We start from the raw sequence: 56908 nt of genomic DNA on the forward strand, positions 1-56908 counted from the left end.
TGGCTGTTGGCTGTTGGCTGTTGGCTGTTGGCTGTTGGCTGTTGGCTGTTGGCTGTTGGCTGTTGGCTGTTGGCTGTCCAGGATGTTCTCCCACCCCTTTCAGCCAGCGCCTGCGGACGCAGCAAACGCCGGCGGTTTGGCTGCCGCAGAGCAGCCAAACTTCGTGCTCTGACTTGCGTCATCTGTTTGAATGGAGCGCCTTGGCGCGCAATGAGTTATGACGCACGCCGGCGTTTGCTGTGGCCGCAGGTTGCCCCGATTGCCCCGCTACGCGGGGCAATCGGGGACGCTGGCTGCAGGGCACGTTTTTTCCCCTAGCTTTTTGCCGTGCAGCAAAAAGCTAGGTCGCCCGCCGGGGCGAATTCCCGGCATCTGCGCGAAGCGCAGAGGTCCCAACAAAGGACGCAGACGCTTACCGCGACACGTCCGCAACAAATCCAAGCCATGCGACGCCTACCAGAATGAGGCTCGCTCAGACAACAGAGACGAGCCTCAACCCACCGGCACCAAAATACTACTCGCCCGCGCCAGCAACCTGTCCCCCACCGTCAACCGGCATTCGGCAAAACACATGCGCCGGCCTTTGCGGTTGATCTGCACGTTCGCCTCTACCCAGTCGCCCAGCTGCGCTGATGCCATGTAGTCAATGCTCAGATTCGCCGTCACCACCGAGCTACCCAAAGCCTTGGCGACGTTGTAGCCCAAAGCGTTGTCGATCAAGGTTGCCACAAAGCCGCCGTGGCCCACGCCGTGCAGGTTGAGATGGCGCTCCAGCACCCGCAATGCCACCGTGGCGCTGCCATCAGCCTGCTCGCGCCTGTACAGCGGGCCCATCAGCTGCATGAAGTTGCTGGGCGATTGGTGTTCGGTGAACCCTTCAGGAACGGTGTCGGCAGTGGTGCTCATGGTTGCGGGGAAAGCGATGATCGGATGACAAACCCGGCATCCTACCCCCGCCCAGCTCACAAGGCTGACGCCAAAATGGCTGTGGCCTGGCTCGACAACACGCCACCGTTGCCATGCACCAACGCCACTTCTGCCCCGCGCACCTGGCGCGCCTGGCCTTCGGCACGCAGCTGCGCCACGGCCTCGATGATCAGGAAAATGCTGTACATGCCCGGGTGGCCGCAGGACAGGCCGCCGCCATTGGTGTTCATCGGAAAATCGCCACCAGGCGCAATGCGGCCGCCTTCGACAAAAGCGCCGCCCTCGCCTTTGCGGCAAAAGCCCAGGTCTTCCAAGAACAGAATGGGGTTGATGGTGAAGGCGTCGTACAGCTCCACCACGTCGATATCGGCCGGCCTGAGGCCCGCCTGCGCAAAGGCTTTGCGGCCGGATTCCTGCGCGGGCGTGACGGTCAGGTCTTCCATGCACGAAATCTGCCGGTGCCAATGCGCAAAGCCGCTGCCCAGCACATAGATCGGCTGACCGTGCAAGGCTTTGGCGCGCTCGGCAGACGTCACAACCAAGGCGCCAGCGCCATCGGTCACCAGGCAACAATCCAGCGCCGTGAGCGGGTCGGAGATCATTTTGGCGTTGAGCACATCGTCCACGCTCAGCGGCTTTTGGGAGAACGCGTCCGGGTTGAGCTGCGCCCACTGGCGGGCCGCCACGGCCACCTCGGCCAGTTGCCTGCGCGTGGTGCCGAATTCGTACATGTGGCGCGCTGCGGCCAGCGAGTAGCTCGACACCGGGTTGAAGGCCTTGTACGGATGCTCATACGGCTGCGGGTCCAGCTCGGCCCGCATCTGGTTGGTGCGCGAGCTGCTGGGCGCACTGCGCGGCGTGCTGCCGTAGCAGATGAGCACGTTCTCGCACTCACCGGCATCGATCGCCATCTGCGCAATCTTCAAATCGGCGATGAAGGCCGAGCCGCCAAACATGGTGCTGTCCGAAAAGCGCGGGCGGATGCCCAGGTATTCGGCCATTCGCATCACCCACCAAGGCGAGGTCAGGCTGGAAGTGATGATGCCGTCGATATCGGCCTTCTTCAGCCCGCTGCGCTCTATGGCCAGGCAGGCGGCCTGGGCGATGATCTCTTGCTCGGTCGCGCCACCGGCATGGCCCATGCCAGCCAGCCCGGTGCCCAGAATGGCGATAGAGCCTCGGGATGCTGCTGCGCTCATAGAGTCTCCTGGCTGGCAAAAAAGACCAGCAACGGCGCGCCGTCAACTGCGTCTATGCGCGCAGTCACGCGCATGCCAATACGCACCTCGTCCACCGGCATGTCCACCACCCTGCTCATGAGGCGCGGGCCTTCGTCCAAATCCACCAATACCACGGTGTAATCAGCGCCCTCGCGGGCTCGCACAATGGTCAGCGAATAGACGATGCCCTGGCCCGAAGGCGCCGTCCAATCCAACGCCTGGGAGCCGCAGTACGGGCAGCACAGGCGCGGAAAAAAGTGGAACTTGCGGCAATCGCGGCAACGCGGAATTTCAAAACGGCCCTGCGCCAAAGCGTCGAAATAGCGCTTGTCGCAAGCCTCGGCGCTTGCGGATTGCCCGTCCGCCCTTGGCGTTGGCACTGGCACGTGCTTGACTGCATCAATCATCGGTCTTCACCCCTGTTTCCTGCACCACACGGCGCCACTTTGCCACCTCGTCCGCCACGAACTGGCGCGTCTGTGTCACATCCATCACACCCAAAGGCTCGCTGTACTGCAGGCGCAGGCGCTCCACCATCTCGGGCGAATTCATGATGCGGTTGACCTCTTGGTTCAGCATGGCGACGATCGGCGCTGGCGTGCCCGCAGGCGCATACAGCCCGAGCCAGGTGTAGACGTCAAAGCCTTTGAAGCCCGCCTCCTGCATGGTCGGCAGCTCGGGGAAAAGCTTGCTGCGCTCGGCCGCCATGGTGGCAATGGCGCGCAGGCGGCCACTGGTCAAAAAAGCCGAGACACTCATCGAATCCTGTACCGCCATCGGAATCTGGCCGGCCACGGCGTCGTTGGTGGCGGGCGCTGCGCCCTTGTAAGGCACATGCACAAAAGGCGAGCCAGTCACCTTGGCCAGCCATTCGCCACCCAAATGGGTGGAGCCCGCCGCACCGGCCGTGCCAAACGGAATGCTGTTCTGCGCCTTGGCCCAGGCCAGAAACTCCGGCAGATTCTTGGCCGGTACCTGCGGGTTCACCACGATGAGGTTAGGCGATTTGGCCAGCAGCGCCACCGGCTCCAGGCTTTGGAGCGGGTCGTAGCCCACCTTTTTCATCGCTGGTGCAATCACGTAGCCAGTGGCGGCCACCAGCAAGGTATAGCCATCGGCATGCTGCTTGGCCACGTATTCGGTGCCCACCTGACCGGCCACGCCTGCGCGGTTTTCGATGATGAAAGGCTGCTTCAGGTTTTGCTGCAGCTCCTTGGCAAGCGTGCGGCTGACGATATCGGTCATGCCACCGGGCGGAAAAGCCACCACGACCGTGACCGGCTTGCTCGGGTACGCAGCCGACTGCGCCCAAGTGGATGCCACTGGCGCCGCCGCCAGCGCGGCGCCCAGCACCCAACAACAATACCAGGAACGCAACAGTCCAAAACGATCAATAGCCATGGGAGTCTCCTACTTTATGGGGTTGACAAGGCAGCCCGTCGAGGGGCTGCCAAACCAGTGTAGGAAGCGCTACCAGCCCAGGCCATCCGAAAGATTCGAACGCGCCGTTTGAGAAATTGACACGCGAGGAACCGTTATGACTGGCGCGGCGGCCGAGTGTTTAAAGCCTGCTTGCAGAGCAGTGCAGCCATGGTTCAGCTGCAGGCAATGACTACGCTCGGGTAGCAGCCACCACCGGGTCGTCCAGCAGAAAATTCATGCACTCGGTGATAAAGCTGGGAAAGCGCGCATCCTCGCGCACCACCAGATGCAGCTTGCGCAAAGCCCAAGGCTCGTCGAGCTCAATCACCGCCAACTGCCGCGCCTGCTGCCGGTTGGCCAGCACGCTGCTCGGTACCAAAGCCACGCCCACACCAGCGGCCACCAAGGAGAGCACCGCCTCAAAGCCATGGGCCTGCAAGCGCGTGCGCACCTGTTTGCCATGTTTGGCGGCGGTATCGCGCAGAAACAAAAAGTTGCTGCTCGCGCTGTTCATGCTGACAAAATCAAAATCCAGCGCCGCCGCCAGCCGGATACGCTCCTGGCTGGCCAGCACATGGTCGCGTGGTGTCACGATCACCAAGCGGTCCACCGCATAAGGGTGCAGCGTGACGCCTTCCACATCGGTATCACCAGCGAAGATGCCGATGTCTGCCTCGCGTGCCAGCACGGCAGCGGGAATCGTCTCGCTTTGGCGCTCTTCCACATGGGCATCAATGCCGGGGTAAGCCACCAGAAAACGGCCCAGGGTTTGCGTCACAAAGCTGTTGAGCGAGCTGCTGTTGGCCACCAGGCGCACATGGCCCTTGATGCCAGAGACAAAGCGGCTCACATCGCCCTGCATGCGCGCAATGCCTTCAAACAGCTCGCGCACATGGGCCAGCACGGTCTCGCCGGCCGGCGTCAAATCCATGCCGCGCGGCGTGCGCTCGAACAAAGGCATGCCAAAGGCCTGCTCCAGATTCTTGAGCCGATAACTGGCGGCCGATGGCGTGATGAACACCGCCGCAGCGCCCGCCGTCAGGCTGCGCGCCTGGGCGATTTCCAGAAAAAGGCGAAGGTCGGTCAGTTCGTAACGCATGGTGGCCGCATGGTAGCTGTGCCCTTGCGTATTGCCAGCACGGCGGGGACATCAGCCATGCGCAGGCTGGCAGAGCTAGCCGCTAACCACCACTCGCCACCCGCTGCTGGTATTCGCCTTTGACCTCGTCCACCGAAGGGCTCACCTTGGCCCAGCCGTTGATCACCACCAGCGGACCGTTTTGCTCGCGCAGCTTGCGCAAGCGCTCGTTCTTGGCCAGTTGTTCGGAGCTTGGATTCTCAATCTCGGACAAATAGCGATGGAAGCGCTCCACCGGAATACCGTCCTGCTGCAGCGCATCGAACAAAGGCCCGGCGCAGGATGCGCGCTCACGCGGGCAATCGGGCGGGGTCAAGATCAGCACCTTTTGCGCGCTGACGCCTTCGGGCGGATTGATTTCGACAAAGCCGTAGATCGAGGTACCGACCGCTTGCAAGCGGTTCCGTTTTTTCTCCCATTGGGACACGCCCAAACCCAACAACAACACCGCAATGACAAGAATGATTCGGGACATGGTGCCTCTGCCGTTCCAAGGTTTCTGTCTGCGCCGCTCAAGCCAGCTTGTGCTGAGCGCCCATTGCGCAAAACTTGTTGACGCTATCACCGCAACGGTTGGTGCGCCTTGCGCCTCAGCAAACTTTGGCAACGGCTGCGCACCAGCGCTCTGCCAGCCCAACGGATTCAGCCGCGCTGAATGCTGCGATAAGCGCCTGGCGCGCTGCCCGTCCAGGTTTTGAAGGCACGCTGAAAAGCGGCGCGGTCGGTAAAGCCCAGCTCGTGGGCGAGTTGGTCGAGCGAAGCGTTTTTGCCGTCGAGCTGGGTGATGGCAATGTCTTTGCGCAGCTCGTCCTTGAGCACCTGGAAAGACACCCCTTCCAGCGCCAGATGGCGTTGCAGCGTGGGCACCGACAGCAGCAGCGCCGCAGCCGTGTCTTTGAGGTCGGGCCACTGCGGGCGGGTGCGCAGCAAGTGGCGCCGCACTCTTTCACTCACCTTGCCTCGATAACGGATCGGCAAGATGGTATGGCCGTGCGCGTCGGCCAGAAAGGCGCGCAGTGCTGCATCGTCCCAGTGCACACGCTGGCTCAGCAGTGCAGCATCGAACCAGAACCCGCTGTGCGCGCAAGAGAAGCAGCACTCGGCGGGGAATATCTTGCCGTACTGGGCCACGTAGGCCGGTGCCGCAAACGCAAAATCAAAGCGCACCGGGTGCAAGCTGCCGCCGGCAAACCAGGCCAGCAAACGCCAGAACACGCGCACCATCATTTCGTGCAAAAACGCTGGCTGCGCCAAGGCAGGGTTGAGCACGCGCAGGCGCAAGGTGGCCAGGTCGTTGTGGCGGTGCAGCTCCAGCGCCAGGTCGTCTTGCAGCAGGCCAAAGGCGTTGGCAACACGTTTGATCGCCTGCTCCAGCGTGGCAGCACCTTGCGCAGCGCGCACGATAAGCGCGTAGCTGCCGTTTTTCAGCGGGCGCGACAGAAAGCCCAGCGCCTCATCCGCACGGCTGTCCACCAGTTGGCGAAACAGCGCCACGTATTGCTCGCCCGAGACCTGAGCACCCTGCTGCGCCAGCAATTGCTCAGCAATACCCGCGTGCTGCAGTGCTGCTTCGACCGGCTCCTGGCGCGCCACTATGCCTGCCACCATGCCGTGCACAAAAACAATGGAAACGCTGGTCGGCTCGTGCTTCATGAGACCCGATTATGGGCCAGCGGCGCTGAGGCTTTCTGCCATGAAATCGATGTGATCTGCCATTGCGACGCGCCGGGGCCACTTCTATTATTTGCTCGTTCGTACAGCGCCAAGCACTTGGCCAACCAGCAAAAGTTGAGGAGACCGACATGTACCTGACCCAGTCGCTGCACCGCGCCATCCAGCAAAATCCGCAAGGCATTGTCTCGCGCTATGCCGGCCGGCATCAGACCTTTGAAGGCTTTGGCGAGCGCGTTGCGCGCCTGGCCGGCGCGCTGCAACAACTGGGTTTGCAAGAAGGCGACCGGGTGGCCATGCTGGCGCTGAACTCCGACATGTATCTGGAATACATGATGGGCGTGCCCTGGGCGGGCGCTGTGCTCAACCCCTGCAACACCCGCTGGACGGCCGCCGAGATTCAGTACGCGCTGGACGATTCGGACTCCAGCTTTCTGATCGTGGACGAGCACTTCGTCGCCATGGCGCAAAAGCTGCGCACATCGGCCGCCAGCATCCGCGAAGTCATTTACTGCGGCAGCGGCGAGCTGCCCGAAGGCATGCTCAGCTACGAGGCCTTGCTGCGCAAGGCTGCGCCGGTGGCCGACGCAGGCAGGCGCAATGAAGACCTGGCAGGCATCTTCTACACCGGTGGCACCACCGGTTTCCCCAAGGGCGTCATGCTCAGCCACAGCAACCTGGTGTCATCGGGCTTTGGCCTCAAGGGCGATGGTTTCTCGCGCCCTGGCGCCACTTACCTGCACACCGCCCCCATGTTCCACCTGGCCGATTTTGGCGTGGCCATGCCGCATTGGCTCGAAGGCAACTGCCACAGCGTGGTGCCCGCGTTTGCGCCAGAGCTGGTGCTCGACACCATCGAGCGCGATCGCGTCACCCATGCCTTGCTGGTGCCCACCATGATTCAGATGCTGGCCGACCACCCGAGCATTCAAAAGCAGCGCGATCTCAGCAGTCTGGAGACCATTATCTACGGCGCCTCGCCCATCGCCGAAGCGGTGCTGGAGCGCGCCATGAATGCCCTGCCCGGTGTGCAGTTTGCCCAGGCCTACGGCATGACCGAGCTCTCACCCGTGGCCACCGCGCTCAAGCCCGAGTTCCATTCTGTCGAGGCGCGCCAGCGCGGCCTGCTGCGCTCGGCCGGGCGCGCAACGGCAGGCACCGAGGTGAAGATTGCCGACGCCGAAGACCAGGAGCTGCCACGCGGCAAGGTGGGCGAGATCATTGTGCGCGGGCCCAACGTCATGCTCGGTTACTGGAACCAGCCCGAGCAGACGGCCCAGGCCATCCGCAATGGCTGGATGCATACCGGCGACAGCGGCTACATGGACGCTGATGGCTTTGTCTTTATCGTCGACCGCCTGAAAGACATGATCATCACCGGCGGCGAGAACGTCTACTCCACCGAAGTCGAAAACGCCCTGGCCAAACACCCCGATGTGCAGGCCTGTGCGGTGATTGGCGTACCCAGCGAGCAATGGGGCGAATCGGTGCACGCCGTGGTGGTACTCAAACCCGGCGCGGAGCCGAACGCCGAGGCGCTGTACGAGCACTGCAAAACCTTGATCGCCAATTACAAGTGCCCGCGCAGCGTGGACTTCCGCGAGACGCTGCCGCTCTCAGGCGCGGGCAAGGTGCTCAAGGCCGATCTGCGCAAACCGTTCTGGCAGCAGCAAGAGCGCAAAGTGGGCTGAGCACGCAGCCGCCCACCTTCCCTATTTCCAACAGGAGACCCAGCATGAGCAAAAGCGTTGTCGTGGCCGGCGTCGGCATGATCCCCTTCACCAAACCCGGAGCCAGCGAGCCCTATCCGCAGATGGCGGCACGCGCCATCCGCGCCGCGCTGCAAGACGCGGGCGTTGGCTACGACCAGGTGCAACAAGCCTACGCAGGCTATGTGTATGGTGACTCCACCGCCGGCCAGCGCGGCCTGTACGAGGTGGGCATGAGCGGCATCCCCGTCATCAACGTCAACAACAACTGCTCCACTGGCTCTACCGCGCTGTACCTGGCGCGCCAGGCGGTGGAAAGCGGTGCAGTCGATTGCGCCCTGGCCTTTGGCTTTGAGCAGATGACGCCCGGCGCACTGGGCACGGTGTTTGAAGACCGGCCCAGCCCCTTCGAGCGCTTTGACGCCATCACCGACGAACTGGTCGATGCGCCCGGCGTGCCTTTTGCGCTGCGCTACTTTGGCGGCGCCGGCCTGGCCCATATGCAGCAGTACGGCACCAAGCTGGAGACCTTTGCCAAGATCCGCGCCAAGGCCAGCCGCCACGCCAGCAACAACCCCTTGGCGCTCTTCTCCAAAGTGGTCACCGAAGAAGAAGTGATGTCCGCGCCCATGATCTGGCCCGGCGTGATGACCCGGCTCATGGCCTGCCCGCCCACCTGTGGCGCTGCAGCAGCGCTGCTGGTGTCCGAAGCATTTGCCAAGCGCCACGGCCTGGACGCCGGCGTGCGCATCCGCGCCCAGGCCATGACCACCGATACGCCCACCAGCTTTGAGGCCCGCGACATGCGCGAGGTGGTCGGCTTCTCTATGACGCGCCAGGCCGCCCACCAGGTGTACGAGGCGGCCGGCATTGGCCCGCAAGACATCCAGGTGGTAGAGCTGCACGACTGCTTTGCCCACAACGAGCTGATCACCTACGAAGGCCTGGGCCTGTGCCCGGAAGGCGGCGCGGAAAAATTTATCGAAGACGGCGACAACACCTATGGCGGCAAGTACGTCACCAACCCCTCGGGCGGCCTGCTCTCCAAAGGCCATCCGCTGGGCGCCACGGGTTTGGCGCAGTGCACCGAGCTGGTCGAGCAGTTGCGCGGCCGCGCTGCAGCGCGCCAGGTAGAGGGTGCACGCCTGGCGCTGCAGCACAACCTGGGCCTGGGCGGCGCCTGCGTGGTCACGCTGTACGAAAAGGTCTGACCATGATCGACATGCAATGGATAGGCCACGAGTTCCGCAGCTCCGAAATGGCCATTGAGCGTGGCCGCCTGCGCTTTTTCGCCAAAGCCGTTGGCGAGACCAACCCGGTCTATACCGACGTGGAAGCCGCACGCGCTGCCGGCTACAGCGATCTGCCCGCGCCGCCAACATTCTTGTTTGCTGCAGAGCTTGATTCGGGCGCCATGTTCGAGCGCCTCGATGCCATGGCCATTCCGCTGGGCAAGCTGCTCCATGGCGAGCAAGGCTTTGAGTACTTTGCGCCCGTGGTAGCTGGCGACACCGTCACCGTGCGCACCCGCGTGGCCGATATCTACGTCAAGAAAAACGGCGCGTTGGAGTTTGTCGAAATGCTGGCCCGGGTCAGCAACCAGCGCGGCGAGCATGTTGCCAGTCTGCGCTCGCTGACCGTGGTGCGCCACTGAAAGGGAAAGCCATGAGCCAGACGATTCAAACGCTCAGCTACCAGGCCATTCAGGTGGGCGACGCTCTGCCCCCGCTGCGCTTGCCACCGGTGCAGCGCCAAACGCTGGCGCTCTTTGCCGGTGCATCGGGTGACCACAACCCCATCCATATCGACATCGACTTCGCGCGCCAGGCAGGCATGCCCGATGTGTTTGCCCACGGCATGCTGGGCATGGCCTGGCTGGGCCGCCTGCTGACGGCCTGGGCGCCACAGGCGCAGCTGCGCAAATTTGATGCGCGCTTTCAAGGCATCACCCATCTGGGCAATGCCATGGAGTGCAGCGGCGAAGTGCTGGAAAAGCTGGAGGTGAACGGCGAGCGCTGCGTGCGCCTGGCCGTGCACAGCCGCAACCAGTTCGGACAAACCAAGATCGCGGGCGAAGCGCTGGTGGCGCTGCCCTCAGACCAGCCATAACGAGGTAAACCCATGACGACAAATCGCAAACTGGAAGGCAAAGTAGCTCTGGTCACCGGATCGGGGCGCGGCATTGGCCGCGCCATTGCCCTGAAACTGGCCAGCGAAGGCGCGCAGCTGGTGGTCAACGACCTGGACGAAGCACCGGCGCTGGAAACCGTGCAAGCCATCACCGCCGCTGGCGGCAAGGCCGTGGCCTGCGTGGGCAGCGTCACCGCGCCCGATTTTGCCGAGCGCTTTGTGGGCACCGCCACTGAGGCTTTTCAAGGCATTGACATCATCGTCAACAACGCCGGCTACACCTGGGACAGCGTGATCCAGAAGATGACAGACGAGCAGTGGTACGCCATTCTCGATTGCCACCTGACCGCGCCTTTCCGCATTCTGCGTGCGGCGCAACCCGTCATCCGCGCGCTGAGCAAAGCCGAGGCCGAAGCCGGCCAACGCCGCGTGCGCAAGGTGGTCAACATCTCGTCGGTGGCCGGGCTGTTCGGCAACGCCGGCCAAAGCAATTACTCGGCCGCCAAAGCCGGCATTGTGGGCATGACGCAAACCCTGGCCAAGGAATGGGGCCGCATGAACGTCACCGTCAACTGCGTGGCCTATGGGTTGATCTCGACCCGCCTCACCTCGGCAGCAGCGGGCGAAGCCAGCGCGCAAATCGAAGGGCGCGACATCAAGCTCGGCGTCAACCCCGATCTCTTGCAAGCGATGGAGCGCACCATTCCGCTGGGCCGGGCCGGCACGCCCGAAGAAGCGGCCAACGCCGTCTACCTGCTGTGCATTCCCGAATCCGATTACGTCAGCGGCCAAACGCTGCTGTGCTCGGGCGGCCTCACCGGCATTTGAGGAGATTGCACATGCTGCCCAACTTGCTACGCCATCCGTGGATGGATGAAGACATTGAAGCCTTTCGCGAGCAGGTACGCCGCTACATCGAGGGCGAGCTGGCACCGCAGCTCGACGGCTGGCGCCGCCAAGGCTACATCCCACAAAAGGTCTGGGCCCAGTTTGCCGAAATGGGCTATTTGCTGCCCGAGATGCCGGAAGTATTTGGCGGTGCAGGCGCCAACCTCGCCTACCAGCTGGTAGTGCAAGACGAGCTGACCAAGGCCGAAATCCCCGCCATCACCGCTGTGCACAGCATTGCCACGCACTACATCCTGGACTACGGCACGCCCGAGCAAAAACAGCGCTGGCTGCCCAAACTGGTGAGCGGGGAAATGATCGCCGGCATCGCCATGTCCGAGCCCGGCTGCGGCTCCGACCTGCAGGCCATCAGCACCAAGGCCCGCCTGGAAGGCGATCACTATGTGATCAACGGCGCCAAAACCTTCATCACCAACGGCTATGTGGCGGGCCTCATCGTGCTGGCGTCTCGCACCGGTGACAAAGGCAGCCGCGGCATCTCGCTCATCGTGCTGGAAACCGAGAATCTGCCAGGCTACAGCGTCAGCAAGCGCCTGGAGAAACTGGGCCAGCACGCCTCGGACACCGCCGAGTTGGCCTTTGACAACGTGCGTGTGCCCGCCCACCATTTGCTGGGCGGCGAGGCTGGCCACGGCTTCAAACAGCTGATGAGCCAACTGCCCTACGAGCGCATGCTGATTGCCGTGCCGGCTGTTGCCGCCATCGAGCGCGCCGTGGCCCTGACGGTGGAATACACGCAGCAGCGCAAAGCCTTTGGCCAGGCACTGTACGAGCTGCAGAACACGCGCTTCAAGCTGGCCGAATGCGCCACCACGGCCCATATAGCCCGCAGCTTCGTCAACGACTGCATCCAGCGCCTGCTCAACGGCGAACTCGACGACAGCGCCGCCTACATGGCCAAATGGTGGTGCACCGAGCAGCAATGCAAGGTGATCGACGAATGCCTGCAGCTGTTTGGCGGCTACGGCTACGTCACCGAATACCCGATTGCCCGCATGTACGCCGACGCCCGCGTACAGCGCATCTACGGCGGCGCCAACGAAATCATGAAAGAGCTGGTGGCCAGAAAGCTGGGCCAGGCTTGATGCGCTGAGGCTCCACCGCCTCTCGCGGCATGGCAAGCAAAGGCATGGACAGCCAGGCGCTGTACATGCCTTTTTTGTGTGCCTTGAGATGCCGGAACCCGGCCCTTAATGCGCTGCTGGGGCACTGTTGGGCCCCGGCTTGCGCTCTATGCCGATAATCAAGCCATGTTGCCTCTATCGCATCTCTACCATTTGGCGGGGCGGGACCGGAATGCTTCGATCAACCGGCGCCTGGGCTACGCCTTGGCCTTTGTGGCGGGGGCGGCCAATGCGGGCGGCTTTTTGGCGGTGCACCAGTACACATCGCACATGACAGGCATGGTAGCCAGCATGTCCGACGGCATTGTGCTGGGCCTGTACGACCTGACGCTCAGCGCCTTTGGCGCGCTGTTGTTTTTTGTGGCCGGTGCGGCGGTGTGCTCGGTGCTGGTGAACCTGGCTCGGCGCTACCAGCTGCAAAGCGAATATGCGCTGACCCTGTTGCTGGAGGCCGCGCTGCTGATGGTGTTTGGCCTGCTGGGCTCGCAGCTGAGCCTGTTGCCCGGCCTGCTGGTGCCGGTCACGGTAATGGTGCTGGCCTTCACCATGGGCTTGCAAAACGCCTTGATCACCAAAGTCTCCAAATCCGACATCCGCACCACGCACGTTACCGGCGTGGTGACCGACATCGGCATCGAGCTGGGCCGCCTGCTCTACTGGAACAGCCGCCTCTCACCCGCCGACACCAGCGCCCGACCGCATTGGTCCAAACTGCGCATGCTGAGCCTCTTGCTGCTGGGCTTTTTTATCGGCGGCCTGGCGGGGGCTTACGGCTTCAAACACCTGGGCTACCGCTTCACCCTGGTGCTGGCAGCCGGCCTGGTGTCGCTGGTGATCGTGCCGCTGAGCCAGGATATCTGGGGCTGGTGGCAGCGGCGGCGCGAGCAGGCTTAACACGCTCCGATGCCTGCCTTACCGAACGCTGGCTAGCCGTGAAAAACCACCGACTCCTCCAAACCCACCCGCCCCACGCGCAGCTGGTTGACGGCAGCGGCCGGGTCGGCATAGCCGAATGAGATAGCGAAAAGCAGGCGGCTGGATTCGGCAATGCCCAGCACGCGGCGCACCGTGGGCGCAAACATGGCCACCGAGGTTTGTGCTGCGCCAGCCAAGCCATGCGCCGTGAGCGAGAGCAAGAAGGTTTGGCCATACATGCCCAGATCGCCGGCCACGCGCACGTTGTCGCCAACTACCGGCATAAAGAGCAGCGCCACATGCGGCGCGCCAAAAAAGTCGAAATTGCGCAGCGCTTCTTCGCCGCGGCGCTGGCGCTCGTCGCGGCCCATGCCGAGCAGATCGTAGTGGGCCTTGCCGCTGGCCTGGCAGCGCTCGCCAAAACGGCCGCTAAAGCTGGCTTTGTCAAAAGAGAAATCGGGCGCAGCCTCGCCTTGCAGGGCGGCTGCACGCAAGGCAGCAGCCAGCTCAGCGCGCTTGGCGCCCGACACCACGTGCACTTGCCAGGGCTGGGTGTTGCAGTTGGAAGGCGCCTGCTGCGCATCTAGCAACACCGCCTCGATCTGCGCCTGCGTCAAAGGCTGGGGCAAAAACTGGCGCGTGGCGTGGCGCTGGCGCACCAGTTGCTCAAACCAGTCGGCTTGCATGGGCGCGGTGCGGAGAGCATCCGAAGGCGAAGAAAAATCAGGCATGAGAAATCCCGTAAAAGCATCAAGGCCTGGAGCATAAAAACAATTAACAGTTCAATAAATAGCCTAGTATTTGCTGATTTCACAACTACCAGTTTCCAATCCAAATGCTTGACCGGTTCCGCTCCATGGAGGTGTTTGTGGCGGCTGTCGATGCGGGCTCGTTTGCCGCCGCCGCTGCGCAACTAGGCATGACGCCACAGATGGTGGCGCGCTATGTACAAGCGCTGGAAGAGCGCCTGCAAGCCACCTTGCTCCAGCGCACCACGCGCCGCCAAAGCCTGACCGAGCTGGGCAGCCAGTACTACCAGCGCTGCGTGCAATTGCTGCGCGACGCCGAGGCCGCCGACGCCTTGGCGCAAGAGGCGCAGAGCGAGCCCAGCGGCCAGTTGCGCATCAGTGCGCCCTACCAATGGGGCTCGCAATCCCTGGCCGATTTTGCGGCCGGTTTCCTGCAGCGCTACCCGCAGGTGAGCCTGGATTTGCGCCTGTCCGACCAGGTGGTCGATCTGCTGGGCGAAGGTATTGAGCTTGCTTTCCGCATTGGTGCCGAGCAGTTGAACGACAGCAGCAGCCTGGTCAGTCGCCCGCTGCGGCCTTTTCAGATGGTGGCCTGCGCTGCGCCCGCCTACCTGGCGCGGGCCGCGGCCCCGCAACTGCCTGCCGACTTGGCACAGCACCCTTGCATCGGCTTCGTATTCTGGAACCGCCAGCTCTTCAACGAATGGACTTTCAGCCGCGCCGGCCACAGCACGGCGGTACGTGTGAACTGCCCTTTCCAGGCCAACAGCGGCTACGCCCAGTTGCGCGCTGCGCTGCAAGGTACTGGCATCCTCTTGGCCTCTACCGATCTGGTGCAGGCCGATCTCGACGCTGGCCGCCTGCAGCGCGTGCTGCCCGATTGGCAAGGCCCGTCTCGGCCCATGCACCTCATCTACGCAGCCGATCGCCAACGCACGGCCAAGCTGCGGCGCTTTGTGGACGAGGCACTGCAGGCGTTTGGTCCTCTGCCCGCCGAGCGCTGATCGACAGGACGCAGCCAACTGCGCCCCAAACGACAGCCGCCGGTCCGCCCCTGTTTCTGCCATTGGATTGCCCTTGTGGTTCACTAGCACCATGTCTTTGCGCAACGCCAGCCCCGCCCTCGCCGCCGCCCTGCTCTTTGGCGCCAGCACTCCGTTTGCCAAGCTGTTGGTGGGCGATGTGCCACCGCTTTTGCTCGCCGGCCTTTTGTACCTGGGCAGCGGCCTGGGCTTGTCTTTGTTGCTGCTATTGCGCCGCCTGCAGGCAGGCTCATCGGCTGAAAAACAGGCTCTGCAGATACCGCGCGCCGAGTGGCCGTGGCTGCTGGGCGCAGTTGCCTTTGGCGGCCTGCTCGGCCCGGCGTTTTTGATGCTGGGACTCACCCAGACCAGTGGGGCCACGGCCTCGTTGTTGCTCAACCTGGAAGGCGTGTTTACCGCCGTCATGGCCTGGCTGGTGTTCCGAGAGAACGCCGACCGGCAGATTGTGCTGGGCATGGTGGTGATCGTGCTGGGCGGGCTGCTGCTGGCCTGGGCACCGGACGCTGGTGGCTTCTCCTTGTCTGCCGGCGCGCTGCTGATTGTGGCCGCCTGTTTGTGCTGGGCAGTCGACAACAACCTCACCCGCAAGGTGTCGACCAACGACGCCATGCTGGTAGCCGCCATCAAAGGCCTGCTGGCCGGTATCAGCAACACGGCTTTCGCCCTGCTGAGCGGCGCACATTGGCCTGCTGCAGCCAGCATCGGCGGCAGCATGGCCGTCGGCTTTTTGGGCTACGGTCTGAGCCTGACCTTGTTTGTGGTGGCATTGCGCACCCTGGGCACGGCTCGCACGGGCGCGTATTTCTCCATTGCACCGCTGTTTGGCGTCATCATCTCGCTGGCCATTTGGCCCAGCATGCCCGGCCCCTTGTTCTGGCTGGCCGCCGCGCTGATGGCTCTTGGCATTTGGCTGCACCTGCGCGAGCGCCATGCGCATGAACACACGCACGAACCCTTGGCTCACAACCACCGCCATGTGCACGACGAGCACCACCAACACAGCCACGACTTTGCCTGGGACGGCACCGAGCCACACAGCCACCCGCACGCTCACACCGCGCTGACCCACAGCCACCCGCACTATCCGGATATTCACCATCGGCACCAGCATTCTTGAGTGCTGTATGCGTTTTTGGCGACGCAAGCTGTAAGACGCGGCAAACAGTCGAAATCAGGATTGCGAGCCCCCTCCATCTCGCATGAAAAACAAAAAAGCCAGTCAGAAACCTGACTGGCTTTTTGCTGAACAGCTGATCCGCTTACTTGGCGGCCAGACGCTGCCAGGTGTCGATCACGCTGTCCGGGTTGAGCGAGATCGAGGCAATGCCTTGATCAGCCAGCCACTGGGCGAAGTCTGGGTGGTCCGAAGGGCCTTGGCCGCAGATGCCGACGTACTTGTTCTGCGCCAGGCAAGCCTGGATGGCACGTTCGAGCATCTTCTTGACGGCGGGGTCGCGCTCGTCAAAATCGGCAGCCAGCAGCTCCAGGCCGGAGTCGCGATCCAGACCCAGGGTGAGCTGAGTCAGGTCGTTCGAGCCGATCGAGAAGCCGTCGAAGTACTCCAGGAACTCGTCGGCCAGGATGGCGTTCGAAGGCACTTCGCACATCATGATGACTTGCAGGCCGTTGTCACCACGCTTCAAGCCGTTGGCGGCCAGCAGCTCGGTCACGCGCTTGGCCTGGTCCAGCGTACGCACGAAGGGGATCATGACCTTCACATTGGTCAGGCCCATTTCGTTGCGCACGCGCTTCAAGGCTTCGCATTCCATCTTGAAGGCTTCACCGAAGTCTTCCGAGATGTAGCGCGCAGCGCCACGGAAGCCCAGCATCGGGTTCTCTTCATCGGGCTCGTAGCGGCTGCCGCCGATCAGCTTGCGGTATTCGTTCGACTTGAAGTCGGACATGCGCACGATGACGGGCTTGGGGTAGAAAGCCGCCGCAATCGTGGCCACGCCTTCAGCGATCTTGTCCACGTAGAAAGCGCGGGGCGATGCGTGGCCACGGGCCACCGATTCCACGGCCTTCTTCAGATCAGCGTCCACAGCGGGGTAGTCCAGGATGGCCTTGGGGTGCACGCCGATGTTGTTGTTGATGATGAACTCCAGACGGGCCAGACCCACGCCTTCGTTGGGCAGCTGGGCAAAATCAAAAGCCAGCTGGGGGTTGCCCACGTTCATCATGATCTTGGTCTGGATCGCAGGCATTTCACCGCGCTTGACTTCGGTGACTTCGGTCTCCAGCAGGCCGTCGTAGATCTTGCCGGTATCGCCTTCGGCGCAGGACACGGTCACCAGGGTGCCGTCCTTCAGCAGTTCGGTGGCGTCGCCGCAGCCCACCACAGCGGGAATACCCAGCTCGCGCGCAATGATGGCGGCGTGGCAGGTGCGGCCACCACGGTTGGTGACGATGGCCGAGGCCTTCTTCATCACCGGCTCCCAGTTGGGATCGGTCATGTCAGTCACCAGCACGTCACCGGCTTGCACCTGGTCCATTTCGCTGATGTTGTGCACCAGGCGCACGGGGCCGGTACCGATCTTCTGGCCAATGGCGCGGCCTTCGGCCAGCACGGTGCCGGTGCCCTTGAGCTTGTAGCGCTGCTCGGCCTGGCCCTTGGATTGGCTCTTCACCGTCTCTGGCCGGGCTTGCAGAATGTAGAGCTTGCCGTCGGTGCCATCCTTGCCCCATTCAATGTCCATCGGGCGGCCGTAGTGCTTTTCGATCACCATGGCGTATTGCCCCAGCTCTTGCACTTCGGCGTCGGTCAGCGAGTAGCGGTTGCGCAGCTCGGGCGTAACGTCCACCGTCTTGACCAGCTTGCCGGCGGCGGCCTTTTCTTCGGGCGTGGCAAACACCATCTGGATCAGCTTGCTGCCCAGGTTGCGGCGAATCAGCGCGTTCTTGCCCGCTTGCAGCATGGGCTTGTGCACGTAGAACTCGTCGGGGTTGACGGCGCCTTGCACCACGGTTTCGCCCAGGCCGTAGCTGGAGGTGATGAACACCACCTGGTCAAAGCCCGATTCGGTGTCGATGGTGAACATCACACCGGCAGCGCCCTTGTCCGAGCGCACCATGCGTTGCACGCCGGCCGACAGAGCCACCACGTCGTGCTCAAAACCCTTGTGCACGCGGTAGGAGATGGCGCGGTCGTTGTAGAGCGACGCAAACACTTCCTTCATCTTGTGCAGCACGTCTTCGATGCCGACCACGTTCAGGAAGGTTTCTTGCTGGCCCGCGAACGATGCGTCGGGCAGGTCTTCTGCGGTGGCAGACGAGCGCACGGCAAACGATGCCTCGGCATTGCCGCCTTGCAGCGTAATGAAAGCTTCGCGGATAGCCGTTTCCAGATCCGCCGGGAAAGGCTGGTTCTCCACCATGGCACGGATCTCGGCACCCACTTGGGCCAAGGCGCGCACATCGTCCACATCCAGCGCCGCCAGTTTGGCGCTGATCTTGCCAGCCAGGTCTTCGTAGGCCAGGAACTCGCGGAAAGCGTGGGCCGTGGTGGCAAAGCCGGTAGGCACGCGCACGCCTTGCGGCAGCTGCGAGATCATTTCGCCGAGCGAGGCGTTCTTGCCGCCTACGACCTCGACGTCGGTCATTCTCAGGTTCTCAAACGGTACGACCAGGGCGGTCGCGCTGTAGAGGTTGGACATGGTAAAGCTCCGGAAGTTAAAAACGGGTCCAGGCGCCCAGCGCGGCTATTTCCGCACTGGCACGCGCACAGGCACTCCTTCCAAGCCAGTGTTGGCTCTGGAATACGGCTTTGGTTTTGTACTAATAGGCCGGAGTGCATGTGGAAAAAGGAATAATGGGCGACATTGTAGGCGCGCCGCTGCCGTTTTTGCTTGTGACTTGCTTAACCCCAAGGTCAGCACAGACAAATACCCGCACAAGCCGCTTTGGCAGCGCTCCTGATTTTGTTGCACCACTTGCAGGCACGATATGCACCAACGTACGATTTTCTTTATCTCTGATGGCACGGGCGTGACAGCCGAGACCTTTGGCCGCGCCATCATGAAGCAGTTCGACATCAGCACCCGCGCCGTGCGCCTGCCCTTTGTCGACACCGTGGACAAGGCCCACCAGGCCGTGCGCCAGATCAACCACACGGCCGAGCAAGAGGGGAAAAAACCCATTGTTTTCACCACCTTGGTGGAACCTGACACGGTGGCCGTGGTGCACGACCACTGCAAAGGCCTGGTGCTGGACATGTTTGCCACCTTTGTGCAGCCGCTCGAAGACGAGCTGGGCGCCAAATCGCACCACCGCATTGGCCGCTTCACCGACATCAGCGAGAGCAAAGAGTATTTCGAGCGCATGGAGGCCATCAACTTCAGCCTCGCGCACGACGACGGCCAGACCAACCACGATCTGGCCGGTGCCGACGTCATTCTGGTGGGCGTGAGCCGCAGCGGCAAAACCCCGACCAGCCTCTACCTGGCCATGCAATTTGGCCTGAAAGTGGCCAACTACCCGCTGATCCCCGAAGATTTTGACCGCCAGCAACTGCCGCCTGCGCTGCTACCGTACAAGAAAAAGATCTTCGGCCTGACGATTGCGCCCGAGCGCCTGAGCCAGATCCGCAATGAACGCCGCCCGGATTCGAAATACGCCAGCCTCTTGAATTGCCGCAACGAAGTGGCCGAGGCCGAATCGATGATGCGCCGCGCCGGCATCCAATGGCTGTCGACCACGCACAAATCCATCGAAGAGATTGCGGCCGTGATCTTGCAGGAATTGAAAGAAGAACACTGATCGCCTGAGCCGTCAGCACAAACGCAGCGTCCAATGCGTTCTGGCCCCGCTTGCTCGGCCAGCCAGCCAGCCAGCGCATTTTGTGTCAGCACAGCAAACCCAGCTTTGTCTGACAGCGCTGCGGGCTGCGGCTGCTATAACTCTCTTATTGAATTCTCGGAAGGGCCAGCTTCCCCCGCTGTATCGGGCAGTTGGCCCCGCTTTTGCCATGCGATCACTCTTGCTTTTTCTCTCGCGCTGCGGCCTGGCCTCGCTGCTGGCTACTGCTTTTTCGCTGGCCCATGCCACCGAACCTGGCGCCTTCTCGGTCACCGAAACCAAATCCGCCATCGGCAACAAGCCCGCCAAACCGCCGCGCACCAAAGACCGCTGCATCGGCCCCGATCTGGTGGACAAAGACGGCTTTCTCTACCCCGACCTGATCCTCTCGCAACACTTCAGCCAGTGCCGCATCAAAGACAGCAAACTGGTGGGCAAAGAGCGCAAGGAATGGACGGTGACCTGCGGCAAGATGCTCACTGCCCAGGCCAACCAGGTCAACACCGGCCACAACTTCCACCTGCACATCGACGCCAAGCTGCTGGGCGGCGCCATGAAGCAAACCCTGGACTACGAAGCCACCTCGCTCAACCGCGCCTGCACGGCGGACGATACGCCGCTGGAGTAACAAGAAAACGGCGACACTCAACCCGCCGCAAACAAATACTGCTGCGTTCCATCTGGTGCCTGCGCGGCAAAGCACTGAACGCCCCAGACCTCGGCCATGCGTTGCGGGGTCAGCACCTCGGTAGCGGGGCCGTGTTGACAACCGCCGTGGTGCACCAGCAGCACATCGTCAGCGTAGCGCAAGGCCAGGTTCACGTCGTGCACGACGGTGATGACGCCAACGCCCTGCTCGCTCGCCCAGTTTTGCAGCAAAGCCATGCAGCGGTGCTGCCAGGCCAGGTCCATGGCGGCGGTGGGTTCGTCCAGCAGCAACCAACGGGCCTGGCCGCTGGCCGGCGCTTCCCAGATCTGCGCCAGCACCCGCGCCAAATGGGCACGCGCCCGCTCGCCGCCCGACAAGGTACGCACGCTGCGGCCAGCAAAAGCCTGCATGTCGGTGGCTGCCAAAGCGGCGGCGATGATGCCGGCTTCGTTCTGGCTGGGCGCCAAACGGTGCGCATAACGGCCCAGCTCCACAATCTCCTGCACGCTGAAGTCGAAGGCTACAGCGCCGTCCTGCATCATCATGGCGCGGCGCTGGGCCAGGGCTGCAGCGGACCAGGCAGGCAGAGGCTGGCCATCAAGCAGCACCTGGCCTGCATGCGGCCCCCATTGGCCGGTCAAGGTGGCCAGCAAACTGGATTTGCCAGCGCCGTTGGGGCCAACAATGGCGGTCAAGCGCCCGGGCGCGATGTGCGCCTGCAGTTGCACCAGCACATCGCCACCGGGCACACCCACCGCCAATTGCTCCAGTTGCCAACCGCTGTCGCGCAGCGTTTGGCGGGCCAATGCTTCAGCGGTGCTGCGCAGCGGCAAGCTAGATAGTTTGAATGCAGAAGCCATCAGCATCCCCTTCTCACAGTTGGCGCCGAAACTGGCGCAGCATGGCCAGAAACAGCGGAACGCCCACCAGTGCGGTGAGCACGCCCAGCGGCAGCTCGGCCGGCGCCACCACGGTGCGGGCAAATGCGTCGGCAAACACCACCATCGCCGCACCCAACAGGGCCGATGCAGGCAGCACCACGCGGTGGTCAGGCCCGGCAATCAAGCGCACCCAGTGCGGAGCTACCAGGCCGATAAAACCGATCATTCCGCAAGCGGCGGTGATGCAGCCCACTACCAGCGCGGCCAGCACCACGGCCCAGCGTTTGCTGCGCTCCACGGCCACACCCATCAAACTGGCTTGCGCTTCGCCCAGCGCAATGGCGTTGAGCGGCTGGGCCAAGCGCTGTGCCAGCCAAGCAGCCAGCAGCACGACGGCGCAGGCACTCAAAGCGACTGGCCAGCGTGTGCTGCCCAGGCTGCCCATCAGCCACAGTTGCAGGTTGCGCAGCTGTTCGTCGGTCGACAAAAAGCTCAGCAAGCCCAGGCCCGCCATGGCCAGCGCGTTGATGGCCACACCCGCCAGCAGCATGACGCCGATGCGCGTGCCGCCGCCCGTTTGCGCCAAGCCATAAATCAAGCCGGTGGTGACCAGGCCGCCGATAAATGCGGTCAGCATCAAAGGCCAGCTGCCCAGGCTGCGCGGCACGCCGGGGAACCACAGCGCACCCATCACCACCAGGGTCGCAGCGGCCAATGCTGCGCCGCTGCTCACACCGATCAAACCCGGGTCAGCCAGCGGATTGCGGAACAAACCTTGCATCAGCGCGCCCGCCAAACCCAGGCCGGCGCCAGCGGCCAAGCCCATCAGCAAACGCGGCAAGCGGATGGTGGCAAACACTTGCTGCTCGGTGCTGGGCGTAGCGCTGCCGCCTTGCCACCAGTGCATGAAAGCGCTCCAGGCGATGCCGGGCAGGCGCGCCGCGTCAATCGCAAACGCGCCCTGGCCGGCCGCAAAAACAAAGGCTGCCAAGGCCAGGCATGCCATCAAAACGATGACCTGGCGCTTGCGCAAGCGGAACACCGGCTTGCTCGCCGCAGGCCGGGCGGCGCGGGCGGTTGCAGGCGGAGCAGCCACCTGCACGCGCTCGGGCGCCGACGGCAGCGCATCTGCGCTCAACGCTTTGCTCATGCTTTGACAGCCTGCAAGCCCTGGTGCAGCGCTTGTATGGCTTGCGGCAAGCGCGGGCCAAAGCCCAGCAGTTGGCTGGCTTCCAAGGCGATCAAGGCTTTGTTGCGGAACGCTGGGGTCAGCGCCAGCTCGGGCCGCGCCCAGAACTTGGCCTCGCCGCCTACCGCGTCCAGCCCTTGCGTGGTGGTGACGATCACTTGCGGCGCAGCTTGCGCCATGGCTTCGGCGGTCAGCGGGCGATAGCCGTCAAAGCCTTGCATCACGTTGCTGGCGCCGCCCAGCTTCAGCAGCGCATGGGCGGCCGTGTTTTGCCCAGCCACTTGCGGCGAGCCGCTGTGCGACAGCACAAACAGCGCACGCGGCGAGCGGCCTGCAGCCACTGCTGTACGCACCTGCGCTTGCGTTGCATCCCACTGCGTTTGCAGGCTTTGCGCCAGTTGTGCGGCTTGCGCTTGCTGGCCTGTGGCCTGGCCTGCCAAGCGAATCTTGCGCAGCACCTCGTCCCAGCTGTGGTCCGACTGCACCAGCGCAATCGCCACGCCCGCTTGCGCAATCTGCTGCAGCACCACGGGCGGGCCGGCTTCGGTGGTGCCGATCACCGTATCGGGCTTGAGCGACAACACACCTTCGGCCGCCAGCTGCCGCACATAGCCCACCTTGGGCAGGCGGTTGGCCGCGTCGGGGAAGTTGCTGGTGGTGTCGCTGCCCACTAACAACGCCTCAGCGCCGAGTTGGTAGACGATCTCGGTCAGCGCCCCGCTCAGGCTGACCAGGCGCTGCGCGGCCGCTTGCGGCTGCACGCCCACAAACGCTTGCAGCACTGCTTTGGCGCCGCCATCAGCAGCGGCTTTGGGTGCTTGGGCGTGCAGCACGCCACTCCACGTTGCCATCCAGCCTGCGTTGGCAAGCAACCAGGCACGGCGATCCAACTGGGCCATATCGCGCATCTCCTCAGGCAGTGACCGCTTCGTCAGCCAGGCGTGGCAGGCTGGTAGCCAGCTCGCGCCAGGCGCTCAGCTCGGGCTTGCCGGGTTTGCGTGCGCCAAAGAACATGGCCATCAGATCGCCATATTCGTCGAACACTTCAACCGAGGTGACGATGCCGTCGCTGGTGGGTTTCTCCACCAGCCAGACATGGGCGATCAAATCGGTACGCAGGTGCAGGTTGAATTTTTCGTCGAGCACATTGATCCATTCCGCCGCCGGCGTTGTCATCGGCTCAATGCGCTGCACCGGGCCGGAATGGATCTGGATGCAGCCACCGCTGCTGACGAACACCATGATCGGCGTGCCCGCAAACGCTGCTTCGTTGAGCAACTGCGTGACGCTGCCCTTGGTCAGCGGCCAGGCAAACTGCTCTTGCACCAGGCGGAAGGATTGCTGGCGCTCAGCGCCAGCTTTTTTGATGATGCTGAAGAACTCGTGCGTGTCCTGCATGGCAGCCCAGGCGTTGCGCAAAGCGGGTACATCGATCGTGCTGTCTGCCGGTACCGTTACGGGCTTGCGCGCTGTGGGCTGGTCAAAGCCCGGCAAGCTGCCAGCGTCTGCATCAGCCGGCCATGCAAAGCGCTCTACCAGCGCATTCCATGCCGCCAGATCAGTGGCTTCGCGGGCAAACACTTTGTGCATAGCGCGGCCTTCGCGGTTGAAGAATTGCAGGCTGCGCAGCACGCTGTTGCCGCCATGCGGCGAAGCCTCAGTAACGGCAAAAGCCGCGTGCCAGCTGGCAAAGAAAAGGCGCAGATCGATATCTTCACCCACCGCCAAGCCCACTTGCGCGCCCAGTTCGCCGCCTGCGCTGAGATTTGTGTAGACGCCAGTTCGCTCATGCACGGTGCTATTGTTGCGCGTCAAAGCCATCACCGGGCCGCAAGGCTCCAGGGCTTTGAGCAGCTCAATCCATGCGCCTTGCGGGGCTTGCAATGGCTGCACTTGCAAGGCGCTGGTCGCGCCGTTCAGCAACTGCGTTGCATGGGCGGCCAAGGCTTCGCCTTCGCTGCTGCCTGCGGCTTCTGCTGCGTCTTTGGCACGCAGGCCTTTGGCGCGTTGGGCAGCATAAGCAGCGCGGATTTGCGCAGCGCGCTCGCTGGTCTGCGCAGCCGGTGCTGGGTGCTGGATCGTGGTGGTATTCATGGATTCGTTCCTTGCTCAATAACTGCCTGCACCGGGCTGGGCGCAGGCTGCGGGATTGCTTAAAACTCGGCGACCAGGCTGACTTTGGCCGAGCGGCCGGGCTGGGTGTAGGCGTCGATCACCGCCGAGCTGGCGGCCATGCCGCGCACGTCAGACCAGCGCCAGAACTTTTTGTCGGTGAGGTTGTAGAGGCCGACGTTCAAGCGCAGGTCTTTGCGAATACGCCATTGCGCCGTCAGATCCACCACCGTGGCCGAAGGGCTGAGGAACTGCGCGCCTGTGGCCAAAGCGGTGGTGTCCTTGGCCTTTTTGCCTTGGGTGTAGTTCAGGCCCAGTTGCGCCGTCCACTGCGCGGCGTCGGCACGCAGGCCGAGCGTCAGGCGCTGCGGATCGATCGACGCCACGGGCTCGCCGGTGTTGCGGTCACGGCCTTGCGTGCGGCCCCATGCAAAAGGCGAGCTCCAGCTGATACCGGCGTAGCGGCCCCAATCGGCGCGGCCCTTCACCTCCACACCGCTGATGCTGACGCGGCCCCGGTTGATCGATTGGTAGACCAGCGGATCGGCCGCCGTGCCCACGCCACCCACATGCACCAGGTCTTCGATAAAGTCTTTGTAGCGGCCGGTAAACGCCGCCACATCCAAGGCCACATTGCCCAGGCGGCCACGCACGCCCAGCTCCAGGTTCTGGCTGGTCTCGGGCTTCAAGTCGGGGTTGGGAATGGTTTTGTAGTTGCCCACCGGGTTTTCAAAAAAGGCGTTCACCTGGCCGGCATTGGGCGCGCGGAAGCCCTTGGCGTAGTTGCCGAAAACGCTCCACTCGGGCGTGGCGCGGTACATCACACCCAGCTTGGGCGAAATGGCGTTGCCCGAGAGCGAGACCGCCTTGGCGTTGAAGCCGGCCTGGTCGGCCTTGATTCGGAAATGGTCGTAGCGCAGGCCGGGCGTGATGGTCCAATCGCCAAAATGGATCTCGTCCTGGCCGTACAGCGCCCAGCTCGATTCGGTGGTGTCGGGAAAGCGCTTGAGCGGGTAGGTCTCACCGACCGGCGGCACCAGGCCGGTCTGCAGGTTCTCGACCTCGGTGCGCACATAGTCCAGCCCGTAGCTGAACTTTTGCGCCACGCTGGCGCTGTTGCGCACCAGCTTGCTGGCCTGCAGGTTGGCCTGAAGAGTTTTTTCCTGGTAAGTCACGTCGCGCGTGCGGTCAGCGGCAGTCAAGCGGTCTTCGGTGATGAACTCGCGCGCATCGGCGTTCTGGTAGCTCAGCGTGGCTTTCAGATCGTCAAGCACCGGCGCATCAAAACTGCGCCACTCGCCCGTCCAGGTGCCGCGCGTGCGCTTCATGTCGGTGGTCGATTCCGATCCGATCACCGCCGTAGAAGCCGTGGCCGGTGGCGCGGTGCGGGCCGTGTACAGCACGTAGTCGGCCTGCTTGTCGACATGCTCCAGCGTGAAAGTGTGTTTCTGGTCGGCCGTAGGGCGCAGCACCACTTTGCCCAGCAGCGAAGCATCTTTGTCGTGCTGCGGGTTGGGCAAGGTGCGGCGGCTGTCGATGGTGTCAATATCGCCCAGGTTCTTGAGCTCGCGGCTACGGCCCAGGTTGGCGCCCAGCAACCACTCCACCGTGTCGCTCGGCTTGCCCGCCAGCGTCAGGCCCAGGCTCTTGCCGGTGTTTTCACTGTCATAACCGACCGAGGCGCGGCCGCCAAAAGTTTTCCCGTCTTTGAGCAGGTTGCTGGGCTCGTTGGTGATGAAGTTGACCAGGCCGGCCATGCCGTCCGAGCCATACAGCGCCGAGGTCGCACCGCGCACCACCTCTACGCGCTGCACCAGGCCCACGTCGAGGTAATCGCGGCCAAAGGCGTTGGCGCTGAACACGTAGCTGCGCGGCAGGCGGATGCCATCCACCATCATCAGCACGCGGTTGCCGTCGAGCCCGCGGATATTGAAGCCCGCATTCTGATCGCGCCCGGTGCTGCCCGATGCCAGCGTGAAACGCGCCGGGCTGCGCTTGACCGAGACGTTGGGCATGTCGCGCGCCACATCACGGATGTCGCGCACCTGCTGCTCTTCCATCTGCTGGGCGTTGATCACGTCGATGCTCATCGGCAGCTCGTCCGGATCTTGCTCGTAGCGCGAGCCGCTCACCACCATTTCTTTGAGCACCGGCCCCTCAGCAGCCGCCAGCAGCACAGCGCTGTCTTCAGCCTGTGCAAGCGCCACTTGGGTCACTGGGTCTGCGGGCGCCGCGCTGATTGCGCTATTTGCGCTGCTGGTGTTTTGCGCCGACGCCGAAGCCATGGCACAAAGCAATGCTCCACAAGCCAACGGCTGCAGCACCCACAGCGAGCGCTGGCGGCCTGCAGCGGCCATGGAAACAGGAGACAGGAGCACGCCACGCGTGCCGCAAGAGATGGAATCAGCCACAGACCTAGCCTTCTGACAACAGGGTTGAACAACGAAGCTGGCTGAGACGGCGTGCAAACGCAGCCGGTCTGTGCTGGCGATGCCGCGATTATATGCGAATAATTCTCATTTGTTTTGAATATCTGCACCGACAGACTGCACTGACCGCCGGTGCTTGGGTGAAAACCATTAGAAAATTAATTTTCAAAATATTCATTTTTATGACTTAATTGGAAATTAAATTCCAACCCAAGAACCTCCTGCCATGAACCGCCCTCTCTCGCACCACGCTCTCCAAGCCCTCAGCCAGGCCGAGGAACACGCGCACCTGACCCAGCTGCGCCAGGATTTCCACCGCTGGCCCGAGATGGGCTTTGAGGAGAACCGCACCGCCGACCGCATTGCCATGGAGCTGAGCTTGCTGGGCATTCCGTTCACACGCGGCGTGGGCCGCACCGGCATCGTGGCCGTGGTGGCCGGCGAGCGCAGCGACAGCGGCCGCGCCGTGGGCCTGCGGGCCGATATGGACGCGCTGGCGCTGTGCGAGCTCAACCGCTTTGGCCATGTCTCGCAAAACCCGGGCGTGATGCATGCCTGCGGCCACGACGGCCACACCGCCATGCTGCTGGGCGCTGCCCGCTACCTGGCCAAGAACCGCCGCTTCAACGGCACCATCAACCTGATCTTCCAGCCCGCCGAAGAAGGCCGTGGTGGCGCGCAGGCCATGCTGGCGGACGGTCTGTTCGAGCGCTTCCCTTGCGACGAAATCTATGCCTTGCACAACTCGCCCGTGCTGCCCGTGGGCACGGTGGCGGTGGCGCCTGGGGCCTGCTTGTCGTCAGCCGACATGTTTACCTTGCGCATCATCGGCAAAGGAGGGCATGGCGCGCATCCGCACTTAGCGGCAGACCCGGTGGTGGCTGCCGCTCAGGTGATTTCTGCCTTGCACCACATCGTGCCGCGCAATGTGCCGCCCATGGAAAACGCCGTGCTCAGCCTTTGCGCGCTGCGCGCTGGCGACATGGAAGCGCGCAACGTGATCCCCGATTTTGTCGAGATTGGCGGCACCGTGCGCACCTTCTCCAAAGAGGTGCAAGACCTGATCGAGCGCCGCATTGTCGAGGTAGCCCAGCAAACCGCCGCCGCTTATGGCGCACGCGCCGAGCTGGACTATTCGCGCCTGTTCCCGCCCACCGTCAGCACCGAGCGCGAAGCCGCTTTTGCCGCGCAAGTGGCCGCCAAACTGGTGGGCGCCGAGCGAGTAATCACCAAGCCCATGCCGTCTACCGCGTCGGAAGATTTCTCCTGCATGCTCGAAGCCCGCCCCGGCGCCTATCTGCGCGTGGGCCAAGGTGGTGCCGAGCAAGGCCGCACCTTGCACAACCCGAACTACGATTTCAACGACGAAATCCTGCCGCTGGGCGCTGCGCTGCTGGCCAGCCTGGCCATGGACGCACTGCCGCTGTAAACCCCTTGCATTCGCCATTCCAAAATAACAGAGACAAAGCCATGCACCCGACCCAAGCCTTCCCTACAGCACTGCTTACCAAGGCCTGCGCTTTGGCGATCATCGCCACCGCCGCCCTGGGCTTGAGCGCCCGCGCCCACACGCTCAAAATCGCCAACCAGGGCGACCCGATGTCGATGGACCCGCATTCGCTGCAGGAATCGTTCCAGCTGTCCTTTCTGGGCAATATCTACGAGCCGCTGATCGGCCGCGACCGCAACTTCGCGCTGACCCCCATGCTGGCCACGCGCTGGGAAGCCACCTCGCCCACCACCTGGCGCTTCCAGCTGCGCCAGGGCGTGCAGTTCCATGACGGCTCGCCGTTCACGGCTGACGACGTGCTTTTCAGCTACCAGCGCACGCAGTCCGAATCGTCCGACACCAAGCTGTATGTGGCGCCCATCAAGGCCATGCGCAAAATCGACAACTACACAGTGGAGATGGAAACCGCGCAGCCCATGCCGATCCTGCCCGATCTGATCTCGGGCTGGCTGGTGATGGGCAAGAGCTGGTCGGAAAAAAACAAATCCACCACGCCGGCCGACGTGCGCAAGGGCACCGAAAACTTCGCCAGCCTCAACGCCAACGGCACCGGGCCGTTCCAGCTCAAAAGCCGCCAGCCCGGCGTGCGCACCGTGCTCAAACCGTTTGACGGCTGGTGGGGCCAGAAGGAGCACAACCTGACGGAAGTGGTGTTCAACCCCATCGCCAACAACGCCACGCGCGTGGCCGCCCTGGTCTCGGGCGAGGTCGATCTGATGGAGCCGGTACCACTGCAAGACATTGCGCGCCTGCAAGCCAACCCCAACCTGCAAGTGCTGCAAAAGCCCGAGCTGCGCACCATGTACCTGGGCCTGGATGTGGGCCGCGACGAGCTGCTCTACAGCAACGTCAAAGGCAAAAACCCGCTCAAGGATGTGCGCGTGCGCCAGGCGCTGTACCAGGCCATCGACATCAACACGCTCACCAGCAAAATCATGCGTGGCGCGGCGCAGCCGGCGGGCATCATCGTTGCGCCAGGCGTGCGGGGCTACGAGGCGTCGCTCGACAAGCGCCTGCCCTACGATGTGGCGGCCGCCAAAAAACTGCTGGCCGACGCCGGCTACCCCAACGGCTTCGAGCTGGGCCTGCACTGCCCGACCGACCGCTATGTGAACGACCAGGCCATCTGCCAATCCGTCACCGCCATGTGGACGCGGGTAGGCGTCAAAACCACCTTGTACGCCGAGACCAAGGCGCTCTACCTGCCACGCGCTTTCAAGCGCGATGTGTCGGCGTTTTTGCTGGGCTGGCAACCGGCCAGCAACGATGCCCAGAACACCTTGTGGGCTTTGCTCAACACACCGGCCAGCGACGGCCGCGGGCGCTTCAACCTCGGCGGCTATGCCAACCCCAAGCTCGATGAGCTGACGCGCGAGATCGGTGTGGAGATTGATGCCGCCAAGCGCCAGCAGCTGATGAAAGCCGCCTGGCAGCAGGTGCAGGACGACATGCCGCTGCTGCCGCTGCACAACCAAAACCTGGCCTGGGGCGTGAAGCGCAGCATTGACGTGGTACAACAGCCGGATAACAGCCAACCGCTCCGCTACATCCATGTGCGCTAAACGCCAGCAGCCAGCCGCCCCGGACACACCACCCAGCCCCAACGCACCCGACCGCATCCGCCAGCACTATGCCGCCCTGACCGCCAGCCAGCGGCAGGTGGCCGACCACATCCTGGCCCATTCCTTTGAAGCGGCCACGCTCAGCATTGACGCCATGGCGGCGCAATGCGGCGTGTCGCTGGCCACGATGAACCGCTTTGCCAGCGCCCTGGGCTATGCCAGCTACAGCAGCTTTCGCAACCACTGGCAGCAGCAACTGCACACCGGCCAAGCGCCGCTCGACAAGCTAGTACAAGTGCGCCAGCAACCCAGCAGCGCTGTGCAACGGCTGCAAAGCACTTTGCAAAGCGGCGCCGCCCAGGCGCAAGCCGCTGCCGGTTTGCTGGACGCTGACACGCCTGAAGCAGTGGCGCAACTGCTGGCCCAAGCGCGCCAGATTGCCGTGCTGGGCAGCGATGTCAGCGCCTATCTGGCGGGCTATTTCGCCAGCTATGCGGGCCTCTTCCGCCCTGGCGTGGAGAGCCTGACGCAAAGCGGCGGAGCCAGCGAAGCGCAGCGCCGCCTGCTGGCCTTGGGCCCTGATGATGTGTTGCTGGCCATATCGCTGCCGCGCTACTCGCGCCAAACCTTGGAGCTGTGCGCACTGGCGCACGCTCGGGGTATTCCCGTGCTTGCCATCACCGACAGCCCGGGAGCGCCCATTGCTGCCCATGCGCGCCATATACTGCTGGCCCCGGCGCAGCACCCCATGCTGCCGGCATCGGCCATGGGCGTGCTGGGCTTGCTCGAAGGCCTGTGCACCGTTCTGGCCGCCAGCAGCGCCTGGTCGGCAGACGAGATGCGCGAGCGCTCGCAGCTGGCCGACGCCTTCCACGCCGATGCCAGCCCGCAGCGCCAGCCGCGCAAAGCGCGCCGCCCCTGAGCCCACACCAACCCTGACCTGGCTGCAATGATCGCCTTCTCCTCGCACCTGCCCTACCCCAGCACCCGCCAACCGGTTTACGGCGACGAAGTCGTCGCCACCTCGCAGCCCCTGGCCGTATCGGCCGCCATGGCGCAGCTCGCTCAAGGCGGCAATGCTATCGATGCAGCTCTGGCCGCCGCCATGGCGCTGAGCGTCGTCGAGCCCACCAACAACGGCCTGGGCGGCGACCTGTTCGCCCTGGTTTGGGACGGCAGCCAGCTGCACGGGCTCAACGCCTCGGGCTGGTCGCCCCAAGGCTGGACGCCCGAGCGCTTTGCCGGCCGCGAGCGCATGCCCTACGACGGCTGGGACAGCGTCACCATCCCCGGCCAGGTACGCGGCTGGGCCGCCCTGCACGCGCGCTTTGGCAGCCGCCCCTGGGCCAGCCTGTTCGAGCACGCCGAGCACTGGGCGCGCGATGGCTTCATCGTGCCGCCCGGCGTTGCCCACAAATGGGGCCTGCATGTGGAGCGGCTGAAAAACCAGCCCGGTTTTGCCGACACCTTCTTGCCCGGCGGCCGCCAGCCCCAGGTGGGCGAGCGCTTCTACAACCGCCCGCTGGCCGATACTTTGGCGCGTTTGGCCGCCCAAGGCGCAGACGAGTTCTATGCCGGCGAAACCGCCCAGCGCCTGCTGGCCCATGCACAAAGCCATGGCAGCGCCTGGCAGGCCAGCGACCTGCGCGATTACCAGGCCCAATGGGTGCAACCGCTGGCCCAGCGCGTTTGGAACGACTGCTGGGTGCACGAGTTGCCGCCCAACGGCCAAGGCATTGCCGCCTTGCAAGCCGTGGGCATGCTGGCAGCCCGCGATGCCGAACTGCCGGCTGATGTAGACAGCGCCGCCGCACTGCACTGGCAAATAGAAGCCACCAAGCTGGCGCTGGCCGATCTGTACCCGCACGCCGGCGACCCGGCCAGCATGCGCATTCCGCCCGCCGATTGGCTGGACAGCGCCTACCTGCGCCAACGCGCCGCGCTCATCGACCCGCAGCACGCGCAGCACCCCACATCAGGCCTGGGCGGCCACGGCACGGTCTACTTGTGCACGGCCGACAAACAAGGCCGCATGGTGTCGCTGATCCAATCCAACTACGACGGTTTTGGCAGCGGCGTGGTGCCCACCGGCACCGGCGTAGCCCTGCAAAACCGGGGTGCCGGCTTCACGTTGCAGCCCGGCCACGCCAACCAGGTAGGCCCGCGCAAACAGCCGTTCCACACCATCATTCCCGGCTTTGTCACCCAAGGCAGCCAGGCGCTGATGGCCTTTGGCGTGATGGGCGGCCCGATCCAGCCCCAGGCCCACGTACAGGTACTGGCCCGCATGCTGCGCTACGGCCAGAACCCGCAAGCCGCGCTGGATGCCTTGCGCTGGCGCATCGAGCCAGGCCAAGGCGTCTACGCCGAACCCGGCTTCGACCCCACCACCAGTGCCGCCCTGCAAGCCCTGGGCCACCAACTGCTGCCCGTGACCGACCCGACCATGGAGTTCGGCGCCGGCCAGGTGATCTGGCGCTTGCCCGATGGTGGCTACGGCGCCGCCTCAGATGGGCGGCGCGATGGACATGCGGCGGCTCGCTGAGGCTCGTGATGGGGCGGTTTTGACTCCCCCAGTCCAGCGAGCTGAGGGGGCTAAATAGCGCTGCTCTCGCAGGCTGTTTGGCTGTTCGGATGTTCCTCCCCCACCCCTTTCAGCCAGCGCCTGCGATCGGAGTAAACGGCGGCGGTTTGGCTGCCGCAAGACAGCCAAACTTCGTGCTCTGACTTGCGGTGGCTGTTTGAGCGAAGACCCTTGGGTCGCAGCGAGTTCCACCGCACGCCGCCGTTTATTTCGAGCGCAGGTTGCCCCGATTGCCCCGCTACGCGGGGCGGTCGGGGACGCTGGCTGCAGGGCACGTTTTTTCCCCTAGCTTTTTGTCGTGAAACAAAAAGGTAGGTCGCCCGCCGGGGCGAATTCCCGGCATCTGCGCAAAGCGCAGACCACCCACCGCTGGCGCAGACGCCACCAACCCCGCACCCGCCACTACGCGCAAAAACCCAAGCGCAAAAGCCGGCGCCCCCGGCTTACTTCAACCACTTCTGCGCTTCTTGCTGCAGCACGCCGCGCAGCGCCAGCACATCCCAGGTGAACTGCATGACGCGGCTGTAATCGGCGTCGTCCACGGGCAGCATGAAGCCGAGCTGGTTCACGGGTGTGAGCGGCTTGTCCAGGTAAGCGGCGTGCAGGCGCGGGTCGGCCTTGCTGTAGTGCAGGGCTTCGTAGGTTTCGGTGATCATCACGTCGCCCTTGCCCTCGGCAATCAGCGCGGGGATTTCGGCGTTCTTGTCGTGCGTGCTGATCTGCGCACTTTGCATGTTTTGCAGCACATAGGCTTCGTTGGTGCCGCCGGGGTTTTTGATGACGCGCACGCTTGCCTGGTTCAGGGCTTCGGGCGTCGTGAACTTGTCTTTATCCGCCGCGCGCACCAGGGCCACTTTGCCAAACGGTGCGTAGCCGGGCAGCATTTGCACCTTGCTGATGCGGGCCACATTGCGCGTGATGCCGCCTACGGCCACGTCGAACTTGTTCTCTTGCAGATCGGCCATCAGCTTGGGCCAGGTGGTATCGACGTACTGCACCTTGACACCCATTTCTTTGGCCATGGCCTCGATCACCTCGATATCGTGGCCGGCGTACTTGCCGTCGGCTTTCATCGCAAACGGGCGGTAATCGCCGGGCGTGCCCACACGCAGCACCTTGGCTTGCATGATGGCGTCCAAGCGTGGGCCGGCCTGGGCCGACAGCGAAACAGCACCTGCTGCCAAGCCCAGCACCACAGCGCTGACGGCAGACCATGGGAAAGATTTTTTAGACATTTTTTGCTCCTTGAATCTGAAACGGGTTCAACCACACAACGGCCTGGCATGAAAAAAGCGCGCACCCCGCAAGGAGTGCGCGCTGCAGGCCTGTGGCTGGCGCTATTGTGGCCCAGGCGGGCACGGACTCTATCCGTGCTTTACCCAGGGCTGGCGCTCGCCATCCGGTACTCAGTAACGTGAGATCTGGCCCTGGTTGATCTGCACACGATCACCTGGGCGCAGGTCGCCGGGGTGGGGCACGTCAAAAATACGCTGGCCGCCGTTTTGCAGATTGATGTGGATGCGGTAGCCCGAGACTTGGTTATTGCCACCGTTTTGCTGCTCGATCGCATTGCCGGCCAAGGCGCCAGCACCTGCGCCAACTGCCGTGGCCGCTGCACGGCCAAAGCCGCCGCCCACCTGGTTGCCCAGCACGCCACCGACCACGGCACCCAAGATGGCGCCGACACCCGAGGTGCTGCGCGATTGGCTGCGCAGTTGCTCGATGTTGGCAACGGTGCCGTACTCCATGCCTTGCGGCGCGGTTTGGTAACCGCCTTGCTGATAGCCACCCTGTTGCTGGTAGCCGCCCTGCTGATATCCGCCCTGCGGGTAACGGTTGTCATAGCGCGGTGGCGCTTGCACGCAGGCCGCCAGCACCGAGGCTGCAGCGGCCACGGTGGCCAGCTTGGCTGCGCGGCCCCACAACGTCTTGCTTGCGTTCGAATGGTTTTTTGCCATGCTTCACTCCTTTTTGGGCGTTGCTCACAACGCCGGGTTCATCACTGGGATTGGTTCAGATTTATTTGGTTCCGGTCGAGCCGTAGCCGCCAGCGCCGCGCTCGGACACATCGGCAAACTCCTGCACCACCTGGAACTGGGCTTGCACCACCGGCACGATCACCATCTGCGCCAGGCGCTCCATGGGCTGCAGCACAAAGGGCTGGCTGCTGCGGTTCCAGGCGCTGACCATTAGCTGACCCTGGTAATCGCTGTCGATCAGGCCCACCAGATTGCCCAGCACAATGCCGTGCTTGTGGCCCAGGCCCGAGCGCGGCAAGATCATGGCCGCGTAGCCCGGGTCGCGCAGGTGCATGGCCAGGCCCGTGGGCACCAGTTGCCAGGCGTTGGGCTCCAGCGTCAGCGGTGCGTCGAGGCAGGCGCGCAGATCCAGGCCGGCACTGCCGGGCGTGGCGTACTGGGGCAGCTGGTCTTGCATGCGCGGGTCGAGAATCTTGATATCAACAATCATCGGTGTTTGTTTGGTGTCGGTTGCAACAATGCGCCGAGGCTAGCACATGCACAACGCCGGCCAGCGCTGGCGCGTGCACAAAAACCGTAACGCTTTACCAGATGCATACACTGCCGGTCTCTACCCCGATAGCGGCTGGGCAGTGGCCGGGTAGCAGCTGAGTAGTGGCTCAGCCCTGCTTGTTCTTGTCCATGGCTCTTTTCACCAGGGCCGCGATCATCAGCAGGCCCACGGGCGGAAACACCACGCTCAAAATGGCCGCCACGGGCCACAGCCAGACCAGCCATTTGGCAGCAGCGCCGCCAGACGGTTTGCCGGGCGCAGCAAAAACCGAAGCCTGCTCGGCAGGCGCGCTGGCGCCGCTCTTGCGCGCTTCTTCCAGCTGGCGAATACGCTCCAGCAGCTCTTTGGCCTTGCTGCCGGCCCCGCTGGCGCCAGTGCCGGGCGCAGGAATCTGCGCCGGCTGCAGCGCAATCTGGGTTGCTTGACTGACCGGTTTGGCCTGCTTGGCTGCTTTGCCGGCCGGCTTTTGCGCAGCGGCGGGCCGCTCACCGGTGGGCACCATAGGCTGGCCCAGCGTGGATTGCTGCGCCAGCAAGCGCTCCACGTAGCGCACAAAATCGCCGCCCGGCGGGGTGTCGTAGCGCTGACCGATCGATTTGTCCAACCATGCCAATGGAATCTCCTTTGCGGCCGCCCTGGTGGCCGCCTGTCTATTTTGGCTGTTGTTGCGCCGTCTGTGCAGCTGGCAGCTGGATGCTGCCGCCAAGCCACAGCAGCCATTTATTGTTTCAAATACGGCCATAGGGCGGTTGCATGGCCGCCAAGCTTCTCCCTCTGAGGCATGGTCGGCACTGGTACGGGCAACACCCTTTAGCCGTCCCCGCCATGCACCAAGCCTGGGCAGCAAAGCTTGCTTTCTGTCACAATGGCCCCACTTTTTTGCACAAGGCGGTCGACGTACCTCCACGAAATTTGACATCCCAAAGGAACCTGCCATGTCGGAATCCCTGATCAAGCATACCAACGAAGCCAGCTTTGAAGCCGATGTTCTGCAACCCAACACCAATGTTCTGGTGGACTTCTGGGCCGAATGGTGCGGCCCTTGCAAGATGATCGCCCCGGTGCTGGAAGAAGTGTCGGTGAGCTACCAGGACAAGCTGCAGATCGCCAAAGTGAATGTGGACGAAAACCGCACCATCTCGGCCAAGTTCGGCATCCGTGGCATCCCCACGCTGATGCTGTTCAAGAACGGCCAGCTGGCCGCCACCAAGGTGGGCGCACTGAACAAGTCGCAACTGGTGGCTTTCCTCGACGAGCAACTGGCCTGATCCAGCCCTCGTCCAAGCCCCGGCTGGTGGCTGGCTGCGCAGAGTAGCAGCAGCGACAAGCCCAGGGTTTCCCCCAAAGAGCGCGGTACTTCACCGCGCTTTTTTATTGCGCTGACGCAAAAATACCGCAGTCCACGCTCAAATCCCTGGATTTTTACCCCGTAGATACATATGGTTGATAAATTATCCGGGGGCATCTCCCAGAGCCTGCTTATAATGTGCGCCTAGATCACCGATCTACTTGGCTCAATTAGATCTCGCCTGATCTCCGGCTTGGCGGTCCCCCGCTTATTGCACCGGCTCTGCATATTCCCCCTCCATCTAACAGTTACTCCGCTCTGGAGTCTATTCATGCACTTAAATGAGCTCAAGGCACTGCACGTGTCTGAAGTCCTCAAGCTGGCAGAAGAGCTTGAGATCGAAAATACCGGCCGCATGCGCAAACAGGAATTGATGTTTGCGATTATCAAAAAGCGCGCCAAGGCCGGTGAACAGGTTTTTGCTGACGGCGTTCTGGAAATCCTGCCCGACGGATTTGGTTTTCTGCGCAGCCTCGACACCAGCTTTACCGCCAGCACCGACGATATTTACATCTCGCCCAGCCAGGTGCGCCGCTTCAATCTGCACACCGGCGACATGATCGAAGGCGAAGTGCGTACGCCCAAAGACGGCGAGCGCTACTTTGCCCTGACCAAGCTCGACAAGGTCAACGGCCTGCCACCCGAGCAAAACAAGCACAAGATGATGTTCGAAAACCTGACGCCGCTGTTCCCCAAGGAACAGATGCGTCTGGAGCGCGACATCAAGGCCGAGGAAAACATCACCGGCCGCCTGATTGACATCATTGCCCCCATCGGTCGCGGCCAGCGCGCCCTGATCGTGGCGCCGCCCAAGAGCGGCAAGACGATGATGATGCAAAGCATTGCGCACGCCATCACCGCCAACTACCCCGATGTGCACATGATGGTGCTGCTGGTCGACGAGCGCCCTGAAGAAGTGACTGAAATGCAGCGCTCGGTCAAGGGCGAAATCATCGCCTCCACCTTCGACGAGCCCGCCGCACGCCACGTGCACGTGGCCGAAATGGTGATCGAGCGCGCCAAGCGCCTGGTCGAGTTGGGCAAAGACGTTGTCATCCTGCTCGACTCCATCACCCGCCTGGCCCGCGCCTACAACAACGTCGTGCCCTCATCGGGCAAGGTGCTCTCGGGCGGTGTTGACTCCAACGCCCTGCAACGCCCCAAGCGCTTCTTTGGCGCGGCCCGCAACGTCGAAGAAGGTGGCTCGCTCACCATCATCGCCACCGCGCTGGTCGACACCGGCAGCCGCATGGACGAAGTGATCTTTGAAGAATTCAAGGGCACCGGCAACAGCGAACTGCACCTGAACCGCCGCCTGTACGAGAAGCGCGTCTTCCCGGCCATCGAGCTCAACAAGAGCGGCACCCGCCGCGAAGAGCTGTTGCTGGCCCCCGAGATCCTGCAAAAGACCCGTATCCTGCGCCAGTTCATGTACAACATGGACGAGATCGAGTCGATGGAGCTGATGATCAAGAAGATGAAGGAATCGAAGAACAACAGCGAGTTCTTCGAGATGATGCGCCGCGGCGGCTAAGCCCCACACGCACCCTCTACCAAGCCAGCCCCGCCTAGTGCGGGGCTTTTTCTTGGGCGCTCGAAGGCACGGCAGCACACAGCTTGGCGCGATCAACTCCACAAAGCAGTCCGGCACACCAAGGCCACCCGGCAAGCGATGCCGTGACAACTTCATGGCGTTCTTTCTCTTTGTCACGACGTCCCGTGACAGCACCGATCAGAGCCTTGGGCACAGCGTCCTATAGGGAACGCCAATGCCAAACCCCTGTCGATTGAATCACATCAATACTTACAAATAGTGAGCTGACGACACTGCCGGTTGTGCTTCATTCAAACCATGACCGGTGGCGGCCCGCCCTGCCCACCGCCATGCCTGGAAAAGATGACCCCCCTCCCCACTGCCAACCCGGGCGCTCGCCCGAGCAGGCGCTTTGCTGGCTCCGCCACGGCGCTGTTTTCTGCTTTGCTGCTGGCCGCCTGCGCCCAGCAGCCGCGCTTGGGTGCGCCTGTCACCACCGAGCTGCTGCCCGCGCACTGGCCGGCACTGCAAACCCAGGCTGCCGCTGCAGGCCAAGGCAACGCGGCCCAACTGGCCTGGGAGCACTTCTTCCTCGATCCGACGCTGCGCGAGCTGATCCAGGCATCGCTCAACCACAACCGTGATCTGCGCCTGGCTTTGCTGCGCGTTGATGAAGCCCGCGCCGCCTACCAGATCCAGAACGCCGAGCGCCTGCCGCACATTGGTGCGTCCGGCAACTTTGCCCGCGCACGCGTGCCCGGCGATATGAACCCCAGCGGCCGGGCCGTCACCTCGGGCGACCACGAGCTCGCCGTCGGCCTGAGCAGCTGGGAGCTCGATCTGTGGGGCCGCGTCAAAAGCCTGAGCGACGCCGCCCTGTCCAACTACCTGGCCATCGAGGCCAACCAACAAGCCGTACAAGCCGCACTGATCAAACAGGTAGCGCTGACGTACCTGGCCCTGCGCAGCCTCGATGAACGCATCACGCTGACCGCGCAAACCGTGGCCAGCCGCGAGGAATCGCTGCGCATCTTCACCCGCCGCACCGAAGTGGGTTCCACCTCACGCTACGCACTGACCCAAGTGCAGACCCTGGTGCACCAGGCCAAAACCATCGACACGCAGTTGCGCCAGCAGCGCGATGTGCAAGCCCATGCGCTGCAACAGCTCACCGGCCGCGATGTCGCCAGCTTTGCCCAGCCCGAGCCCACGAGCATTGTGCTGCCCAACCTGCCCGAAGGCCTGCCCAGTGACTTGCTCACCCAGCGCCCCGACATCATGGCCGCCGAGTATGCCTTGCAGGCCAGCCACGCCAACGTGGCCGCTGCACGCGCCGCATTCTTGCCGCGCATTGCGCTTACTGGCAGCTTCGGCACGGCGAGTGCCGAGCTCGATGGCTTGTTCAAAAACGGCAGCCGCTCCTGGCAGTTCATGCCCAGCATCTCGCTGCCCTTGTTCGACGGCGGCCAGCGCCAGGCCAACCTCGATCTGCAGGCCGTGCGGCAAAACATGGCCGTGGCGCAATACGAGCAAAGCATAGAAAGCGCCATGCGCGAAGTGCTGGACGCGCTCTCCAACCGCGCCATCCTCTTTGAGCAAGTGCAAATTCTGGCCGCGCAGCGCGACGCGCTCAAGGAACGCAGCTATCTGGCGCAGCTGCGTTACGACCACGGCGCATCGCCCTACCTGGATGTGCTCGACGCCGAGCGCGATCTGCTCAGCGCCGAACAGCAACTGGTGCAAAGCCGCGAATCGCTGCTCTCGGCCCAGGTCTCGCTGTACACGGCACTGGGCGGCGGCACGCAGCTGCTCTCGCTGGCCAGCACCCGCACCTCATCTGCCGTCTCGGCAACCCAACCTTGAACGCGGCTTGCCGCTTGTCTGACGCTTTCCATGAACAAAAAACTGACCATCACCGCATTGATCGTTATCGTCGCAGCCGCAGGCGCTTATGGCTGGCAGCAATGGCGCCTGGCCCAGGCCAGTGAAGGCCTGGTCAACGGCAATGGCCGCATCGAGGCCACCGAGGTCGATGTGGCCAGCAAATACGCCGGCCGCGTGGCCGACATCCTGGTGCAGGAAGGTGATTTCGTCACCGCAGGCCAACCGCTGGCGCGCATGCAGCTCGACACCTTGCAAGCCCAGCAACAAGAGGCGGTTGCCAGCCGCGAGCGCGCCGTACACGCCGTCACCTCGGCCCGCGCCGATGTGGCTCTGCGCGAGAGCCAGTACACCGCCAACGTGGCCACTGTCGCCCAGCGCGCCTCCGAATTGGATGCAGCACAGCGCCGCGTGCGCCGCTCCGAAACCCTGGCCAAGGAAGGCGCATCGTCCGAGCAAGAGCTGGACGACGACCGCGCCCGCGTGCAAGGTGCCGAAGCCGCGCTCAAGGCCGCCCAAGCCCAGGCCACTGCCGCCAAGGCCGCCATTGATGCGGCCAAGGCGCAAACCGTGGGTGCCGAATCGGCCGTAGACGCAGCTACCGCCACCGTCAAGCGCATTGAGGCCGACGTCAAAGACAGCGAGCTCACCGCACCCCGCGACGGCCGCGTGCAATACCGCCTGGCCCAGCCCGGCGAAGTGGTGGGCGCGGGCGGCAAGGTGCTGAACATGGTGGATGTGTCTGATGTCTACATCAGCTTCTTTCTGCCCGAAACCGTGGCTGGCCGCGTGGCGCTCGGCACCGAAGTGCGCATTGTGCTCGACGCCGCGCCGCAGTACGTGATCCCCGCCCAGGTGTCGTTCGTCTCCAGCACCGCGCAGTTCACGCCCAAAACCGTGGAAACCGCCAGCGAGCGCCAAAAGCTGATGTTCCGCGTCAAGGCACGCATCGCGCCCGAACTGCTCAAGAAATACCTCACCCAGGTCAAGACCGGCCTGCCCGGTGTCGCCTGGATCAAGACCGACGACCAGCGTGAATGGCCCGCCACGCTGCAGCTGCGCAGCAACGTCGCGGCTGCAGCAGGCTCTGCATCCTGAGCCGCGCCAGCACCATGGCAAGCACCATGCAGAATGTGGTGACGCTGCGCGATGTGCAGCTGTCTTACGGCAAAACCCAGGCGCTGCGCGGGCTCAGCCTGGACCTGCGCGCCGGCCTCATGCTCGGCCTCATCGGGCCCGACGGCGTGGGCAAATCCAGCCTGCTGTCGCTGATTGCCGGCGCCCGTGCCTTGCAAGGCGGCGAAGTACACGTACTGGGCGGCGACATGCGCAGCAAAAAGCACCGCGACGCCGTCTGCCCGCGCATTGCCTACATGCCCCAGGGCCTGGGCAAAAACCTCTACCCCACGCTGTCGGTTGAAGAAAACCTGCAGTTCTTTGCGCGCCTGTTCGGCCACGACGAAGCCGAGCGCCGCCTGCGCATTGATGATTTGACGCAAAGCACCGGCCTGCAAAAGTTTCTGGCACGCCCGGCCGGCAAGCTCTCGGGCGGCATGAAGCAAAAGCTGGCCCTGTGCTGCGCGCTGATCCACGACCCGGATCTGCTGATTCTGGATGAACCCACCACCGGTGTGGACCCGCTCGCCCGCGCCCAGTTCTGGGACCTGATCAACCGCATCCGGCGCCAGCGCCCGCACATGAGCGTGCTGGTGGCCACCGCGTACATGGACGAAGCCCAGCGCTTTGACTGGCTCGCCGCCATGGACGACGGCCAGGTACTCGCCACCGGCACGCCGGCCGAGCTGCTCGAGCGCACCGGCACGCCCAACCTGGAAGCCGCCTTTATTGCGCTGCTGCCCGAAGACAAAAAGCGCGGTCACGCCGAGGTGGTGATTCCGCCTCTGGCCACGGACAACGCCGACATCGCCATCGAAGCACAAGACCTCACCATGCGCTTTGGCGATTTTGTCGCGGTCGACCATGTCAACTTCCGCATCCGACGCGGCGAGATTTTCGGTTTTCTCGGCTCCAACGGCTGCGGCAAATCGACCACCATGAAAATGCTCACCGGCCTGATGCCGGCCAGCGAAGGCCGCGCCTGGCTGTTTGGCAAAGAGATCGATCCGCACGATGTCGACACGCGCCGCCGCGTGGGTTACATGTCGCAAGCCTTCTCGCTGTACGGCGAGCTGACGGTGCTGCAAAACCTGGTGCTGCATGCCGAGCTTTTCCACGTGCCCAAGGCGCAGATCCCGGGCCGGGTCGAAGAAATGCTGCAACGCTTTGGCCTGGAGAGCGCACGCGAAGCGCTGCCCGCCAGCATTCCGCTGGGCATGCGCCAGCGCCTCTCGCTCGCCGTAGCCATGGTGCACCAGCCCGAGCTGCTGATCCTGGACGAACCCACCTCGGGCGTCGACCCGGTGGCCCGCGACCAATTCTGGCGCCTGCTGATTGAGCTGTCGCGGCGCGACCATGTCACCATTTTCATCTCGACCCACTTCATGAACGAGGCCGAGCGCTGCGACCGCATGTCGATGATGCACGCCGGCAAAGTGCTGGACAGCGATACGCCTGCAGCGCTCACCGTCAAACGCGGCGCCAAAACCCTGGAAGAGGCTTTTATCGGCTACCTGGTCGAGGCATCGGGCGAGGCCGCACCGGTACTGGACAAGCCGGCTTCCGCCGCCTCTCCAGCCGAGGCCCATGCCCACCACGCGCCAGCCCATGGCACGGGCGGCTTCAGCCTGCAGCGCCTGTGGAGCTACCTCTGGCGCGAGGCACTGGAGCTGCAGCGCGACCCGGTGCGTGCCACGCTGGCCCTGGTGGGCTCGCTGGTGCTGATGATCGTGATCGGCTTCGGTATCAGCATGGACGTGGAAGACCTGCGCTTTGCCGTGCTCGACCGCGACCAGAGCACGCTCAGCCAAAACTACGTCAACAACCTCGCCGGCTCGCGCTACTTCATTGAGCGGCCGCCCATCAGCGATTACGCCGATCTCGACCACCGCATGCGCAACGGCGAGCTGGCGCTGGCCATCGAAATCCCGCCCGGCTTTGGTCGCGATGTGCTGCGCGGCTCGCCCGTCGCCGTGGGCGCCTGGTTCGACGGCGCCATGCCCCAGCGCGGCGAAACCGTCAAAGGCTACGTACAGGCCATGCACCAGCAATGGCTGGGCGAGCAGGCGCGGCAAAGACTGGGCATCAACAGCACCAGCCAGCTCAGTGTGGAAACCCGCTACCGCTACAACCCCGATGTGAAAAGCCTGCCCGCCATGGTGCCGGCCGTGATACCGCTGCTGCTGATGATGCTGCCCTCCATGCTCACCGCCTTGGCCGTGGTGCGCGAGAAAGAGCTCGGCTCCATCGTCAACCTCTACGTCACGCCGGTCACCCGCACCGAGTTTCTGCTGGGCAAACAGCTGCCCTATGTGGCGCTGGCCATGCTGAACTTCTTCCTGATGAGCGCCATGGCCGTGTTCGTGTTCGGGGTGCCCATGACGGGCAGCTTCCCGCTGCTCATCGTGGCCGCCTTCCTGTTCAGCATCATCTCCACCGGCATGGGCTTGCTGGCCTCGGCCGTCACGCGCAGCCAGATCGCGGCCATGTTCTTTGCCATGCTGGGCACGCTGATCCCGGCCACACAGTTCTCGGGCCTGACCGATCCGGTCTCCTCGCTCGAAGGCGTAGGCCGCTGGGTGGGCGAAATCTACCCGGCCACCTACATGTTTTCCATCAGCCGCGGCGTCTTCAACAAAGCCCTGGGCCTGCACGATCTGGCCAGCGCGCTGCTGCCCATGCTGCTGTCGATCCCGGTGATCATGGGCATCGCCATCTGGGCGCTGCCCAAGCAGGAGAAATGATGCTGCGAAGCCTTGCCAACATCTGGCGCCTGGGCGTCAAGGAGCTGTGGAGCCTGTGGCGCGACCCGGTCATGCTGGTGCTGATCGTCTACACCTTCACGCTTTCCATCTACACCTCGGCCACGGCCATGCCCGACACGCTGCACAAGGCGCCGATCGCCATCGTTGACGAAGACCAGTCGCCGCTGTCGGCGCGCATCAGCTCGGCCTTTTATCCACCGCAGTTCATGCCGCCGCAAATGCTGAGTTTTCAGCAGGTCGACCCGGGCCTGGACGCGGGCGACTTCACCTTCGCACTCACCATTCCGCACAACTTCCAGCGCGACGTGCTGGCCGGCAAAGCGGTAGAGCTGCAGCTCAACGTCGATGCCACACGTATGAGCCAGGCCTTCTCGGGCAGCGGCTATGTGCAGCAGATCGTGGCGGCCGAAGTCAACGAATTTGTGCAACGCTACCGGGGCGGCAGCGCCCTGCCGGTCGATCTGGAGCTGCGCGCCCGCTTCAACCCCGGGCTCGACAAAACCTGGTTCGGCGGCCTGATGGAAATCATCAACAGCGTCACCATGCTCTCGCTCATCCTGACCGGCGCGGCCCTGATCCGCGAGCGCGAACACGGCACCATCGAGCACTTGCTGGTCATGCCGGTCACGCCTACCGAGATCATGCTGGCCAAGGTCTGGTCCATGGGTCTGGTGGTGCTGGTGGCCTCGGCCATGTCACTCAAGCTGGTGGTGCAAGGCCTGCTGCAAGTGCCGGTGGAAGGCAGCCTGCTGCTGTTCACCGCCGGCTCGGCCCTGTGTCTTTTTGCCACCACGTCGATGGGTATCTTCCTCGCCACCATGGCGCGCAGCATGCCGCAGTTCGGCCTGCTCATGGTGCTCACCATGATGCCGCTGCAGCTACTCTCGGGCGGCTCCACGCCGCGCGAATCCATGCCCCAGCTGGTACAAGACATCATGCTTATCGCCCCCACCACCCACTTTGTGGAGCTGAGCCAGGCCATTTTGTACCGCGGCGCAGGCATAGAGACGGTGTGGAAGCCGTTTTTGTGGCTGGTGGTCATTGGTGCGGCGCTGTTCTGGTTCTCGCTGGCGCGCTTTCGCAAAACGCTCTCGAGCATGGCCTGAGGCTCGCCAGCCGGGCCTGCCTGAGAAAATTTGGGGGTTTTCCCAGTTTTATGCGATAATGGCGGGCTTTTTCTATTGCGGCAAGTACGCCTGATTGATCACTGTTACAAGGGTTGTAGCAGGTCAGGCACGGCTACCGCACTTGACCCAAAGGAAAGATCATGAAAGAAGGCATTCACCCAGATTACCGCGAAGTGTTGTTCGTGGACCTGTCCAACGGCTTCAAGTTTGTGACCCGTTCGTGCGTGAACACCAAGGAAACCGAAACCTTCGAAGGCAAGGAATATCCTCTGTTCAAGCTGGACACCTCGTCGGAATCGCACCCCTTCTACACCGGCACGCAAAAGTCGGTGGACAACATGGGTGGCCGCGTGGAGAAGTTCCGCAACCGCTTCGGCAAGAAGTAATTCGCGCCACGCCGCCGTTGCAAGTTTTGGCTTGCAGCCCAGGCTCAAAAAAGGCAGTGCGGCAACGTACTGCCTTTTTTGTTGGTGCCAGCTCTGGCGCCTCGGCCCTGTCATGGCAAGCGGGCTCCGCTGCCAAGCGCGCCAGTCCCCTCTGCCCTTGCCTGAGCAAGCCGGGAAAGGCCTCAGCGGCAATACCGCCTCAGTGACAACGGCCTCCTCGGTTTTGCCCCTTTGCTCTGTTAACCTCAGAGCGTTTCGCCCTTCGGTCCTGCGACGTGAATTTTCCTACCCCAGCGATTGTTTCTCAGGCTGCCGTCCGCCCCTTGCCGCGGGCGCTGCTGCTGCTGCTGTGCCTGGCCTATGTGGTGCCCGGCTTTTTTGGCCGCGCGCCCTGGAAAACGCTGGACATCACCACCTACGGCTACTCCATGGCCCTGGCCCAGGGCAAAACCTCGTGGCTGGCGCCCAACATCATGGGCCTGTCGCCCGACACCGAAGGCCTGCTGCCCTACTGGCTGGGCGCCTGGGCAATCCAGCTGTTCGGCAGTTGGCTCCCTACCGAAGTCGCCAGCCGCCTGCCCTTTGCCGCCCTGCTCTGGCTCGCCCTCATGGCCACCTGGTACGGCGTTTACTACCTGGCACGCAGCCCCGGCGCCGGCCCGGTCGCCTTTGCCTTTGGCGGCGAGGCCAACGAGATCGATTACGCCCGCGCCATGGCCGACGGCGGCCTGCTCGCGCTCATCGCCTGTCTGGGCCTGGCCCAGCCCTCGCACGAGGCCAGCAGCTACGTCGTGCAGCTCACCGGCGTGTGCTTTGTCTTCTTTGCCGCTGCCTGCATTCCCACGCGCTTTGCGCTGCCGCTGGGCGTAGGGGCCGTTGGCTTGCTGATATTGGCGCTCAGCGGCGCACCTACCTATGGGTTCATCGCGGGCCTGGGCGCAGCTGCGGTGCTGGCGCTCACGCCGGTAGATCCGGCCCAGCGCGGCAAAACACTCAAGGCCGCCATCGCCTTTGCGGTGATGAGCGCCCTGGTGCTGCTGCTCGCCGTCTACCTGCACCAGTGGCAGTGGCGCATTGTCTCGGTGCAAGATTTCCGCCAACTGGCCCCGCTGCTGGAGCTGCTCGTCTGGTTCGTCTGGCCGGCCTGGCCGCTGGCGCTGTGGACGCTGTGGATCTGGCGCCGCCAGATTGCTGATTGGCGCTTTGTCCACCGCCACCTGTGGTGGCCCCTGCTGCTGGGCCTGCTGGCCCTGGTCAACACCATCACCACCAGCCCGTCGGACCGCGCCCTGCTGCTGGGTCTGCCCGCTTTTGCCGCGCTGGCCGCTTTTGCGCTGCCCACCTTCCGCCGCGCCATGGCGGCCTTGATCGACTGGTTCACGCTGCTGTTTTTCAGCGCTGCGGCCATCACCATCTGGGTCATCTGGCTGGCTGTCTACACTGGCGTACCAGCCAAACCTGCTGCCAACGTGGCGCGCATTGCCCCCGAGTTTGTGGCGCAGTTCTCGTTGCCGCTCTTTCTCACCGCGCTGGTTGCCACGCTGGCCTGGTGCGCGCTGGTGTTTTGGCGTGCCAAACGCAACCGGCCCGAGATCTGGCGCAGCCTGGTGCTGCCCGCCGGCGGCACCGTGCTCAGCTGGATCTTGCTCATGAGCATCTGGCTGCCCATGCTCGATTACGGCCGCAGCTACACCGCACAAGTACAAGCTCTGGGCAAAGCGCTGCCCGCGCCAGCGCAAGCGGGCTGCGTAGCGTTCAACGGTCTCACTCGGGCGCAAATCGTTGCCCTGCAAACCCAGGGCGGCTGGCAACTGGTGCCCGGCAAAACCCCGGCCGCGCAAAACTGCCAATGGCAGGTCTTGCCATTGGAAAGCCACAAGGCCACCGCAGCTGATGTGCAAGAGCTGAACGAGAACTGGCGCCTGCGCGCCCTGGTGCCACGCCCTACCGACAAGAACGCCGAAATCCTGGTCTACCAACGCAAACAGGACTGACACAGTGCGCAGACTGATCGAGCGCGTCTTCGCGCAGCGCGACGTGGAAGTGGTCGCCAAACATGCGGCGACCGTGTTTGTCGGCCAAATCGCCGTCATGGGCTTTGGCGTGGTCGACACCATCGTCGCCGGCCGCCATGCGCCCACCTCGCTGGCCGCGCTCTCTGTGGGCTCGGCCATCTTTGTCACCGTCTACGTCTCGCTCATGGGCTTGCTGCAAGCCCTGCTGCCCATCTGGTCGGAAATGCATGGCGCGCGCCGCCACGCCAGCATCGGGCCCTCGCTGCGCCAATCGCTCTACATCTGCCTGGCCGCCAGTGCGCTGGGCATGGTGGTGCTCTTCAACCCCGCGCCGCTGCTGCGCTGGACCGAAGTGCCGCCCGAGCTGCAACCGCTGGTGCTCGATTACCTGGCCATCGTCGGCTGGAGCCTGCCGGCCGCCCTGCTGTTCCGCATCTTCAGCACGCTGAGCCAGGCGCTGGGCAAGCCGCAACTCGTCACCTGGCTGCAAGCCGTGTCGCTGCCCGTCAAACTGCTGCTCTCGGTCTGGTTCACCTTTGGCGGCCTGGGGCTCGCCCCCATGGGCGTGGTGGGCTGCGCCTGGGGCACCTTTGTCGTCAACTTCTTTCTCTGCGGCGTGGGCTGGTTCTTGCTGCGCACGCAATCGCTCTACGCGCCCGCACAAATCTGGCGCAAGCTGGAGCGCCCGCACTGGCCCACACTGGCGCAGTTTGCGCAGCTCGGCGTGCCAGCCAGCTTGTCCATCCTGGTCGAAATCACCTCGTTCACCTTGATGGCCTTGTTCGTCGCACGCATGAGCACCGCTGCCTCTGGCGCGCACCAGATTGCCGCCAACGTCACCGCGCTCATGTATATGGTGCCGCTGTCGCTGGCCATTGCCACCAGCGCCCGCGCCAGCTACTGGCGCGGCGCGGGCGACGAAGTGCGTGCCCGCCAGGTCGCCTTCATGGGCCTCAAAGCGGCCATCGGCCTGGCTGCGGTGCTGGCTTGCGGGGTATGGCTGGGGCGCTCGCTCATCGTGCCCATCTACACGCACACGCCCCAGGTCATCACCATCGCCCTGCCACTGCTCGCCTGGGTCAGCCTCTACCACCTGGCCGACGCCACGCAAACCGTCTCCATCTTTGTGCTGCGCAGCTACCGCATCACCTTCGCGCCGCTCATCATCTACTGCAGCCTGCTCTGGGGCGTAGGCCTGTGGGGCGGCTTCCAGCTCGCCTACCACGGCATTGGCAGCTTCGCCGCCCGGCAATCGCCCATCGCCTTCTGGATGTGCGCTGCCGGTGCGCTGCTGCTGGCTGCCGCCTGCTTTGTGTTGCTGCTGCACCTGGTAACGCGCAAGGCGGTATTGCGCGGTGCGAGCAAGGGGCAGTAAGCGATTGTGCCCCTGCCGCAACGCCAGTTGCCAATCAGATAACAGGTTCCAGTTCTGCCACCCTCACCCGGCTTACCGGGAATACCACCGAGAACTCTGAGCCTTTGCCCAAGGTGCTGCGTATCTGCAGTTGCGCGCCGTGTCTTTGCAGCACATGTTTGACGATGGCCAGGCCCAGACCCGTGCCACCAGTGTCGCGGGAGCGGCTGCGGTCCAGGCGGTAGAAGCGTTCGGTGAGGCGTGGGATATGTTCGGGGGCTATGCCGGGGCCGGTGTCGGTGACGCTGAAGCGGCCGGTGCCGTCGGGCTGGCGCACAAAGTTGACGGTGATGTCGCCGCCCGCAGGCGTGTAGCGCACGGCGTTGTTGACGAGGTTGCTCAGGGCGCTTTGCAGTTCGTTACCCGCGCCGGCCAGCTCCAGCTGTGAGGCTTCGGCCTCGGGCGCGGGGAAGTGCAGTTGCAATGGCTTTTCGCCGCCTTTGGCGATGGTGAGCGCCAGGCCTTGGGCGTCTTCCTGGCAGCGTTTGACGAGGCTGCGCACGCTGACCCATTCGTTCAGGCTCGGCGGCGGGTTGCCTTCGAGGCGCGAGAGAGTCAGCAGGTCGGCCACCAGGCTTTGCATGCGCTGGGCCTGGTTGGACATGAGCGCCAGGTACTGGGTGCGCTCTTCGGCGCTGAGCGGCAAGGTTTGCAGGGTTTCGATAAAGCCCATGAGCACGGTGAGCGGCGTGCGGATTTCGTGCGAGACGTTGGCGACAAAGTCGCGCCGCATGGCGTCGGCCAGCTCGATGGAGGTGACGTCGCGCGAGAGCAGCAGTTTGCGGTTGCCTTCGTACGGAAACATTTGCACCGATATTTTGAGCGGGCTGGCAGCTCGCACGACCGGGCTGGCCAGCACCACGTCTTTGGTGAAGTCGTTGGCGGCGAAGTAGCTGGTGAACTCGGGCGAGCGCACGAGGTTGGAGATGACCTGCATGTGGTCGCGCTCGAGCTCAAAGCCGAAATGCAAGGTGGCCGTCTGGTTGCACCATTCGATGTGGCCTTGCGCGTCGAGCAGCACCACGCCGTTGGGCGAGGCTTGCAAGGCGGTGAGCACTTGCTGGAGCTGGGCCACGGCTTGGTCGGCGTTTTTTGCGTGGCTGCGTACCAGGCGGCGAGCCCGGTCGATGGCCTCGCCCCACAGGCCCCAGAGGTGCGGGGTGTTGTTGGTGTCGCCCACCTTCAGCCACGAGACGACTTTGTTGCCGCGCCACAGGTCGGAGACAAACCAGCACCAGGCACCTACCAAGGTAGCAATGAGTGCGCCGGGCATGGCGCCCAGCCACCAGCCGAGCGCGGCGCCTACGGTCTGGAACAACAAGAAACTGACGATGCGAAACAGCATGCGGGCCTAACGCGATCGACCAGGTCGATCAATGAAGCGATCAGCAAAAAAGCTGCGACGAGCGCAGCATACAAAAAGCCGCCAGCGAGGCTGGCGCCATAACCCTGCCCGGCCTAGGCGCGCTGCAGTGCCTGCGGCTGGGCGGTGATGCGGTAGCCCGCGCCACGCACGGTTTCCACCATGACGTTGGCGGCACCGAGCGCTTCGCGCAGGCGCTTGACGTGGACGTCGACCGTGCGTTCTTCGATGAAGACGTGGTCGCCCCAGACCTTGTCGAGCAGTTGCGAGCGCGAGTGCACGCGCTCGGCATGCTTCATCAGGTAGTGCAAGAGCTTGAACTCGGTGGGGCCGAGTTTGAGCAGTTCGCCCTGGTAGGTGACCCGGTGGGTGGCCGCGTCGAGCACCAGCTCGCCAATGGTGACGCTGTCGTTGACCTGTTCGGGGATGCGACGGCGCAGCACGGCGCGGATGCGCGCCAGCAATTCTTGCGTGGAAAAAGGCTTGGTGATGTAGTCATCCGCCCCGGCATCGAGCCCGGCAATTTTGTCGGGCTCGTCGCCCCGGGCGGTGAGCATGATGATGGGGATGCCTTTGACGCGGGCGTCCGCACGCCATTTGCGCGCCAGCGAGAGGCCACTTTGGCCGGGCAGCATCCAGTCGAGCAAGATCACGTCGGGCAGCACGGCGTCCAGCTCGCGCTGGGCTGCATCACCGTCTTCCGCCCAGATGGGCAGGCAGCCGTTGTGGCGCAGGTTCACGGCGATCAGCTCGGCAATGGCCGGCTCGTCTTCGACTATGAGTACGCGTGGCAGTTTTTTCATACGTCAGGCTCACAAAACACTGGATTCAATTTCATCCATCGTGGTGTGGCGCACATCAATGCCTTTGACCAGGTAGATGATGAGTTCGGCCACGTTTTTGGAGTGATCGCCAATGCGCTCGATCGCCTTGGCCAGGAACAGCAGGTCCAGGCTGGGGGAGATTTTGCGCGGGTCTTCCATCATATAGGTGATGAGTTTGCGCACGAAGCCGTCGAACTCGGCGTCGATCAGGTCGTCTTCCTTGAGGATGGAGACGGCCGCCACGGTGTCGAGGCGGGCAAAGGCATCCAGCGTTTTGCGCAGCAGGCCGGAGGCCAGATCGGCGGCCACGCGCAGGTCGGTGGTGGGCAGCGAGCGGGCCGCGCCGCTTTCGATGATGGAGCCGACCATGCGCGCCATTTTGTGCGCTTCGTCACCCATGCGCTCCAGGTTGGCAGTGGCTTTGGAGAAGGCGATGAGCAGGCGCAAGTCTCGCGCCGTGGGCTGGCGCCGGGCGATGATGGTGGAGAGTTCGTAGTCGATGTCGACTTCGAGCTGGTTGACGCGCTTTTCCGCTTCGTCCACGCGCTGCACGGCTTCCAGGCTGAAGTGCGAGAGCGCATAGATGGCTTGCTGGATTTGCGATTCGACCAGGCCGCCAAGCTCCATGACGCGCGAGGAGATGGAGTTGAGTTCGCTGTCGAACTGCGAGGAGAGATGTTTTTCGGTCATACCACGCTCTTTTCCGGTTGTCCTGTTGTGTTGCGGTGCTGCCAGCGGCGGCTCAGCCGAAGCGGCCGGTGATGTAGTCTTCGGTTTCCTTGCGCTGGGGCTTGAAGAACATTTGCTCGGTGGCACCAAACTCCATCAGGCTGCCCAGGTACATGTAGGCAGTGAAGTCGCTGCAACGCGCCGCTTGCTGCATGTTGTGGGTGACGATGACGACGGTGTAGTCGTCCTTGAGTTCGGCGATCAGCTCTTCGACCTTGGCGGTGGAGATGGGGTCGAGCGCCGAGCAGGGTTCGTCGAGCAGCAGCACTTCGGGCTTGATGGCAATGCCGCGGGCAATGCACAGGCGTTGCTGCTGGCCACCGGAGAGGCCCGAGCCGCTTTGGCCGAGCTTGTCTTTCACCTCGGTCCACAGCGCAGCTTTGCGCAGCGCCCATTCGACGCGCTCTTCCATGTCGGACTTGCTCAGGTCTTCGAACAGTTTGACGCCAAAGGCGATGTTGTCGTAGATGGACATGGGGAAAGGCGTGGGCTTTTGGAAGACCATGCCCACCTTGGCGCGGATGAGCGCCACGTCTTGCTTGCTGGTGAGCAGGTTCTCACCGTCGAGCACGATCTGGCCTTCGGCGCGCTGCTCGGGGTAGAGCTCGTACATGCGGTTGAAGGTGCGCAGCAGCGTGGATTTGCCGCAGCCCGAGGGGCCGATGAAGGCGGTGACTTTCTTCTCGGGGATCTCCAGGTTGATGTTCTTGAGCGCGTGGAACTTGCCGTAGTAGAAGTTCAGATCGCGCACCGAGATTTTGGAGTTCAGTGCACTGGCGTTGGCCATATTGGTTTTTGTCAACATTGTGTTCACCCGTCGGTTTTACTTTTGGCGCGCCAGGCTGCGCGCAAGAATGTTCAGGCCCAGCACGGCAAGCGTGATCAGGAAGACGCCGGCCCAGGCCAGCTGCTGCCAGTTCTCGTAAGGGCTCATGGCAAATTTGAAGATGGTGACCGGCAGGCTCGCCATCGGCTTGGACAGATCGGTGTTCCAGAACTGGTTGTTCAGCGCGGTGAACAGCAGCGGAGCGGTTTCGCCAGCAATGCGAGCCACGGCCAGCAGCACACCGGTAATAACACCCGCACGAGCCGCACGCAAGGTGACCATGGAGATGACTTTCCACTTGGGCGTGCCCAGGGCATAAGCGGCTTCGCGCAGGCTAGAAGGCACCAGCACCAGCATGTTCTCGGTGGTGCGAATGACCACGGGGATGACGATCAGCGCCAGCGCGATGACACCGGCATAGCCCGAGAAGCTTTTGAACTTGATGACGATGACGGTGTAGACGAACAGGCCGATCACGATGGAAGGCGCGGACAGCAGAATGTCGTTGACAAAGCGCGTCACCGACGAGAGCCAGCCGGATTTGTTGTATTCGGCCAGGTAGACGCCGGCCATCACGCCAATGGGCGTGCCCACGCAGGTAGCCAGCACGACCATGACGAGCGAGCCCCAGATGGCGTTGGCGATACCGCCGGCTTCGTTGGGCGCAGGCGTCATTTCGGTGAGCAGAGCAATGCTCAGACCACCGATGCCCAGGCGCAGGGTTTCCCACAGAATCCACACCAGCCAGAACACGCCGAAGGCCATGGCCGCCAGCGACAGGCCGATGGCGATTTTGTTGATGCGGTTGCGGCCCTGGTATTTGGCGGCGCGCTTGGCGGCCAGATCAGAGGCCTGGATCAGGCTTTCTCCCGTGGTCATGCGCGGGCTCCTTCATTCTTTTGCAGGCGGCTGAGCAGCAGCTTGGAGCAGGCCAGCACGATGAACGTGATAAAGAACAGTGCCAAGCCCAGGTAGATGAGCGAGGCTTGGTGCAGGCCTTCGCCGGCTTCGGCAAATTCGTTGGCCAGCGCCGAGGTGATGGAGTTGGCCGCCTCAAAGATGGACAGCGAGTTGAGCTGGTTCATGTTGCCGATGACGAAGGTGACGGCCATGGTCTCGCCCAGCGCGCGACCCAGCCCCAGCATGACACCACCGAAAACACCGGTCTTGGTGTAGGGCAGCACCACTTTCCACATCACTTCCCAGGTGGTGGCGCCCAGGCCGTAGGCCGATTCCTTGAGCAAGGCGGGCGTGACTTCGAACACGTCGCGCATGACCGAGGCGATAAAGGGGATGACCATGATGGCCAGGATGACGCCGGCCGAGAAGATGCCGATGCCGACCGGCGGGCCGGAGAAGAAGGCTTCCAGGTAAGGAACGCCTTGGAAGAGTTTTTGCAGCGGTTGCTGCACATAGGTGGCCAGCAGCGGGCCGAACACCATCAAACCCCACATGCCGTAAACAATGGAGGGCACCGCCGCCAGCAACTCCACCGCCGTACCCAGCGGGCGCTTGAGCCAGACGGGCGAGAGTTCGGTGAGGAACAGCGCAATGCCAAAGCTCACCGGCACGGCGATCAGCAGCGCGATGAACGAGGTGGCCAGGGTGCCGTAGATCATGACCAGCCCGCCGTACTGGTTTTGTACCGGGTCCCATTCGCTGCGGAAGAAGAAGCCGATGCCGTATTCGCGAATGGCGGGCCAGGCGCCCACGACCAGCGAGGCCATGATGGCCAGCAGCAATGCCAGGGTCAGGATGGCCGCGCCGCGTGCCAGCGTGGCAAACAGGCTGTCGGCGACAGAGTTGGAGAGCCAGGGCTTGCGCGATGGCGGTTGGCTGGATTGCATGGCTGCTTTACCGCTGGCGGCCGCGTTGTTGGGGACGGGGAAGGAGGTCGACACGGGTGGGTTCCATTCAAGGTGGAAAAGGCCGCTGTGCTGAGCGGCCCGTGGACGTTACGACTTATTTGCTGAACACGGCCTTGCCGCTGCCGTCCTGGATGTGGTCCCAGGATTTGCGGATGATGTCCTTGACGCTATTGGGCATGGGCACGTAGTCCAGATCACCGGCAGTCTTGTCACCCTGGCTGTAGGCCCAGTCGAAGAACTTCAGCGAGGTGGTGCCTTGTGCCGGCTTTTCCTGCTTCTTGTGCATCAGGATGAAGGTGGCCGAGGTGATGGGCCAGGCGTCCTTGCCAGGCTGGTTGGTGAGGATCTGATAGAAGCTCTTGTTCCAGTCGGCACCGGCAGCGGCGGCCTTGAAGGTGTCGTCGTCGGGGCTGACGAAGTTGCCGTCAGCGTTCTTGAGCTGGGCATAGGTCATCTTGTTTTGCTTGACGTAGGCGTATTCCACGTAGCCGATCGAGTTGGGCAGGCGGCCCACGTAGGCGGCCACGCCTTCGTTGCCCTTGCCACCAGCACCGGCGGGCCAGTTCACGGCAGCGCCTTCGCCGACCTTTTCTTTCCACTCGGGGCTGACCTTGGAGAGGTAGTTGGTGAAGCCGAAGGTGGTGCCCGAGCCGTCAGCGCGGCGCACGGGGGCGATGGTGGCATCGGGCAGCGCCAGGCCAGGGTTCAACGCGGTGATAGCGGGGTCGTTCCACTTGGTGATTTTGCCCAGGTAAATATCGCCGATGACCGGGCCGCTCAGCTTGAGCTGGCCGGGGTTGATGCCCTTGATGTTGACCACGGCCACAATGCCACCGATGACGGTGGGGAATTGCACCAGGCCTTTTTGTTGCAGCTCATCGTCTTTCAAAGGCATGTCGGAGGCACCGAAGTCGACGGTCTTGGCATCGATCTGCTTGATACCGGCGCTCGAACCCACCGACTGGTAGTTGACCTTGACACCGGTGGCCTTGTTGTAATCGGCTGCCCACTTGGAATACAGAGGCGCGGGGAAGCTGGCACCTGCGCCGGTGGCTTCTTCTGCATGCGCTTGTGCAAAAGCACCTGCAGTGACCAAACCAGCAACCAGCACTCGAATCGCGGACAGTTTCATGAAAACTCCTGTTGGTGATGAAACGCAATGGAGTGGACTGTAAAAAAGCTTTATGACATTGATATGACATATTCCGTCATATTCCCCCGGAAAATCAAAAGAGGCCCAGAGGAGACAGTGCGCGGGGCTGTCATATTTTGGTCATGACAAAGACTTATTTTCAATGTTTTGCAAGCAGGTTGTCTGAGCTGACAGGCGCCAGCACAGCACGGTGCTATGCTGCCGCCTTGTTTGCCGACCGCTGATGGATGACGTTTTATGCTCGATGGAAGCTTGCTGGCCGCCGTGGATCTGGGATCCAATAGTTTTCGCCTCGAAATTGGCCGCTACGCAGCAGGCCACATCGAGCGCGTGCAGTACTTCAAGGAAATGGTGCGCCAGGGCGCCGGCCTCGATGACAGCGGCAACCTGACCGAAGAAGCCATGCAGCGCGGCTGGGAGTGCCTGGCCCGCTTTGCCGAGCGCTTGCAGGGCTTTCCGCCCACACAGGTGCGCGCCGTGGCCACACAAACGCTGCGCGAGGCCAAGAACCGCGATGTTTTCATCCGCCAAGCCAACCAGATTCTGGGCTACCCGATCAGCGTAATCTCCGGCCCCGAGGAAGCGCGCTTGATTTACCAGGGCGCCGTGCATTCGCTGCCGCCCTCCAACGAGCGCCGTCTGGTGGTCGATATTGGCGGCCGCTCGACCGAGCTGATCGTGGGCCAGCGCTTTGAGACGCAGCGCGTGGCCTCGTACCCGGTGGGCAGCGTGGCCTGGTCGCTGCGCTATTTTCCCCACGGCGAGTTCAGCAAAACCACGCTCAAAACCGCCCAGATCGCCGCCCAGGCGGTGATGGAAGAAGCCGCCCTGCACTTTGCGCCCAACAGCTGGGACAGCGCCTACGGCACCTCGGGCACGGCCAACGCCATTGCTGACGTGCTGGAAGCCTACGGCGGCGCCCCCGACGTGGTGCGGCGCGAGCAGCTCGAATGGCTGTGCGAGCAGTTGCTGGCCGCCGGCAATGCCGCCAACGTGCGCCTTGCCGGCCTCAAGGAAGAGCGCCGCGCCGTGATTGGCGGCGGCGTCACAGTGTTGTGCGCCATCTTCAACCTGCTGCAGATTGACGAGCTGCGCATTGCCAGCGGCGCACTGCGCCAGGGTTTGCTGCGCGACATGGTGCAGCACGAAGAGTATTCGGACATCCGCAAACGCACGATCGCGGCGCTCAAAGACCGCTACCAGGTAGACCCGGAGCAAGCCGCCCGCGTGCAGCGCACCGCCGCCCTGCTGTTTGAGCAGGCCAAGCGCTACCGCGGCGAAACCAAGCCGGAGAAGCTGCAATCGCCCATGCTCAACTGGGCGAGCGAGCTGCACGAGATGGGCTGCCTGATTTCGCACA

The 56908-nt window shown here is 63.4% G+C and carries 50 protein-coding genes (1 of these 50 cut by a window edge); 25 read left to right on the top strand and 25 right to left on the bottom strand.

Annotated elements, in window-relative coordinates:
• Positions 1-492: 492 nt before the first annotated feature.
• The 7 genes from ACFIQF_RS19960 to ACFIQF_RS19990 all read right to left on the bottom strand — a co-directional run bounded on the left by ACFIQF_RS19960 (position 493) and on the right by ACFIQF_RS19990 (position 6360).
• Positions 493-906 carry a PaaI family thioesterase gene (locus ACFIQF_RS19960; protein WP_393945393.1) on the bottom strand — a complete coding sequence of 138 codons (414 nt, stop codon included), beginning with the start codon at positions 904-906 and terminating at the stop codon, positions 493-495.
• Between the two features lie 56 nt (positions 907-962).
• Entirely contained in the window at positions 963-2126 is a 1164-nt protein-coding gene (locus ACFIQF_RS19965; RefSeq protein ID WP_393945394.1) for a thiolase, read from the bottom strand.
• A complete protein-coding gene (locus ACFIQF_RS19970; RefSeq protein ID WP_393945395.1) occupies positions 2123-2554 on the bottom strand; it encodes a Zn-ribbon domain-containing OB-fold protein in 432 nt (143 codons plus the stop codon). The genes ACFIQF_RS19965 and ACFIQF_RS19970 overlap by 4 nt, the downstream gene beginning before the upstream one ends.
• Positions 2547-3548 (bottom strand): tripartite tricarboxylate transporter substrate binding protein, encoded by a 1002-nt coding sequence (locus tag ACFIQF_RS19975; RefSeq protein ID WP_393945396.1) that lies wholly within the window; start codon positions 3546-3548, stop codon positions 2547-2549. Before ACFIQF_RS19975 ends, ACFIQF_RS19970 begins: the two co-directional genes overlap by 8 nt.
• Before the next feature lie 211 nt (positions 3549-3759).
• Positions 3760-4668, bottom strand: a complete 909-nt coding sequence (locus ACFIQF_RS19980) for a LysR family transcriptional regulator (protein WP_393945397.1) — start codon at positions 4666-4668, stop codon at positions 3760-3762.
• A gap of 82 nt (positions 4669-4750) precedes the next feature.
• Positions 4751-5182 (bottom strand): hypothetical protein, encoded by a 432-nt coding sequence (locus ACFIQF_RS19985; RefSeq protein ID WP_393945398.1) that lies wholly within the window; start codon positions 5180-5182, stop codon positions 4751-4753.
• A gap of 167 nt (positions 5183-5349) precedes the next feature.
• The gene (locus ACFIQF_RS19990; RefSeq protein WP_393945399.1) at positions 5350-6360 is read right to left on the bottom strand and encodes an AraC family transcriptional regulator; all 1011 of its coding nucleotides are present in this window, start codon (positions 6358-6360) and stop codon (positions 5350-5352) included.
• A gap of 149 nt (positions 6361-6509) precedes the next feature.
• Between ACFIQF_RS19990 and ACFIQF_RS19995 the strand changes: the two genes are divergently transcribed.
• The 7 genes from ACFIQF_RS19995 (at position 6510) to ACFIQF_RS20025 (ending at position 13144) form a co-directional block, all read left to right on the top strand.
• Positions 6510-8069, top strand: a complete 1560-nt coding sequence (locus tag ACFIQF_RS19995; RefSeq protein ID WP_393945400.1) for a long-chain-fatty-acid--CoA ligase — start codon at positions 6510-6512, stop codon at positions 8067-8069.
• A gap of 44 nt (positions 8070-8113) precedes the next feature.
• A complete protein-coding gene (locus ACFIQF_RS20000) occupies positions 8114-9298 on the top strand; it encodes a lipid-transfer protein (protein ID WP_393945401.1) in 1185 nt (394 codons plus the stop codon).
• A 2-nt stretch (positions 9299-9300) separates the two neighbouring features.
• Positions 9301-9741, top strand: coding sequence for a MaoC family dehydratase N-terminal domain-containing protein (locus tag ACFIQF_RS20005; RefSeq protein ID WP_393945402.1), 441 nt, complete (start codon positions 9301-9303; stop codon positions 9739-9741).
• An 11-nt stretch (positions 9742-9752) separates the two neighbouring features.
• Entirely contained in the window at positions 9753-10196 is a 444-nt protein-coding gene (locus ACFIQF_RS20010) for a MaoC family dehydratase (protein ID WP_393945403.1), read from the top strand.
• A gap of 12 nt (positions 10197-10208) precedes the next feature.
• On the top strand, positions 10209-11045 hold the full coding sequence (locus ACFIQF_RS20015) for an SDR family NAD(P)-dependent oxidoreductase (RefSeq protein ID WP_393945404.1): 837 nt from the start codon (positions 10209-10211) through the stop codon (positions 11043-11045).
• 11 nt (positions 11046-11056) lie between these two features.
• The gene (locus ACFIQF_RS20020; RefSeq protein WP_393945405.1) at positions 11057-12211 is read left to right on the top strand and encodes an acyl-CoA dehydrogenase family protein; all 1155 of its coding nucleotides are present in this window, start codon (positions 11057-11059) and stop codon (positions 12209-12211) included.
• A 168-nt stretch (positions 12212-12379) separates the two neighbouring features.
• Positions 12380-13144 carry a YoaK family protein gene (locus tag ACFIQF_RS20025; RefSeq protein ID WP_393945469.1) on the top strand — a complete coding sequence of 255 codons (765 nt, stop codon included), beginning with the start codon at positions 12380-12382 and terminating at the stop codon, positions 13142-13144.
• A gap of 32 nt (positions 13145-13176) precedes the next feature.
• Here the strand turns inward: ACFIQF_RS20025 and ACFIQF_RS20030 are convergent, their stop codons facing one another.
• On the bottom strand, positions 13177-13896 hold the full coding sequence (locus ACFIQF_RS20030; protein WP_393945406.1) for a nitroreductase: 720 nt from the start codon (positions 13894-13896) through the stop codon (positions 13177-13179).
• A 104-nt stretch (positions 13897-14000) separates the two neighbouring features.
• Here ACFIQF_RS20030 and ACFIQF_RS20035 point away from each other — a divergent pair, with 104 nt between their 5' ends.
• Positions 14001-14918 (top strand): LysR substrate-binding domain-containing protein, encoded by a 918-nt coding sequence (locus ACFIQF_RS20035; protein WP_393945407.1) that lies wholly within the window; start codon positions 14001-14003, stop codon positions 14916-14918.
• 91 nt (positions 14919-15009) lie between these two features.
• The gene (locus ACFIQF_RS20040; protein WP_393945408.1) at positions 15010-16074 is read left to right on the top strand and encodes a DMT family transporter; all 1065 of its coding nucleotides are present in this window, start codon (positions 15010-15012) and stop codon (positions 16072-16074) included.
• Positions 16075-16216: 142 nt separating this feature from the next.
• On the opposite strand, the gene ppsA is transcribed toward ACFIQF_RS20040, so the two are convergent.
• A complete protein-coding gene (ppsA, locus tag ACFIQF_RS20045) occupies positions 16217-18610 on the bottom strand; it encodes a phosphoenolpyruvate synthase (protein WP_393945409.1) in 2394 nt (797 codons plus the stop codon).
• 289 nt (positions 18611-18899) lie between these two features.
• Here ppsA and ppsR point away from each other — a divergent pair, with 289 nt between their 5' ends.
• A complete protein-coding gene (ppsR, locus tag ACFIQF_RS20050; RefSeq protein ID WP_393945410.1) occupies positions 18900-19712 on the top strand; it encodes a posphoenolpyruvate synthetase regulatory kinase/phosphorylase PpsR in 813 nt (270 codons plus the stop codon).
• 208 nt (positions 19713-19920) lie between these two features.
• Positions 19921-20379, top strand: coding sequence for a hypothetical protein (locus tag ACFIQF_RS20055; protein ID WP_393945411.1), 459 nt, complete (start codon positions 19921-19923; stop codon positions 20377-20379).
• 17 nt (positions 20380-20396) lie between these two features.
• Here ACFIQF_RS20055 and ACFIQF_RS20060 read toward each other — a convergent pair whose 3' ends face one another.
• From ACFIQF_RS20060 to ACFIQF_RS20080, 5 genes are all read right to left on the bottom strand, one after another.
• Positions 20397-21260 (bottom strand): heme ABC transporter ATP-binding protein, encoded by an 864-nt coding sequence (locus ACFIQF_RS20060; protein WP_393945412.1) that lies wholly within the window; start codon positions 21258-21260, stop codon positions 20397-20399.
• 13 nt (positions 21261-21273) lie between these two features.
• Positions 21274-22431: a FecCD family ABC transporter permease gene (locus tag ACFIQF_RS20065; RefSeq protein WP_393945413.1), complete on the bottom strand. Its 1158-nt coding sequence runs from the start codon at positions 22429-22431 to the stop codon at positions 21274-21276.
• Positions 22428-23321: a heme/hemin ABC transporter substrate-binding protein gene (locus tag ACFIQF_RS20070; protein WP_393945470.1), complete on the bottom strand. Its 894-nt coding sequence runs from the start codon at positions 23319-23321 to the stop codon at positions 22428-22430. The genes ACFIQF_RS20065 and ACFIQF_RS20070 overlap by 4 nt, the downstream gene beginning before the upstream one ends.
• 61 nt (positions 23322-23382) lie before the next feature.
• The gene (locus ACFIQF_RS20075; RefSeq protein WP_393945414.1) at positions 23383-24564 is read right to left on the bottom strand and encodes a hemin-degrading factor; all 1182 of its coding nucleotides are present in this window, start codon (positions 24562-24564) and stop codon (positions 23383-23385) included.
• A gap of 59 nt (positions 24565-24623) precedes the next feature.
• Complete coding sequence (locus ACFIQF_RS20080) at positions 24624-26939, bottom strand: TonB-dependent hemoglobin/transferrin/lactoferrin family receptor (RefSeq protein WP_393945471.1); 2316 nt, start codon at positions 26937-26939, stop codon at positions 24624-24626.
• Between the two features lie 298 nt (positions 26940-27237).
• On the opposite strand from ACFIQF_RS20080, the gene ACFIQF_RS20085 reads away from it, so the two are divergent.
• From ACFIQF_RS20085 to ACFIQF_RS20100, 4 genes are read left to right on the top strand one after another with little or no spacing between them, the layout of a single operon-like run.
• On the top strand, positions 27238-28440 hold the full coding sequence (locus ACFIQF_RS20085; protein WP_393945415.1) for a M20 aminoacylase family protein: 1203 nt from the start codon (positions 27238-27240) through the stop codon (positions 28438-28440).
• A gap of 41 nt (positions 28441-28481) precedes the next feature.
• Entirely contained in the window at positions 28482-30083 is a 1602-nt protein-coding gene (locus tag ACFIQF_RS20090; protein WP_393945416.1) for an ABC transporter substrate-binding protein, read from the top strand.
• Positions 30073-31005: a MurR/RpiR family transcriptional regulator gene (locus tag ACFIQF_RS20095; RefSeq protein ID WP_393945417.1), complete on the top strand. Its 933-nt coding sequence runs from the start codon at positions 30073-30075 to the stop codon at positions 31003-31005. Before ACFIQF_RS20090 ends, ACFIQF_RS20095 begins: the two co-directional genes overlap by 11 nt.
• Before the next feature lie 27 nt (positions 31006-31032).
• The gene (locus ACFIQF_RS20100) at positions 31033-32628 is read left to right on the top strand and encodes a gamma-glutamyltransferase family protein (RefSeq protein ID WP_393945418.1); all 1596 of its coding nucleotides are present in this window, start codon (positions 31033-31035) and stop codon (positions 32626-32628) included.
• Between the two features lie 482 nt (positions 32629-33110).
• Here the strand turns inward: ACFIQF_RS20100 and ACFIQF_RS20105 are convergent, their stop codons facing one another.
• The 4 genes from ACFIQF_RS20105 to ACFIQF_RS20120 form a co-directional block, all read right to left on the bottom strand.
• Positions 33111-33902 (bottom strand): transporter substrate-binding domain-containing protein, encoded by a 792-nt coding sequence (locus tag ACFIQF_RS20105; protein WP_393945419.1) that lies wholly within the window; start codon positions 33900-33902, stop codon positions 33111-33113.
• 171 nt (positions 33903-34073) lie between these two features.
• On the bottom strand, positions 34074-34625 hold the full coding sequence (locus ACFIQF_RS20110; RefSeq protein ID WP_393945420.1) for a glycine zipper 2TM domain-containing protein: 552 nt from the start codon (positions 34623-34625) through the stop codon (positions 34074-34076).
• A gap of 61 nt (positions 34626-34686) precedes the next feature.
• Positions 34687-35136, bottom strand: a complete 450-nt coding sequence (gene dut, locus ACFIQF_RS20115) for a dUTP diphosphatase (RefSeq protein WP_393945421.1) — start codon at positions 35134-35136, stop codon at positions 34687-34689.
• 169 nt (positions 35137-35305) lie between these two features.
• Positions 35306-35812 carry a hypothetical protein gene (locus ACFIQF_RS20120; protein WP_393945422.1) on the bottom strand — a complete coding sequence of 169 codons (507 nt, stop codon included), beginning with the start codon at positions 35810-35812 and terminating at the stop codon, positions 35306-35308.
• A gap of 322 nt (positions 35813-36134) precedes the next feature.
• On the opposite strand from ACFIQF_RS20120, the gene trxA reads away from it, so the two are divergent.
• From trxA to ACFIQF_RS20165, 9 genes are all read left to right on the top strand, one after another.
• Entirely contained in the window at positions 36135-36467 is a 333-nt protein-coding gene (gene trxA, locus ACFIQF_RS20125; RefSeq protein WP_393945423.1) for a thioredoxin TrxA, read from the top strand.
• Between the two features lie 351 nt (positions 36468-36818).
• Positions 36819-38081: a transcription termination factor Rho gene (gene rho, locus ACFIQF_RS20130; RefSeq protein ID WP_393945424.1), complete on the top strand. Its 1263-nt coding sequence runs from the start codon at positions 36819-36821 to the stop codon at positions 38079-38081.
• A 363-nt stretch (positions 38082-38444) separates the two neighbouring features.
• The gene (locus ACFIQF_RS20135) at positions 38445-39944 is read left to right on the top strand and encodes an efflux transporter outer membrane subunit (RefSeq protein ID WP_393945425.1); all 1500 of its coding nucleotides are present in this window, start codon (positions 38445-38447) and stop codon (positions 39942-39944) included.
• Positions 39945-39974: 30 nt separating this feature from the next.
• Positions 39975-41060, top strand: a complete 1086-nt coding sequence (locus ACFIQF_RS20140) for an HlyD family secretion protein (RefSeq protein ID WP_393945426.1) — start codon at positions 39975-39977, stop codon at positions 41058-41060.
• Positions 41061-41074: 14 nt separating this feature from the next.
• Complete coding sequence (rbbA, locus tag ACFIQF_RS20145; protein ID WP_393945427.1) at positions 41075-43822, top strand: ribosome-associated ATPase/putative transporter RbbA; 2748 nt, start codon at positions 41075-41077, stop codon at positions 43820-43822.
• Positions 43822-44949 carry an ABC transporter permease gene (locus ACFIQF_RS20150; protein ID WP_393945428.1) on the top strand — a complete coding sequence of 376 codons (1128 nt, stop codon included), beginning with the start codon at positions 43822-43824 and terminating at the stop codon, positions 44947-44949. The genes rbbA and ACFIQF_RS20150 overlap by 1 nt, the downstream gene beginning before the upstream one ends.
• A gap of 161 nt (positions 44950-45110) precedes the next feature.
• Entirely contained in the window at positions 45111-45356 is a 246-nt protein-coding gene (locus tag ACFIQF_RS20155) for a type B 50S ribosomal protein L31 (protein ID WP_184708200.1), read from the top strand.
• Between the two features lie 275 nt (positions 45357-45631).
• Positions 45632-47350, top strand: coding sequence for a hypothetical protein (locus ACFIQF_RS20160; RefSeq protein WP_393945429.1), 1719 nt, complete (start codon positions 45632-45634; stop codon positions 47348-47350).
• Positions 47351-47354: 4 nt separating this feature from the next.
• Positions 47355-48746 carry an MATE family efflux transporter gene (locus tag ACFIQF_RS20165; RefSeq protein WP_393945430.1) on the top strand — a complete coding sequence of 464 codons (1392 nt, stop codon included), beginning with the start codon at positions 47355-47357 and terminating at the stop codon, positions 48744-48746.
• Positions 48747-48780: 34 nt separating this feature from the next.
• On the opposite strand, the gene phoR is transcribed toward ACFIQF_RS20165, so the two are convergent.
• The 7 genes from phoR to pstS all read right to left on the bottom strand — a co-directional run bounded on the left by phoR (position 48781) and on the right by pstS (position 55527).
• Positions 48781-50130 carry a phosphate regulon sensor histidine kinase PhoR gene (phoR, locus tag ACFIQF_RS20170; RefSeq protein ID WP_393945431.1) on the bottom strand — a complete coding sequence of 450 codons (1350 nt, stop codon included), beginning with the start codon at positions 50128-50130 and terminating at the stop codon, positions 48781-48783.
• Positions 50131-50243: 113 nt separating this feature from the next.
• Entirely contained in the window at positions 50244-50951 is a 708-nt protein-coding gene (phoB, locus tag ACFIQF_RS20175; protein ID WP_393945432.1) for a phosphate regulon transcriptional regulator PhoB, read from the bottom strand.
• Positions 50952-50960: 9 nt separating this feature from the next.
• A complete protein-coding gene (gene phoU, locus ACFIQF_RS20180; RefSeq protein ID WP_393945433.1) occupies positions 50961-51662 on the bottom strand; it encodes a phosphate signaling complex protein PhoU in 702 nt (233 codons plus the stop codon).
• 52 nt (positions 51663-51714) lie between these two features.
• Positions 51715-52506, bottom strand: a complete 792-nt coding sequence (pstB, locus tag ACFIQF_RS20185) for a phosphate ABC transporter ATP-binding protein PstB (RefSeq protein ID WP_393945434.1) — start codon at positions 52504-52506, stop codon at positions 51715-51717.
• 18 nt (positions 52507-52524) lie between these two features.
• Complete coding sequence (pstA, locus tag ACFIQF_RS20190; protein ID WP_393945435.1) at positions 52525-53406, bottom strand: phosphate ABC transporter permease PstA; 882 nt, start codon at positions 53404-53406, stop codon at positions 52525-52527.
• Positions 53403-54374: a phosphate ABC transporter permease PstC gene (gene pstC, locus ACFIQF_RS20195; protein WP_393945472.1), complete on the bottom strand. Its 972-nt coding sequence runs from the start codon at positions 54372-54374 to the stop codon at positions 53403-53405. The genes pstA and pstC overlap by 4 nt, the downstream gene beginning before the upstream one ends.
• Before the next feature lie 115 nt (positions 54375-54489).
• Positions 54490-55527, bottom strand: coding sequence for a phosphate ABC transporter substrate-binding protein PstS (pstS, locus tag ACFIQF_RS20200; protein WP_393945436.1), 1038 nt, complete (start codon positions 55525-55527; stop codon positions 54490-54492).
• 258 nt (positions 55528-55785) lie between these two features.
• Between pstS and ACFIQF_RS20205 the strand changes: the two genes are divergently transcribed.
• Positions 55786-56908: the 5' portion of a Ppx/GppA phosphatase family protein gene (locus tag ACFIQF_RS20205; protein ID WP_393945437.1), read on the top strand. The gene runs 383 nt beyond the window's last position; 1123 of the gene's 1506 nt are visible here — the first part of the coding sequence; its start codon is at positions 55786-55788; the stop codon falls past the right edge of the window.

The sequence above is a fragment of the Comamonas trifloxystrobinivorans genome (assembly GCF_043359985.1).
GTDB classification, from domain to species: domain Bacteria; phylum Pseudomonadota; class Gammaproteobacteria; order Burkholderiales; family Burkholderiaceae_C; genus Comamonas; species Comamonas trifloxystrobinivorans.

Bases quoted from the DNA above. Each gene is read 5' to 3' on its own strand.
- ACFIQF_RS19975 (WP_393945396.1), bottom strand. From the start codon at position 3,548: ATGGCTATTGATCGTTTTGGACTGTTGCGTTCCTGGTATTGTTGTTGG.
- ACFIQF_RS20150 (WP_393945428.1), top strand. From the start codon at position 43,822: ATGCTGCGAAGCCTTGCCAACATCTGGCGCCTGGGCGTCAAGGAGCTG.
- ACFIQF_RS20095 (WP_393945417.1), top strand. From the start codon at position 30,073: ATGTGCGCTAAACGCCAGCAGCCAGCCGCCCCGGACACACCACCCAGC.
- ACFIQF_RS19990 (WP_393945399.1), bottom strand. From the start codon at position 6,360: ATGAAGCACGAGCCGACCAGCGTTTCCATTGTTTTTGTGCACGGCATG.
- ACFIQF_RS20110 (WP_393945420.1), bottom strand. From the start codon at position 34,625: ATGGCAAAAAACCATTCGAACGCAAGCAAGACGTTGTGGGGCCGCGCA.
- pstC (WP_393945472.1), bottom strand. From the start codon at position 54,374: ATGCAATCCAGCCAACCGCCATCGCGCAAGCCCTGGCTCTCCAACTCT.
- phoU (WP_393945433.1), bottom strand. From the start codon at position 51,662: ATGACCGAAAAACATCTCTCCTCGCAGTTCGACAGCGAACTCAACTCC.
- ACFIQF_RS20015 (WP_393945404.1), top strand. From the start codon at position 10,209: ATGACGACAAATCGCAAACTGGAAGGCAAAGTAGCTCTGGTCACCGGA.
- ACFIQF_RS19960 (WP_393945393.1), bottom strand. From the start codon at position 906: ATGAGCACCACTGCCGACACCGTTCCTGAAGGGTTCACCGAACACCAA.
- ACFIQF_RS20100 (WP_393945418.1), top strand. From the start codon at position 31,033: ATGATCGCCTTCTCCTCGCACCTGCCCTACCCCAGCACCCGCCAACCG.
- ACFIQF_RS20090 (WP_393945416.1), top strand. From the start codon at position 28,482: ATGCACCCGACCCAAGCCTTCCCTACAGCACTGCTTACCAAGGCCTGC.
- ACFIQF_RS20105 (WP_393945419.1), bottom strand. From the start codon at position 33,902: ATGTCTAAAAAATCTTTCCCATGGTCTGCCGTCAGCGCTGTGGTGCTG.
- dut (WP_393945421.1), bottom strand. From the start codon at position 35,136: ATGATTGTTGATATCAAGATTCTCGACCCGCGCATGCAAGACCAGCTG.
- ppsR (WP_393945410.1), top strand. From the start codon at position 18,900: ATGCACCAACGTACGATTTTCTTTATCTCTGATGGCACGGGCGTGACA.
- ACFIQF_RS20085 (WP_393945415.1), top strand. From the start codon at position 27,238: ATGAACCGCCCTCTCTCGCACCACGCTCTCCAAGCCCTCAGCCAGGCC.
- pstA (WP_393945435.1), bottom strand. From the start codon at position 53,406: ATGACCACGGGAGAAAGCCTGATCCAGGCCTCTGATCTGGCCGCCAAG.
- ACFIQF_RS20020 (WP_393945405.1), top strand. From the start codon at position 11,057: ATGCTGCCCAACTTGCTACGCCATCCGTGGATGGATGAAGACATTGAA.
- ACFIQF_RS20135 (WP_393945425.1), top strand. From the start codon at position 38,445: ATGACCCCCCTCCCCACTGCCAACCCGGGCGCTCGCCCGAGCAGGCGC.
- phoR (WP_393945431.1), bottom strand. From the start codon at position 50,130: ATGCTGTTTCGCATCGTCAGTTTCTTGTTGTTCCAGACCGTAGGCGCC.
- ACFIQF_RS20060 (WP_393945412.1), bottom strand. From the start codon at position 21,260: ATGGCTTCTGCATTCAAACTATCTAGCTTGCCGCTGCGCAGCACCGCT.
- ACFIQF_RS19995 (WP_393945400.1), top strand. From the start codon at position 6,510: ATGTACCTGACCCAGTCGCTGCACCGCGCCATCCAGCAAAATCCGCAA.
- rbbA (WP_393945427.1), top strand. From the start codon at position 41,075: ATGGCAAGCACCATGCAGAATGTGGTGACGCTGCGCGATGTGCAGCTG.
- phoB (WP_393945432.1), bottom strand. From the start codon at position 50,951: ATGAAAAAACTGCCACGCGTACTCATAGTCGAAGACGAGCCGGCCATT.
- ACFIQF_RS19985 (WP_393945398.1), bottom strand. From the start codon at position 5,182: ATGTCCCGAATCATTCTTGTCATTGCGGTGTTGTTGTTGGGTTTGGGC.
- ACFIQF_RS20000 (WP_393945401.1), top strand. From the start codon at position 8,114: ATGAGCAAAAGCGTTGTCGTGGCCGGCGTCGGCATGATCCCCTTCACC.
- ACFIQF_RS19965 (WP_393945394.1), bottom strand. From the start codon at position 2,126: ATGAGCGCAGCAGCATCCCGAGGCTCTATCGCCATTCTGGGCACCGGG.
- ACFIQF_RS20070 (WP_393945470.1), bottom strand. From the start codon at position 23,321: ATGGCAACGTGGAGTGGCGTGCTGCACGCCCAAGCACCCAAAGCCGCT.
- ACFIQF_RS20075 (WP_393945414.1), bottom strand. From the start codon at position 24,564: ATGAATACCACCACGATCCAGCACCCAGCACCGGCTGCGCAGACCAGC.
- ACFIQF_RS20155 (WP_184708200.1), top strand. From the start codon at position 45,111: ATGAAAGAAGGCATTCACCCAGATTACCGCGAAGTGTTGTTCGTGGAC.
- rho (WP_393945424.1), top strand. From the start codon at position 36,819: ATGCACTTAAATGAGCTCAAGGCACTGCACGTGTCTGAAGTCCTCAAG.
- ACFIQF_RS20005 (WP_393945402.1), top strand. From the start codon at position 9,301: ATGATCGACATGCAATGGATAGGCCACGAGTTCCGCAGCTCCGAAATG.
- pstS (WP_393945436.1), bottom strand. From the start codon at position 55,527: ATGAAACTGTCCGCGATTCGAGTGCTGGTTGCTGGTTTGGTCACTGCA.
- ppsA (WP_393945409.1), bottom strand. From the start codon at position 18,610: ATGTCCAACCTCTACAGCGCGACCGCCCTGGTCGTACCGTTTGAGAAC.
- ACFIQF_RS20140 (WP_393945426.1), top strand. From the start codon at position 39,975: ATGAACAAAAAACTGACCATCACCGCATTGATCGTTATCGTCGCAGCC.
- ACFIQF_RS20065 (WP_393945413.1), bottom strand. From the start codon at position 22,431: ATGAGCAAAGCGTTGAGCGCAGATGCGCTGCCGTCGGCGCCCGAGCGC.
- ACFIQF_RS20010 (WP_393945403.1), top strand. From the start codon at position 9,753: ATGAGCCAGACGATTCAAACGCTCAGCTACCAGGCCATTCAGGTGGGC.
- ACFIQF_RS19970 (WP_393945395.1), bottom strand. From the start codon at position 2,554: ATGATTGATGCAGTCAAGCACGTGCCAGTGCCAACGCCAAGGGCGGAC.
- ACFIQF_RS20055 (WP_393945411.1), top strand. From the start codon at position 19,921: ATGCGATCACTCTTGCTTTTTCTCTCGCGCTGCGGCCTGGCCTCGCTG.
- pstB (WP_393945434.1), bottom strand. From the start codon at position 52,506: ATGTTGACAAAAACCAATATGGCCAACGCCAGTGCACTGAACTCCAAA.
- trxA (WP_393945423.1), top strand. From the start codon at position 36,135: ATGTCGGAATCCCTGATCAAGCATACCAACGAAGCCAGCTTTGAAGCC.
- ACFIQF_RS20080 (WP_393945471.1), bottom strand. From the start codon at position 26,939: ATGGCCGCTGCAGGCCGCCAGCGCTCGCTGTGGGTGCTGCAGCCGTTG.
- ACFIQF_RS19980 (WP_393945397.1), bottom strand. From the start codon at position 4,668: ATGCGTTACGAACTGACCGACCTTCGCCTTTTTCTGGAAATCGCCCAG.
- ACFIQF_RS20030 (WP_393945406.1), bottom strand. From the start codon at position 13,896: ATGCCTGATTTTTCTTCGCCTTCGGATGCTCTCCGCACCGCGCCCATG.
- ACFIQF_RS20035 (WP_393945407.1), top strand. From the start codon at position 14,001: ATGCTTGACCGGTTCCGCTCCATGGAGGTGTTTGTGGCGGCTGTCGAT.
- ACFIQF_RS20040 (WP_393945408.1), top strand. From the start codon at position 15,010: ATGTCTTTGCGCAACGCCAGCCCCGCCCTCGCCGCCGCCCTGCTCTTT.